Source organism: Pseudooceanicola aquaeponti (assembly GCF_050897975.1).
GTDB lineage: Bacteria > Pseudomonadota > Alphaproteobacteria > Rhodobacterales > Rhodobacteraceae > Pseudooceanicola.
In genome coordinates this window covers 224,834-281,442 of record NZ_JBPAXY010000003.1, presented here as the reverse complement: position 1 = coordinate 281,442, position 56,609 = coordinate 224,834, and the positions used below count along the sequence as shown (strand labels likewise).

At 67.4% G+C, this 56,609-nt stretch carries 48 protein-coding genes and 1 riboswitch (1 of these 49 cut by a window edge); of the genes, 19 read left to right on the top strand and 29 right to left on the bottom strand.

Features of this window, described 5'->3' with window-relative positions; genetic code table 11:
• Positions 1-55: 55 nt before the first annotated feature.
• Both ACRARE_RS08035 and ACRARE_RS08030 read right to left on the bottom strand, forming a co-directional pair.
• Entirely contained in the window at positions 56-844 is a 789-nt protein-coding gene (locus ACRARE_RS08035) for an SGNH/GDSL hydrolase family protein (RefSeq protein WP_432655910.1), read from the bottom strand.
• A gap of 127 nt (positions 845-971) precedes the next feature.
• A complete protein-coding gene (locus ACRARE_RS08030) occupies positions 972-2,519 on the bottom strand; it encodes a helicase HerA-like domain-containing protein (RefSeq protein ID WP_432655909.1) in 1,548 nt (515 codons plus the stop codon).
• Between the two features lie 529 nt (positions 2,520-3,048).
• Here ACRARE_RS08030 and ACRARE_RS08025 point away from each other — a divergent pair.
• Positions 3,049-3,630 carry an invasion associated locus B family protein gene (locus ACRARE_RS08025; protein ID WP_432655908.1) on the top strand — a complete coding sequence of 194 codons (582 nt, stop codon included), beginning with the start codon at positions 3,049-3,051 and terminating at the stop codon, positions 3,628-3,630.
• A gap of 132 nt (positions 3,631-3,762) precedes the next feature.
• Here the strand turns inward: ACRARE_RS08025 and ACRARE_RS08020 are convergent, their stop codons facing one another.
• The 5 genes from ACRARE_RS08020 to ACRARE_RS08000 form a co-directional block, all read right to left on the bottom strand.
• Complete coding sequence (locus ACRARE_RS08020; RefSeq protein WP_432655907.1) at positions 3,763-4,971, bottom strand: beta-ketoacyl-[acyl-carrier-protein] synthase family protein; 1,209 nt, start codon at positions 4,969-4,971, stop codon at positions 3,763-3,765.
• A complete protein-coding gene (locus ACRARE_RS08015) occupies positions 4,968-5,231 on the bottom strand; it encodes an acyl carrier protein (protein WP_432655906.1) in 264 nt (87 codons plus the stop codon). Before ACRARE_RS08015 ends, ACRARE_RS08020 begins: the two co-directional genes overlap by 4 nt.
• Before the next feature lie 34 nt (positions 5,232-5,265).
• Positions 5,266-6,357 (bottom strand): UDP-3-O-(3-hydroxymyristoyl)glucosamine N-acyltransferase, encoded by a 1,092-nt coding sequence (gene lpxD, locus ACRARE_RS08010; protein ID WP_432655905.1) that lies wholly within the window; start codon positions 6,355-6,357, stop codon positions 5,266-5,268.
• A gap of 29 nt (positions 6,358-6,386) precedes the next feature.
• Positions 6,387-8,021: a L,D-transpeptidase family protein gene (locus tag ACRARE_RS08005; RefSeq protein WP_432655904.1), complete on the bottom strand. Its 1,635-nt coding sequence runs from the start codon at positions 8,019-8,021 to the stop codon at positions 6,387-6,389.
• A gap of 71 nt (positions 8,022-8,092) precedes the next feature.
• Positions 8,093-8,500 carry a hypothetical protein gene (locus ACRARE_RS08000; RefSeq protein ID WP_432656252.1) on the bottom strand — a complete coding sequence of 136 codons (408 nt, stop codon included), beginning with the start codon at positions 8,498-8,500 and terminating at the stop codon, positions 8,093-8,095.
• Between ACRARE_RS08000 and mepK the strand changes: the two genes are divergently transcribed.
• Positions 8,402-8,905 carry a peptidoglycan L,D-endopeptidase MepK gene (gene mepK / locus ACRARE_RS07995; protein WP_432656243.1) on the top strand — a complete coding sequence of 168 codons (504 nt, stop codon included), beginning with the start codon at positions 8,402-8,404 and terminating at the stop codon, positions 8,903-8,905. The two genes, ACRARE_RS08000 and mepK, sit on opposite strands and share 99 nt — an antisense overlap.
• 203 nt (positions 8,906-9,108) lie before the next feature.
• Here the strand turns inward: mepK and ACRARE_RS07990 are convergent, their stop codons facing one another.
• Positions 9,109-10,479 carry an aspartate aminotransferase family protein gene (locus tag ACRARE_RS07990; protein ID WP_432655903.1) on the bottom strand — a complete coding sequence of 457 codons (1,371 nt, stop codon included), beginning with the start codon at positions 10,477-10,479 and terminating at the stop codon, positions 9,109-9,111.
• A 418-nt stretch (positions 10,480-10,897) separates the two neighbouring features.
• Here ACRARE_RS07990 and ACRARE_RS07985 point away from each other — a divergent pair, with 418 nt between their 5' ends.
• Genes ACRARE_RS07985 through ACRARE_RS07970 form a run of 4 tightly spaced genes read left to right on the top strand, consistent with a single transcriptional unit; the run spans position 10,898 to position 14,977 of the window.
• Positions 10,898-12,082, top strand: a complete 1,185-nt coding sequence (locus tag ACRARE_RS07985) for a M24 family metallopeptidase (protein ID WP_432655902.1) — start codon at positions 10,898-10,900, stop codon at positions 12,080-12,082.
• The gene (gene argE, locus ACRARE_RS07980; protein WP_432655901.1) at positions 12,082-13,242 is read left to right on the top strand and encodes an acetylornithine deacetylase; all 1,161 of its coding nucleotides are present in this window, start codon (positions 12,082-12,084) and stop codon (positions 13,240-13,242) included. Before ACRARE_RS07985 ends, argE begins: the two co-directional genes overlap by 1 nt.
• A complete protein-coding gene (locus ACRARE_RS07975) occupies positions 13,235-13,918 on the top strand; it encodes a GntR family transcriptional regulator (RefSeq protein WP_432655900.1) in 684 nt (227 codons plus the stop codon). The genes argE and ACRARE_RS07975 overlap by 8 nt, the downstream gene beginning before the upstream one ends.
• A 24-nt stretch (positions 13,919-13,942) precedes the next feature.
• Complete coding sequence (locus ACRARE_RS07970; RefSeq protein WP_432655899.1) at positions 13,943-14,977, top strand: Hint domain-containing protein; 1,035 nt, start codon at positions 13,943-13,945, stop codon at positions 14,975-14,977.
• Between the two features lie 6 nt (positions 14,978-14,983).
• Here ACRARE_RS07970 and ACRARE_RS07965 read toward each other — a convergent pair whose 3' ends face one another.
• The 6 genes from ACRARE_RS07965 to metH form a co-directional block, all read right to left on the bottom strand.
• Positions 14,984-16,348, bottom strand: a complete 1,365-nt coding sequence (locus ACRARE_RS07965; protein WP_432655898.1) for an FtsX-like permease family protein — start codon at positions 16,346-16,348, stop codon at positions 14,984-14,986.
• A complete protein-coding gene (locus ACRARE_RS07960) occupies positions 16,345-17,037 on the bottom strand; it encodes an ABC transporter ATP-binding protein (protein ID WP_432655897.1) in 693 nt (230 codons plus the stop codon). The genes ACRARE_RS07965 and ACRARE_RS07960 overlap by 4 nt, the downstream gene beginning before the upstream one ends.
• A gap of 3 nt (positions 17,038-17,040) precedes the next feature.
• On the bottom strand, positions 17,041-17,472 hold the full coding sequence (locus tag ACRARE_RS07955; protein WP_432655896.1) for a hypothetical protein: 432 nt from the start codon (positions 17,470-17,472) through the stop codon (positions 17,041-17,043).
• Positions 17,473-17,547: 75 nt separating this feature from the next.
• Positions 17,548-19,038, bottom strand: a complete 1,491-nt coding sequence (locus ACRARE_RS07950; RefSeq protein ID WP_432655895.1) for an alkaline phosphatase — start codon at positions 19,036-19,038, stop codon at positions 17,548-17,550.
• A gap of 328 nt (positions 19,039-19,366) precedes the next feature.
• Positions 19,367-20,491 (bottom strand): 5-methyltetrahydropteroyltriglutamate--homocysteine S-methyltransferase, encoded by a 1,125-nt coding sequence (locus tag ACRARE_RS07945; RefSeq protein WP_432655894.1) that lies wholly within the window; start codon positions 20,489-20,491, stop codon positions 19,367-19,369.
• A gap of 242 nt (positions 20,492-20,733) precedes the next feature.
• A complete protein-coding gene (gene metH / locus ACRARE_RS07940; RefSeq protein WP_432655893.1) occupies positions 20,734-24,522 on the bottom strand; it encodes a methionine synthase in 3,789 nt (1,262 codons plus the stop codon).
• Between the two features lie 346 nt (positions 24,523-24,868).
• A riboswitch (cobalamin riboswitch) is annotated at positions 24,869-25,079 on the top strand.
• Between the two features lie 113 nt (positions 25,080-25,192).
• Here metH and ACRARE_RS07935 point away from each other — a divergent pair.
• A complete protein-coding gene (locus ACRARE_RS07935) occupies positions 25,193-26,428 on the top strand; it encodes an aromatic ring-hydroxylating oxygenase subunit alpha (protein ID WP_432655892.1) in 1,236 nt (411 codons plus the stop codon).
• The gene (locus ACRARE_RS07930; RefSeq protein ID WP_432655891.1) at positions 26,425-27,507 is read left to right on the top strand and encodes an FAD-binding oxidoreductase; all 1,083 of its coding nucleotides are present in this window, start codon (positions 26,425-26,427) and stop codon (positions 27,505-27,507) included. Before ACRARE_RS07935 ends, ACRARE_RS07930 begins: the two co-directional genes overlap by 4 nt.
• Positions 27,508-27,581: 74 nt before the next feature.
• On the opposite strand, the gene ACRARE_RS07925 is transcribed toward ACRARE_RS07930, so the two are convergent.
• The 5 genes from ACRARE_RS07925 to ACRARE_RS07905 all read right to left on the bottom strand — a co-directional run bounded on the left by ACRARE_RS07925 (position 27,582) and on the right by ACRARE_RS07905 (position 31,258).
• Positions 27,582-27,995 (bottom strand): hypothetical protein, encoded by a 414-nt coding sequence (locus ACRARE_RS07925; RefSeq protein WP_432655890.1) that lies wholly within the window; start codon positions 27,993-27,995, stop codon positions 27,582-27,584.
• A gap of 210 nt (positions 27,996-28,205) precedes the next feature.
• Complete coding sequence (locus ACRARE_RS07920; protein WP_432655889.1) at positions 28,206-28,703, bottom strand: hypothetical protein; 498 nt, start codon at positions 28,701-28,703, stop codon at positions 28,206-28,208.
• Between the two features lie 131 nt (positions 28,704-28,834).
• The gene (locus ACRARE_RS07915) at positions 28,835-30,130 is read right to left on the bottom strand and encodes a S8 family serine peptidase (protein ID WP_432655888.1); all 1,296 of its coding nucleotides are present in this window, start codon (positions 30,128-30,130) and stop codon (positions 28,835-28,837) included.
• The gene (locus ACRARE_RS07910) at positions 30,120-30,704 is read right to left on the bottom strand and encodes a zf-HC2 domain-containing protein (RefSeq protein WP_432655887.1); all 585 of its coding nucleotides are present in this window, start codon (positions 30,702-30,704) and stop codon (positions 30,120-30,122) included. The genes ACRARE_RS07915 and ACRARE_RS07910 overlap by 11 nt, the downstream gene beginning before the upstream one ends.
• Entirely contained in the window at positions 30,701-31,258 is a 558-nt protein-coding gene (locus ACRARE_RS07905) for an RNA polymerase sigma factor (protein WP_432655886.1), read from the bottom strand. The genes ACRARE_RS07910 and ACRARE_RS07905 overlap by 4 nt, the downstream gene beginning before the upstream one ends.
• A gap of 109 nt (positions 31,259-31,367) precedes the next feature.
• Here ACRARE_RS07905 and ACRARE_RS07900 point away from each other — a divergent pair, with 109 nt between their 5' ends.
• Positions 31,368-32,375, top strand: a complete 1,008-nt coding sequence (locus tag ACRARE_RS07900) for a hypothetical protein (protein ID WP_432655885.1) — start codon at positions 31,368-31,370, stop codon at positions 32,373-32,375.
• A 54-nt stretch (positions 32,376-32,429) separates the two neighbouring features.
• On the opposite strand, the gene arsB is transcribed toward ACRARE_RS07900, so the two are convergent.
• The gene (gene arsB / locus ACRARE_RS07895) at positions 32,430-33,476 is read right to left on the bottom strand and encodes an ACR3 family arsenite efflux transporter (protein WP_432655884.1); all 1,047 of its coding nucleotides are present in this window, start codon (positions 33,474-33,476) and stop codon (positions 32,430-32,432) included.
• A gap of 102 nt (positions 33,477-33,578) precedes the next feature.
• A complete protein-coding gene (locus ACRARE_RS07890) occupies positions 33,579-34,919 on the bottom strand; it encodes a DEAD/DEAH box helicase (RefSeq protein ID WP_432655883.1) in 1,341 nt (446 codons plus the stop codon).
• A gap of 448 nt (positions 34,920-35,367) precedes the next feature.
• On the opposite strand from ACRARE_RS07890, the gene ACRARE_RS07885 reads away from it, so the two are divergent.
• The 5 genes from ACRARE_RS07885 to ACRARE_RS07865 all read left to right on the top strand — a co-directional run bounded on the left by ACRARE_RS07885 (position 35,368) and on the right by ACRARE_RS07865 (position 39,707).
• Entirely contained in the window at positions 35,368-36,237 is an 870-nt protein-coding gene (locus ACRARE_RS07885) for a dioxygenase family protein (protein ID WP_432655882.1), read from the top strand.
• Between the two features lie 107 nt (positions 36,238-36,344).
• Complete coding sequence (locus ACRARE_RS07880) at positions 36,345-37,523, top strand: muconate/chloromuconate family cycloisomerase (protein ID WP_432655881.1); 1,179 nt, start codon at positions 36,345-36,347, stop codon at positions 37,521-37,523.
• A gap of 11 nt (positions 37,524-37,534) precedes the next feature.
• Positions 37,535-37,924, top strand: coding sequence for a hypothetical protein (locus tag ACRARE_RS07875; protein WP_432655880.1), 390 nt, complete (start codon positions 37,535-37,537; stop codon positions 37,922-37,924).
• Positions 37,921-38,763, top strand: a complete 843-nt coding sequence (locus tag ACRARE_RS07870; protein WP_432655879.1) for an alpha/beta fold hydrolase — start codon at positions 37,921-37,923, stop codon at positions 38,761-38,763. The genes ACRARE_RS07875 and ACRARE_RS07870 overlap by 4 nt, the downstream gene beginning before the upstream one ends.
• A gap of 20 nt (positions 38,764-38,783) precedes the next feature.
• A complete protein-coding gene (locus tag ACRARE_RS07865) occupies positions 38,784-39,707 on the top strand; it encodes a LysR family transcriptional regulator (protein WP_432655878.1) in 924 nt (307 codons plus the stop codon).
• Between the two features lie 11 nt (positions 39,708-39,718).
• Here ACRARE_RS07865 and ACRARE_RS07860 read toward each other — a convergent pair whose 3' ends face one another.
• From ACRARE_RS07860 to ACRARE_RS07850, 3 genes are read right to left on the bottom strand one after another with little or no spacing between them, the layout of a single operon-like run.
• Entirely contained in the window at positions 39,719-40,792 is a 1,074-nt protein-coding gene (locus ACRARE_RS07860; RefSeq protein ID WP_432655877.1) for an ABC transporter substrate-binding protein, read from the bottom strand.
• A complete protein-coding gene (locus tag ACRARE_RS07855; RefSeq protein WP_432655876.1) occupies positions 40,789-42,216 on the bottom strand; it encodes a sensor histidine kinase in 1,428 nt (475 codons plus the stop codon). Before ACRARE_RS07855 ends, ACRARE_RS07860 begins: the two co-directional genes overlap by 4 nt.
• Entirely contained in the window at positions 42,209-42,880 is a 672-nt protein-coding gene (locus ACRARE_RS07850) for a response regulator transcription factor (protein ID WP_432655875.1), read from the bottom strand. Before ACRARE_RS07850 ends, ACRARE_RS07855 begins: the two co-directional genes overlap by 8 nt.
• Before the next feature lie 187 nt (positions 42,881-43,067).
• On the opposite strand from ACRARE_RS07850, the gene ACRARE_RS07845 reads away from it, so the two are divergent.
• From ACRARE_RS07845 to ACRARE_RS07835, 3 genes are all read left to right on the top strand, one after another.
• Positions 43,068-44,045 (top strand): Bug family tripartite tricarboxylate transporter substrate binding protein, encoded by a 978-nt coding sequence (locus tag ACRARE_RS07845; protein ID WP_432655874.1) that lies wholly within the window; start codon positions 43,068-43,070, stop codon positions 44,043-44,045.
• 125 nt (positions 44,046-44,170) lie between these two features.
• Positions 44,171-44,602, top strand: a complete 432-nt coding sequence (locus ACRARE_RS07840) for a tripartite tricarboxylate transporter TctB family protein (protein WP_432655873.1) — start codon at positions 44,171-44,173, stop codon at positions 44,600-44,602.
• A gap of 10 nt (positions 44,603-44,612) precedes the next feature.
• Positions 44,613-46,148 (top strand): tripartite tricarboxylate transporter permease, encoded by a 1,536-nt coding sequence (locus tag ACRARE_RS07835; protein ID WP_432655872.1) that lies wholly within the window; start codon positions 44,613-44,615, stop codon positions 46,146-46,148.
• Positions 46,149-46,238: 90 nt separating this feature from the next.
• Here the strand turns inward: ACRARE_RS07835 and ACRARE_RS07830 are convergent, their stop codons facing one another.
• Entirely contained in the window at positions 46,239-46,904 is a 666-nt protein-coding gene (locus tag ACRARE_RS07830) for a TetR/AcrR family transcriptional regulator (protein ID WP_432655871.1), read from the bottom strand.
• A gap of 151 nt (positions 46,905-47,055) precedes the next feature.
• Between ACRARE_RS07830 and ACRARE_RS07825 the strand changes: the two genes are divergently transcribed.
• Both ACRARE_RS07825 and ACRARE_RS07820 read left to right on the top strand, forming a co-directional pair.
• Positions 47,056-48,216 (top strand): efflux RND transporter periplasmic adaptor subunit, encoded by a 1,161-nt coding sequence (locus ACRARE_RS07825; protein ID WP_432655870.1) that lies wholly within the window; start codon positions 47,056-47,058, stop codon positions 48,214-48,216.
• 9 nt (positions 48,217-48,225) lie between these two features.
• Complete coding sequence (locus ACRARE_RS07820) at positions 48,226-51,318, top strand: efflux RND transporter permease subunit (protein ID WP_432655869.1); 3,093 nt, start codon at positions 48,226-48,228, stop codon at positions 51,316-51,318.
• Positions 51,319-51,494: 176 nt separating this feature from the next.
• Here ACRARE_RS07820 and ACRARE_RS07815 read toward each other — a convergent pair whose 3' ends face one another.
• The 4 genes from ACRARE_RS07815 to ACRARE_RS07800 form a co-directional block, all read right to left on the bottom strand.
• Complete coding sequence (locus tag ACRARE_RS07815; RefSeq protein WP_432655868.1) at positions 51,495-53,699, bottom strand: DEAD/DEAH box helicase; 2,205 nt, start codon at positions 53,697-53,699, stop codon at positions 51,495-51,497.
• Between the two features lie 236 nt (positions 53,700-53,935).
• Entirely contained in the window at positions 53,936-55,219 is a 1,284-nt protein-coding gene (locus ACRARE_RS07810) for a TRAP transporter large permease (protein ID WP_432655867.1), read from the bottom strand.
• On the bottom strand, positions 55,212-55,739 hold the full coding sequence (locus ACRARE_RS07805; RefSeq protein ID WP_432655866.1) for a TRAP transporter small permease: 528 nt from the start codon (positions 55,737-55,739) through the stop codon (positions 55,212-55,214). The genes ACRARE_RS07810 and ACRARE_RS07805 overlap by 8 nt, the downstream gene beginning before the upstream one ends.
• A 53-nt stretch (positions 55,740-55,792) precedes the next feature.
• On the bottom strand, positions 55,793-56,609 hold the 3' portion of the coding sequence (locus ACRARE_RS07800) for a TRAP transporter substrate-binding protein (protein WP_432655865.1). 164 nt of this gene lie beyond the right edge of the window; only the last 817 of its 981 coding nucleotides appear in the window; its start codon lies beyond the right edge, outside the window — the gene reads right to left on this strand; it ends in the stop codon at positions 55,793-55,795.

Sequence of the window (56,609 nt, the reverse complement as noted above, 5' to 3'; positions counted from 1 at the left end):
CGCCCCGCCGTTGCGCGACAAACGCACCCTGCAGCGCGAGGGCGCCACTCCGTTTTCACTGCGCGTAAAACTCCGCCACCGCATCCTCTGCGACCTGCTGAAGAAACGCGGCGTCCTCGGTCGAGATCTCGCCATACATGTCATAGGTATTGCCGACCGCCGAGACGTCATAGAGCGTGGCATAAAGCGTCGCCGCGCCCAGATAGGTGCCCAGTTTCGTCGGATGCGAGTGATCGCGCTGGTGCAGGGCGATCTCGGGGCGGCGTTCATAAGCCAGGGCGAAGGCCCGGCCCACCGGGATCACCAGGGCGCCCAGGCGGTTGCCCTCGGCGGTGTAGCCATCGGAAATCAGCCCGGTCATCTGCGGATCGTGGCGCGCGTGCCCCTCGCCATAGGCCGGGGTCATGTAAAGCGCGGTTGCCGCCCCGGTCTCGGCGATCAGCCCGGCGGCGGTCTCGCTCGCGCCGCCGAACCGGGCGCGCTTCTCCTCGCTCAGCATGGCGCCGGAATTGCCCTGCAAGACCACCAGATCATAGCCCTGCTCGCCACCGAGGGTCAGAAACTGCGCCACCGGCTGCTCGTCCATGTAGCCGCCCGCGATCGCCGCCAGCTTGTAGTTGAACTTGCGATCCGGATAGGCGGCGGCGGCCATGCGGCGGGCGTGGTTCTGCAACCCGTCGCCGTAGTAGAGATAGCTGTTGCCGATGAACAGGATCCGCTCTGGCCCGGCCTCCGGCGGCATCACCAGCGGCCGTTCCTCAGCCCCGACCGTCGAAGCGCCCGCGGTCAGCCCGGCCAGCAGAAACAGCCCCGCGCAAAGCGCGGATTTGAAAGAATGGGTCATGGTCTGATCTCCTCCCTGAGATATGAGGGGGAAGCTAGACAGCTATGACTGATCGAACAAATGCAAAGCTTGGCACATCACTTGCAGGATTTGCACGAATTTTGGGGGGATGGCGCGCAGAAAGCCCTCACCGCGCCCTGAAGATGCTCCCCAGGATACCGCGCACGATGCGCTTGCCGGTGGTGCCCGACAGCTCGCGGATCACCGCCTTTTGCAGGGCCTGGCCCAGCTCGGCGCCCAGGCCCGCGTCGCGCGACGACCGGGTGCTGCGGCGCGAGGTGGTGTAGCGACGGCGCTCTCGCTCTTCACGCTCGCGCGCCTCCAGCTCGGCCTCGCGGCGTTCGGCCTCTTCGGCCTCTTTCGCGGCGGCGGCGGCGCGGCGGGCGAGGATCTCATAGGCGCTTTCGCGGTCGACGGCGCGGTCGTATTGCGCCGCCACCGGCGAGACGGCCATCACATCGCGCCGCTCGGCGTCGGTGATCGGGCCCAGTTGCGAGCTGGGCGGGCGGATCAGCGTCTTCTGCGCCATGCCCGGCACGCCCTTCTTTTGCAGGAAAGAGGTCACCGCCTCGCCGGTGCCGACCTGGGTGATCGCCTCTTCGATGTCGAAATCGGGATTGTCGCGGTAGGTCTGGGCGGCCAGGCGCAGTTCCTTGCGGTCCTTGGCGGTGAAAGCGCGCAGGGCGTGCTGCACCCGGTTGCCCAGCTGGCCCAGCACGTCATCGGGCACATCCGCCGGGTTCTGGGTGCAGAAGTAGACGCCGACGCCCTTCGAGCGGATCAGCCGCGCCACCTGCTCGACCTTCTCCAGCAGCGCCTTGGGCGCGTCGTCGAACAGCAAATGCGCCTCGTCGAAGAAGAAGACCAGCTTGGGCTTGTCGGGGTTGCCCACCTCGGGCAGCTCTTCGAAGAGTTCCGACAGCAGCCACAGCAGGAAGGTGGCGTAAAGGCGCGGGGTCTGCATCAGCTTGTCGGCGGCCAGCACCGAAATGGCGCCGCGCCCGTCGGTGTCGCGGCGCATCAGGTCCGACAGTTCCAGCGCCGGTTCGCCGAACATCTGCGCCGCACCCTCGGTCTCCATCACCAGCAGCCGGCGCTGGATGGCGCCGATCGAGGCGCTGGCAATATTGCCATAGCGCAGCGACAGCTCGGCCCGGTTCTGGCCCAGCCAGACCAGCAGCGCCTGAAGATCCTTCAGATCCAGCAGCGCCAGCCCCTCTTCATCGGCCACCCGGAAGGCGATGTTCAGGATCCCTTCCTGGGTGTCGTTCAGATCCATCAGCCGCGCCAGCAGCAGCGGGCCCATCTCACTGACCGTGGTGCGGATCGGATGGCCCTGCGCCCCGAAGAGATCCCAGAAGATCACCGGAAAGGCGGCATAGTCGAAATCGTCAAACCCGATCGAGATCGCCCGGCTGGTGAAGGCATTGTGCAGCTTGCCCGCCGGATCGCCCGCCTTGGCCAGGCCCGACAGGTCGCCCTTCACGTCCGCAAGGAAGACCGGCACGCCCTGGGCCGAGAACTCTTCGGCCATGATCTGCAAGGTGACGGTCTTGCCGGTGCCCGTGGCGCCCGCGATCAGCCCGTGGCGGTTGGCGAACTCCAGCGCCAGGTACTGTGGATCGCGGCGGTCGTCGCCCGCGCCACCAATGAAAATGCCGTTCAATTCGTCCATGCTTTTCCCCCGCATTTCCGGACAAAACCTCTGTCTGCGCACGGTGCAGAATATTCGCTTAACGAAATCGTGCCAGCCTGTCCTCCTGTCCTTCGTCTCACGTCCTCTTGGCGAAGGACAGACTTCCTCCCTGTCAGACTGGCCGCGCCCCTCGGGGCGCGGCTTTTTTGCACCCCCCCGAAGGGCCAGCCCCGCCCCTGCTGCCCCCGCCGATGCCACCTTTTGCGGCGCCGATCACGCGTGCCACAGGACTGTCATATTTCCGTGTTGACTACCCCCGGCAAAGCGCCTAGCGTGATCTCAAATACAAGTCGGCCAGTCCGACGGGGAGCAAAAATTCTACGGAAAGGGGCCTGTTTCGGGCCCCTTTTTCATTGTCTCACCGCCCCTTGCCGCCCCATCCCCGCGCCGCAGCCCCCCATAGGCCGGTTGTTGCGGAAAAGGCGCCCTGTCCCATGGGCGGGGGACTGACATCCGCGCCTGCCCATGTTAAGCGAACGGCGAAACAATGATCGAAATGGGACCCGTGATGCGTTCTTTCACCAGACTTTCCACCGCCCTGCTGACCGCGACTCTGCTTGCTGGCCCGGCCCTGGCCCAGGACGACCTCGACATGGGCGCCGACACGACCCCGGCAGAGCCGCAGGTCGGCCAGACCTACCAGAAGGAAGAGGTCGGCGACTGGAGCCTTGATTGCATCAAGACCGAAACCGGCGAGGATGAGCCTTGCCAGATGACCCAGCTGATGACCCAGGAAGACGGCAACCCGATCGCCACCGCCGCCTTCTTCAAGACCCCCGAAGGAAGCCAGGCCGTGGCCGGAGCCACCATCATGGTGCCGCTGGAAACCCTGCTGCCCGCCGGTCTGCGCATCAATGTCGATGGCAGCGAGGACAAGGTCTACAACTTCACCACCTGCAACCGCGCCGGCTGCGTCGCCCGTGTGGGCTTCAGCCAGTCCGACCTGAACGCCTTCAAGGCGGGCAATGTCGCCAACCTGACGATCCGCCCCTTCGCCGCCCCTGACGTGGACGTGCCCATGACCCTGTCGCTGTCGGGCTTCACCGCCGCCTTCGACAAGGTGACCCCGGCGCCCGCCGCGCAGCAGTAAGCGCCCGCGACAAGATCCGGTCAACGCCGCTCCCTCGGGGGCGGCGTTTTCATTTGGGCGGATCCCGGTGACGCCAATGAAAAAGGGCGGGGAAACTCCCCGCCCTACGCTCCGCTGCGCCACCGAGGTGGATCAGACCCGTTTCAGGGCCAGCACCGCATTCAGCCCACCGAAGGCGAAGGCGTTGGACAGGGCCACGTCGACCTTGGCCTCGCGCGCCTCGTTGGGCACCACGTCCAGGGCACATTCGGGGTCGGGCTCTTCATAGTTGATCGTGGGCGCCACGATGCCGTCGCGCAGGGCCATGATGCAGGCCAGCAGTTCCACCGCGCCGGTGCCGCCGATCAGGTGCCCATGCATGGCCTTGGTCGAGGACAGCATGACGGTATCGGCATGACGCCCGAAGACATCGGCCACCGCCGCGCTTTCGGTCTTGTCATTGGCCGCCGTGCCGGTGCCATGGGCGTTGATGTACTGCACATCGCCCGGGTTCAGCCCGGCGTCGCGCAGCGCGCCCGAAATGGCCCGCGCCGCCCCCTGTTTCGAGGGCATGACAATGTCGGTCGCATCCGAGGACATGGCAAAGCCCGCCACCTCGGCCAGGATCTCGGCCCCGCGCGCCTTGGCATGTTCGTATTCCTCGAAGACGAAGATGCCCGCGCCCTCGCCCTGGACCATGCCGTTGCGGTTGGCACTGAAGGGGCGGCATCCGGATTTCGACATGACGCGCATCCCCTCCCAGGCCTTCACCCCGCCGAAGCACAGCATGGATTCCGACCCGCCGGTGATCATCACCGGGCTCATGCCCGTGCGCACCATCTGGAAGGCCTGGGCCATGGCGTGGTTCGAGCTGGCACAGGCCGAGCTGACGGTGAAGGTCGGGCCCTTCAGGTTGAACTCCATCGACACGTGGGATGCGGCGGCGTTGTTCATCAGCTTGGGCACCACGAAGGGGTGAACGCGGTTCTTCCCCTCCTCGTAGACCGAGCGGTAATTCTCGTCGATGGTGGTCATGCCACCGCCCGAGTTGCCCAGGATCGCGCCGGTCTTGTGGGCCAGCTCGCCCGCGAAGGTCAGGCCCGACTGCGCGATGGCCTCGCGCGCGGCGACCAAGGCGAACTGGGTGAACCGGTCGTAAAGCGCCATCTGCTGGCGGTTGAACAGCCCTTCCGAGCTGAACCCCTTCACCTGGGCGCCGATGTTGACCAGCAGGCGGTCGGCGTCGCGCACGTCCAGCTCGGCAATGCCGCAGCGGCCTTCGCGCATGGCTTCCAGCGTCTGGGCCACGTCATGGCCCAGGGCATTGATCGTGCCCGCGCCGGTAATGACGACCCGTTTCACGCCTTCTGATCCGCCACCAGTTTCTCGACCCCCGCGACGATCGAGGCGACATCGGAAATGTCGAAATCGCTTTCCTCGGGTTCGTTGGCGTTGAAGGGCACCTGAATGTCGAAGGCTTCCTCGATAGCGAAGATGCTTTCCACCAGGCCCAGGGAGTCGATCCCCAGATCCTCCAGCGTGTTTTCCATCTTCACGTCGGAGGGCTCCAGCACGGCCTGCTCCGCGATGATCTCGATGACCTTCTGCTTGATATCCGCCATGGACCGCCCCCCCTCTGGATCGCTTGCCGCTGATCTAGTCGTTCTGACCCGGCTTGAAAACCGCTTTCTGCAACTCGGACACCTGTTTCAACAGCCGTGGCAGGCGGCGCAGCGCCTTGTAAGTCTCGACATGGGTGTCCATTTTCACCGCCGGATAGCCCATCACCACTCGCCCGGCGGGCACGTTGGTCAGGATGATGCTGGCGCCGCCCGCGACGACCCCGTCACCGATGAAGATATTGTCCGAGACGCCGACCCGTCCGCCCAGCACCACGTTGTTGCCGATCCGGGTCGAGCCCGCCACCGCCACGCCCGAGGCCATCAGGCAATCGCGGCCGACGGTGACGTTGTGGCCGATCTGGCACAGGTTGTCGATCTTGCAGCCGTTGCCGACGCGCGTGGCGCGCACCGTGCCCGCGTCGATACAGGCGTTGCAGCCGATCTCGACGTCATCACCGATCTCGACCGCACCAAGGCTGTGGATCCGCTCCCAGGCCTGGGCCTTGGCCTGGCTTTCGCCGCCCAGGGTGGCGCGCGCCTTTTCCACGGCACCGGCCTCGGGGGTGACAAAGCTGAAGCCGTCGCCGCCAATCACCGCGCCCTGATGGGCGGTGAACCGCGCACCGATGCGTGCTCGGGGGCCGATCTTGACGCCCGCGTGCAGCAGGGCACCGGGGCCGATCTGGGCATTCCAGCCTACATGGACCTGCGGGCCGATGACCGCGCCCGCGCCGATCCTGGCGCCGCGCGCGATCACGCTGAAGGGGCCGATGCTGACGCCCTCGCCCAGCTCGGCGCCCTCTTCGATATGAGCCAGGGGATGGATGCCGGGGGCATAGCCCGCACCGGGATCCAGTATCCGGGTCACGGCGGCCAGCCCCATGCGGGGCCGGGCCACCAGCACGGCGGCCTCCAGATCGAAGGCCTGCCAGTCAGCGCCTTCCCACAGCAGGGCGGCGCGGGCACGGCCCTTGGGCAGGCCTTCGGCAAACTCGGGCTTCATGGCGATGGCGAGATCACGCGGTCCGGCCTCGGCCGGTTCCGCCACGCTGTCGATCTCGACCGTTGCGTCACCCAGCACCGTGCCACCCAGGGCACGGGCGATCTCTTCCATGCGATATGCCATCAGGGGTCCTTCCCGCTTTGCGGGCCGGTTTAGCTGTTCCCCTGATCCAGCACCACCCCCTGGGCCGCCAGCGCCGACCAGACCTTGGCGTCACGACCGTAGACGTCGTTGCGGTAATGCACATGGCCGCGGGTGTCGGTGAAGGCGGTGCGATAGACCAGGTGCACCTGAAGCGGTTCGCGCAGATCCACCTGGGTTTCCCGCCCGGTGGACAGCTTCGACTGGAACACGCCCTGCGGGTCCGCTTCCTGGTAGGACAGCAGGGTATAGGCGAAATCGAAGGGGTCTTGCAGGCGGATGCAGCCGTGGCTGAAGGCGCGCACCGAACGGGCAAACAGGCTCTTGGACGGCGTGTCATGCAGGTAGATGTTGTTGGCGTTCGGGAACATGAACTTCACCAGGCCAAGCGCGTTCGACCGCGACGGCGGCTGCTTGATGTCGAAGGGGAAGTTGGCGCGGGTAAACTGGGTGAAATCCACCGCGTCGCGGGGCACGGTGCGGCCGCGCGCGTCGATCAGGTTCAGGTGACCGGCGGCATAGGGGTTGGCCTTCAGCTGCGGCAGGTATTCGTTGACGGCGATCGAGCGCGGCACGTTCCAGGTCGGGTTGATGATCATGTGTTCCATGACATCGCTGAACTCGGGGCTGCGGCGGCCATCCATCGCCTTGCCGATCACCGAACGGGTACTGAAGACGACCTCGCCATGGTCGATCAGCTTGGCGTGCATGTCGGGCAGGTTCACCCAGACGTGACGCTCGCCCAGGGGGCGGTTGATCCAGCGTTCGCGTTCCATCGCCACGGTGATGGCGCGCAGCCGCTCTTCCTGGCTGGTGTTGATCGCAGACAGGGTCGCGGGGCCCACGACGCCGTCGGGCTCGATGCCCGCGTCGCGCTGGAACTGCTGCACGGCGGCCTCCAGCGCGCTGTCATAGCGGGCCGAGGCGCGCGGGGCGAGATAGCCCATGCGCACCAGCCGGTCGCGCAGGGCGATGACCGCACGGCCCTGATCGCCCGGCTCCAGCTTGCTGGCCTGCACCACGGGGCCATAGCCGCCCGCGGCCATCTCGGCCTGCATCCGCAGGCGGGCGCGCAGCAGGCGCCGGTATTCGGCACGCTGTGGCGGCAGGGCGGCGACGAAGCTTTGCGGCGCGGTGCCGGTGATGCCGTCCAGGTACTGGGCGGCGTCGCGCAGCGGCACTTCGCGCACGATCTCGCTGTCGACCTCCGAGGGCGTCAGGATCCCGGTTTGCAGATCCCCCGCGATATCCAGCCAGATCCGGCTCAGCTCGACATCCAAGAGACCCCGGTCACGGTCGCTGACCGCCGCGCCCATGCGGGCAAGCAGGTCGTCGGCATCCACCTTATCGGCGGGCAGCCCGTGCAGCGGCATCATGCGGATCGCTTCCAGCAGGGCGGCGCGGCGGGCGGTGAACTCGGGGCCTGCCCCGGTCCAGATGGGGGCGAAATCACGGGCGCGGTAGTAGGCGGCCAGGTCGCGGTCGCGCGCGGCCCCTTCGGCCACGGCGGTCTTGAACCCGGTCAGCGCGAAGCCTTCCATGGCCTGGGCCGAGCGGACGGGGGTGGTCAGGGACACCGCCCCCAGGATCAGCGCCAGCGCAGAGGCGCGGCGCAGGCAACGGGCAGCGGATTGCCGAGACATCATGAAATAAACCCTCCGGACCAGGCGAAACGTGACTGAATTATAAGCTCTGAAAAGCACTTGCCGCTGTCTACTCACAAATCGGTCAGGGGGGCAATTCCCCGCAAGACGCGGCATAGAGGAAACGGTTTGCCCTTGCCATGGCGGAAAACCTGACCCGGGACGCGCATATTTGCGCCAAATTCCGCCGATCCGCCATGGTGATGGAACCGTTTGGGTTCCAGAAAAATGGGAACCGTGTCATAAAAGCCGCGCATCTGGGGACGATGGCAGATACCGCCAAACAAGGCGGAAGAAACGAAGCGACGGGACAGCGCTACATGACCAAAGGCAATGCGAGCATTTCGCGACGCGCCCTTCTCGGGGCCTTCGCGGCAACCGCGATCACCGCAGCACCCACTTTTTCCAAGGCTGCTGGTTTCCTTCGAAATGCCGGGGATATCCGGCGGATCAAGATGTACTCGGCCCGGACGGGCGAACATCTGGACATGATCTACTGGATCGAGGGCGAATATCTTCGCGACAGCCTCGACCAGATCACCCACTTCTTCCGCGACTGGCGCGACGATCAGACCAAGACCGTCGATCTGCGCACCATCGACATCATGGCCGCCTCGCATTCGCTGATGGACTGTGACGAGCCCTACCTGCTGCTGTCGGGCTACCGCACGCCCCACACCAACGCGATGCTGCGCTCGAAATCGCGCGGCGTGGCGCGGAACTCGCTGCACATGGAGGCCAAGGCCGCCGACCTGCGCCTGGCCACCCGCTCGGTCAATCAGATGGCCTCGGCCGCCGAAAGCTGCCGCGCCGGGGGCGTCGGTCGCTACTCTGGCTCGAATTTCGTTCACATGGATTGCGGCGCCCTGCGCCACTGGGGCGCCTAAGCCCCCGTATCGCCCCGCCCTGCCTGTCCCGTACCAAGACCCTCGGGCGGGGCCCGCAATTCGGAAAAACCGCCCTTGGGGCGGTTTTTTCATGTCCGGCCCCTGCCCGCCCCCGCTCCAGACCGGCCCCGCGTCGCGCGCAGCAAAAAGGGGGCGATGCCCGGCACCGCCCCCTGCGTGATTTCGGATGGTCCGCCCGGGGATCAGCCCAGCACGTTCTTCACCGCCTTGGCAGTGGTGGCGACGATGGTGTCGGCCTCCTCGCGGGTCAGGCACAGCGGCGGGGCAAAGCCCAGGATGTCGCCCTGGGGCATGGCACGGCCGATGACCCCCATCGAGGCCAGCTCGGCCGCCACGGCGGGGCCGACCTTCTTCGAAGCGTCATAGAACTTGCGGCCCGCCTTCTCTTCCACGAACTCGACGGCGCAAAGCATCCCTTCGCCGCGCACATCGCCCACATGGGCGTGCCCGGACAGCGCGTCGCGCATGGCGCCCAGGAAATAGGCCCCGGTCTCGCCCGCGTTCTGCACCAGGCCCAGCTCGTCGATCAGGCGCAGGTTGGCAACACCGGCGGCGGCGCCGATCGGGTGGGCGGAATAGGTCCAGCCGTGACCGATGGGCCCGTTCTCATCCGTGCCCTGCTCCAGCACCTTCCACATCTTGTCACCGACGATGGAGCCCGACAGCGGCGCATAGGCGCTGGTCAGGCCCTTGGCGATGGTGATCAGATCAGGCTTCAGCCCGTAGTGATCCGAGCCCATCATGGTGCCCAGACGGCCAAAGCCGGTAACGACCTCATCGGCGACCAGCAGGATGTCATGCTTGGCCAGCACCGCCTGGATGGCGTCCCAGTAGCCTGCGGGCGGCGGCACGATACCGCCGGTGCCCAGCACCGGCTCGCCGATGAAGGCGGCGATGGTGTCGGCGCCCTCGCGCTCGATCAGCGCCTCCAGCTCGGCCACGCAATGGGCAGTGAAATCCGCCTCGGACATGTCCAGATCGTCGCGACGGAAGTAATAGGGCGCGGTGGTGTGCAGGATGGGCGCCCGCGGCAGGTCGAACTTGTTGTGGAAGGTCTCCAGCCCGGTCAGCGAGCCGGTCATCACGCCCGACCCGTGGTAGCCCCGCCAGCGGCTGATGATCTTCTTCTTCTCGGGCAGGCCGCGGATGTTGTTGTAATACCAGATCAGCTTGATGTTGGTCTCGTTCGCGTCCGATCCCGACAGGCCGAAGTAGACCTTGCTCATATGCTCGGGCGCACGTTCCATCACCATATGCGCCAGGGTGACCGAGGCCTCGGTGCCGTGACCCACATAGGCGTGGTAATAGGCCAGCTCGCGCGCCTGCTCGGCGATGGCCTCGGCGATTTCCTGGCGGCCGTAGCCCACGTTGACGCAGTAAAGCCCCGCGAAGGCATCCAGCAGGCGGTTGCCGTCACGGTCCTGGATGTGGACCCCCTCGGCGGTCTTGATGATGCGGTTCGGGCTTTCGCCGCGCGCGTGCTGCGCCAGGTGGGTGGAGGGGTGGAAGAAGGACTCGCGGTCCCACTTGTCGAGCTGGTCGTTGGTCAGCATGTCAGGCTCCTGTATCGGATCAATAGCGGCATCCAATCCGCTGAAATTCTTTGGTATTCTCGGGTCTCTTCGCGGCGCCCTGCGGCGCCCGGCTCAGGTCGTGATGCCCCGGGCGCGACAACGCCCAGGGACCTCCCCTGACCGGCGCTGCACCCTGACCCCCGCCCCGGCGCGCGGCAGATCGCGCATTTCGCCCAACAGGCAGGCGCTGCGATCGGCGGCGGTGACGCTTTTCATATCTCGGCTCCTGATTCTGGATTGACGACTCGGCTGGGGTTCCGGCTTCTGTTGTGCACAACATGATCCGAGTCGCAAACAGGGAACCTGCAATCGCGGCGAAATTCGCAGCGAACCGCAGGAAAGGCCACAGGGTGCGGATCATGCTTGCCCATGATGTGTACAAATAGGATGACCCCTGATGTCTGCCAGCAAGGCCCCCTTCTCTGCCGCCGAATACCAACGGCGCATCCGCATCACCCGACAGGCCATGGCCGAGGCGGGGATCGACGTTCTGTTCATCACCAACCCGTCCAACCAGAACTACCTGACCGGCTATGACGGCTGGTCCTTCTACGTGCACCAGGGCGTGATCCTGACGATGGAGGGGGACCCCTATTGGTGGGGCCGCCTGCAAGATGCCAACGGCGCCAAGCGCACCGTCTGGATGGAGCATGACCACATCCTGCATTACGCCGACCGCTACATCCAATCCCAGGACGTCCACCCGATGGAAGACCTGGCCAGCCACCTGCGGATCATGGGCCTGGGCGACGCGCGGATCGGGGTCGAGATGGAGACCTATTTCTACACCGCCAAGGCCCATGCGGTGCTGCTGGACGGGCTGCCCGAGGCGACGATCCTGGATGCCTCGACCCTGGTGAACTGGAAACGCCTGATCAAGTCGGACGAGGAACTGGCCTTCATGCGCCGCGCCGCGCGGATCTCGGAACTGGTAATCAGCCGCGCGGTGGAACTGGCCGAACCGGGGATGCGCAAGCACGACCTGGTGGGCGAGCTGTACAAGACCGCCGTGCAGGGCGAGGAAGACAGCTGGGGCGATTACCCGGCCATCGTGCCGCTGCTGCCCTCGGGCGAGGATGCAAGTGCGCCGCATCTGACCTGGAACGGCGAGGCCCTGAAGAAGGGCGAGGCGACCTTTATCGAGCAGTCGGGCTGCTACCGCCGCTACCACGCGCCGCTGTCGCGCACCGTTTTCCTGGGCAAGCCGCCGAAATTCATGATCGACGCCTCCGAGGCGCTGACCGAGGGGCTGAACAACGGCATCGAAGTGGCCCGCGCCGGCAACCGTGCCTGCGACATCGCCCGCGCCCTGGATACCGCCCTGCTGAAGGTGGGGATTGAGCGCCCGAACCGCGCGGGCTATGCCGTGGGCCTTAGCTATCCGCCGGACTGGGGCGAACACACCGTCTCGATCCGCGCCTTCGATGAAACCGTGCTGGAACCCGGCATGACCTTCCATTTCATGCCAGGCCTCTGGATGGACGACTGGGGGCTTGAGACCACCGAGACCATCCTGATCACCGAGGACGGCCCCGCCGAGACCCTGTGCAACATCGAACGCAAGCTCTTCGTGAAGGACTGATGACCGACCTTGCCACCGCAAAGCAGATGCTGGCAGAGCTGATCGGCTTTCCCACCATCTCGTCCGACAGCAACCTCGATGCCATCGCCTATATGGCCGAGGTGCTGGGCCGCGCGGGTGCGCGGGTCGAGATCCTACGCGATGAAACCGGCCAGAAGGCCAACCTCTGGGCCACGCTGGGCCCCGAGGATCGCGACGGCGGGCTGGTCTTTTCCGGCCATTCCGACGTGGTGCCGGTGCAGGGTCAGGACTGGTCGCGCGATCCCTTCGCCATGCACGAGGAAGACGGGCGCCTTTACGGGCGCGGCAGCTGCGACATGAAGGGCTTCATCGCCTGCGTGCTGGCCATGGCCCCGCGCCTGGCCGAAACCGTGGGCGAGCGGCCCTTCCATTTCGCCTTCACCCATGACGAAGAGGTCGGCTGCCTTGGCGGGCGGGCCCTGGTGGCAGAGCTGGCGAACCGCCCGGTGCGCCCGGCGCTTGCGCTGATCGGCGAGCCGACGCTGATGCAGGTGGTCGATGGGCACAAGGGCTGCTGCGAATATACCGTGCGCTTCACCGGCACTGGCGGCCATGGCTCCACCCCCGAGGCCGGGGTGAACGCGGTGGAATATGCCACCCGCTACATCGGCAAGCTGATGCAGCTGCGCGCCGAGCTGAAGGCCCGCGCCCCCGAGGGCTCGCCCTTCACCCCGCCCTATACGACGATCAACATCGGCGCCCTGCACGGCGGCACCACCCATAACGTGATCCCGGCGGCGGCCATGCTGGACTGGGAAATGCGACCCATCAACGATGCCGACCAGGCCTTCGTGAAGGACGCCGTGGCCCAGTTCATCGCCGCCGAGATCCTGCCCGAGATGCGCCGCATCGCCCCCCAGGCCGATGTGGTGACCGAGGTGGTGGGCGAGGTCTGCGGGTTGCTGCCCATGCCCGAGAATGAGATCCGCGACATGGTCCAGCATCTGACCGGCGCCAATGGCGCCTCTGTCGTGCCCTTCAACACCGAAGCCGGGCTGTTCCAGCAGCTTGGCATGCAGGCGATCATCTGCGGCCCCGGGTCCATCGAACAGGCGCATAAGCCCGACGAGTACATCGAGGTGGCGCAGATGGCCCAATGCCTGGATCTGATCGGCAAGCTGGCGGTGCATCATGGATGACATCAGCCAGCTGTCCGCCCTCGACCGCGCCGATGCGCTGGAGGCAGAGCTACGCGAGCGGATCTGCCTGCTGGACTATTTGCCCGGGCAGCGCCTGTCGGAAACCGAGCTGGCCGAGGAATTCGGCATTTCGCGCACGCCGCTGCGCAAGGTGCTGGCCAAGCTGGAGGGCGCGGGCCTGGTCGCCTCGCGCCACGGGGTCGGCACCTTCGTCACCGAACTGGCCGATGAAGAGCTGGACCAGACCTATCGCCTGCGGCTGGAACTGGCGCAGCTGGCGGCCAAGCTGGACCCGGTGGCACCCAGCCCCGAAACCCTGTCGCGCTTTCGCCGCTTGGCGGAACGAGGCCGCGCCCTGCGCCCCGACCCCGACAGCCCGCGCCCCCTGGCCCGACTGATCTACGACTTCATCCAGGCCCAGGCGGAACTGTCGGCCAATCGCCCGCTGATGGATTTCGCCACCCACCTTTATTCGCAGACCGCGCGGCTTTGGGTGCATTCCCTCTATGCCTCGGATCTGGACCTGGGCGAGGAAATCGCCATCTTTGCCCGCGAGGTCGAGGACATCCTGCAAGCGCTGGAGACCGGCGACCTGGAGGCGGCGGCGCTGATCCACCGCGCCCATGTCTCGATGTCCTGGCGCAGGCTGCGGGCGCGACGGCTGGCCCGGTCTTAACCGCGCTGAAAGGCGTGACGCGCCATGCTGTGCCCGGACAGCAGCGGGCAGGCCATGGCGCTTTACGACCTCAACATCTTCGAGATCGCCGATCTCAGCACCTCGAACCCCTCGGGCTTCAACAGCGCGACCGGCGAGCAATTTTGGCTGGGCTACGACACGATCACCATCAACTCCAGCGCCCGCAGCGATGTGGTCACGGTCAGCGACAACGACGCGTTCTTCGACGATGACGACCTTACCCAGCAGGTCGCCTATGATCAGACCGTGCATGGCAAGTTTGCCCCCGCCGGGATGCTGCTGGAGGCCGAGTATGAGGTCTTCGTGCGCGACAGCACCGGCAAGGTCTACACGCTCCAGCTGGTCTCTGTCGCGGGGGATGCCTTCACCATCTACGGCTTCACCGTGGTTGGCGACATGCCCACCTTCGGCGAACCTCTGACTGTGGTCGGCCGGGCCGACGGGTTGCACGGCTTCTACCTCTATTCCGACAGCGCGGCGGCGACCTGTTTCACCGCAGGCACGCGGATTGCAACGCCGGGCGGGCCGGTGGCGGTCGAAACGCTGCATCCGGGCGCTGCGGTGACCCTGGCCGAGGGGGGCACCGCGCCGGTGGCCCTGGTGCTGTGCCAAAGCGTCACGCGCCAGCCCGGGGGCACCGATGCGCCGATCCGCCTGCAAAAGGACGCGCTCGGGCCCGGTCGCCCCGGCGCGCGGCTGGTGCTGTCGCCGCAGCACCGGGTGCTGGTGCCAGAGCTGGGGGCACTGGTCGCCGCCAAAGCGCTGACCGATCTGCCCCGCATCGCCCCCCTGCCCGATCTGGCCCGGCTGGACTATGTACACCTGGTGCTGGCGCGCCACGCGGTGATCCTGGCCGAAGGCCTGCCCTGCGAAAGCTTCTGGCCCGGCCCCGAGGCGATGAAGACCCTCGGCCCCGAGGACCGCGCGGCAGTGCGCCGGGTGATGGGCGCAGCGCCCGAGCCCGCGCGCCCCTTCCTGACCGTGCAGCAGGCGCGGCGGCGGCTGGCCGCCCTGGCCCCGCCACGCGTCACCCCCTGAGGGCGCTTAGCTGCGCAAACCTTCAGAGATCGGCGCGCGCAGCACCGACAGCGCGGGCAAAAGCGACAGGACCGAGGTGGCCGAGAGGAACATCGCGGCCAGGCGCAACTCGTCCCAGCCCAGGCTGGCGCGGATCAGCATATCGGTGCGCGCCGACAGGATCTGCGACAGCAGCGCCGTGGCCCCCAGCCCGACCAGCAGCCCCAGCAGGGTTCCGGCGATCAACAGCGCGCTGGCCTGGCTCCAGACCACGGCCATGACGAAGCGGCGCGGCGCGCCCAGGGCGCGCAGCATGGCGATCTGGCGGCGGAAGAGCCGGCCAAGGATGATCAACCCGGTCAGCACCGAGGCTGCCACCAGCACCTGGGTCACCACCAACAGAAGCGACATGGCCTGCCGCACGTCCCCCATCACCGCGTAAAGCTGGGTCAACACGGTTCCGGGGAAGAAGGCCATCGAGCGGCCGGTTTCGGTGAAGGCGTCGCGCAGGGCGTAGTTGGCCCAAAGGGCGCGGGCCTTGACCACCACCGCCGGGGTGCCGGGGAAATAATCCGGATCGAAGGGCGGCCCCAGGGGCTCGGCCCCGTGGTCGTCGTGGCCGTCATGGGCGTCGTGATCATGCGCGGCCGCGCCCTCGGGGGCATGGCCATTGGACAGGCCATGCACCTCCCAGACCGCCTCGACCGGGACAAGGATGGCGCGGTCCCAGGGGGTGCCGGTCGGGGCCATGCGGCCCACCACGGTGAAGGTGCTGTGGTCATGGGCGCCCTCCTCGGCCCCGGCGCCATGGCCATGGGCGGGGGTAAAGCTGTCGCCAACGCCAAGCGGCGCGCGCGCGCCCACCACCGCCTCGCCATGGGCCCGCCACAGGCGCCCCTCGATCCGGTCCTCGGCCAGATAGGTGACGAAATCGGCGATCGTGCCCACCACCGGCGCGCCCTGATAGCTGTCGCCATAGGCGAGGGGCGCGGCGATCTCGACGCTTTCGGTCCGCGCGATCCGGTCGAAGGCCGCCCCGTCCAGCAGGGCCACGTCCGAGGGTTGCAGAAAGACCGAGGCCAGCAGCACCGTCATTTCCGACCCGGGGGCGGCGACGATCAGGTCGAACTTGTCCGCCGCCCGGGCCGAGCCCTGGCGCAGCCCCCGTTCCTGGGCGATCAAGCCGATCCCCATCCCTACCGAAACCGCGATCAGCGCGATGAACAGCAGGTTGGTCCAGCGGAACCGCACCAGAAGCGCGCGCACCAGCGGCCAGGGGGCAAAGCCGCGCAACAGCCAGAGGGCCACCGCCAACAGCGGCAGCAGGCAGGCCAGCAGCGTCATCAGATCCTGCGACCAGAGCGGCAGGCTGTCCCAAAGATCCCGGATCATGCGCCCACCTCCGCAGCCGCGCCGCTATCGGCGGAAAGGCTGCCACCCTCGATGGTCAGCACCCGGTCCATGCGCGCCAAGAGCGCCTCGTCATGGCTGACGGCAATCATCGTGCGCCCGGCCTCGCGGGTCAGGGCCACCAGATCCCCAATCAGCGCATCGGCGGCGGCACGGTGCAGGCTGGCCGTCGGCTCATCCGCCAGCAGCACGGGTGCGTCGGCGGCGAGCGCCCGCGCGATGCCGACCCGCTGACGCTCGCCGCCCGAGAAACTGGCGACCGGGCGGTCGGTGCGCGGCAGGCCCAGCCCGTCCAGCAGCGCCTGGGCGCGCGCGGCCAGCGCGCGGCGCTCGCTGCGGGGCCGGAACATGGCGGTCAGGCTGGCATTGGGCAGCGCGCCCAGCTCATCGAACAGCAAAAAGTCCTGAAAGATCATGCCGATGTGCCGGGAGCGAAAGCCGGTGCGCGCCTCGCCCCCCAGGGCCAGAAGATCGGTTTGCCCCCAGCAGACGGTGCCGCTGGCCGCCTCGCGCAGCCCGGCGATGGCGTGCAGGAAGGTGGTCTTGCCCGCCCCCGAGGGGCCGCGCACCCCTACCAGGGACCCGGCGGGCAGATGCAGCGCGGGCAGATGCAACAGCGGACCGTCGGCGCCGGGCACCGCCAGGTCGCGGATCGTCAGCGAAAGGGTCATGGGTTACTGCCGCTCATAGGTGGCATCGCCCAGGCGGATGATCGACCAGAAGCCGGTTTCGGGATCGGTGAACTCCCCCATCTCCAGCCGCCCGCGCGCCAGCATCGGCACGTTGAAGGGGATCACCTCGACCCTGCGGCGGGTGTAGACGGGCAGGATATTGTCAGGCCATTCGATCCCCGGCTCGCAGAAGGGACAGGTGGCCATGGGCATCTTGGTCAGCACGAAGAAGGACGCCTCGGCCTTCAGCGGCGGCGCCATGAACCCCTCCAGCGTGATCCGTTGCCCTTCCAGTTCATGGGCGAGCTCGGAAAAATCGCCGCCCTTCACGTAAAGATCGCGCAGCTTCAGCGGCGCATCGGCGGCGCGCAGCGCGGGCGCCAGAAAGGGGGTGGCCAGGGCGGCGGTCAGCAGACGGCGGCGGGTAAGGGGCATGTGAACTCTCTCGGGCTGAACGGAAACGGAGGGCCCCGGGGGGCCCTCCGCCTGAGTGTCGCGTGCGGGGGCCGATTACTCGGCGTTCACGGCGTAGTTCATGACGTGGAAGATGTAGTTCTGCTCGATGGTGCCATCGAACAGATGCGCCCAGGGGCCCTTGGCGTAGAGGGCCACATCCACGCCCGAGTGGCTTTCCGAGGATTTGGGGATCAGGACCTGCTGGTTGTAGTCCAGATCCTGGGCCTCTTCCTGGGTGATCTCGGGGCGGCCTTCGGGGGCGGCATAGGTGCCGTCTTCCTGCTCGACCATGACCGAGGAGGCGCCGTTCAGGTAGCCGACCACGGTGTAGGGCTTGCCGTCCGAGGCCAGGACCAGATCGCCGGAATGCTCGATGCCTTCCTTGGCGATGTCGAAGCACAGACCGTCGATCGGGGTGCCGCGGCCGCAGTAGCCGTTCATGGCGATGGCGTGCTCATGGTCGGCGGTGACGATGATCAGCGTGTCGGCATCATCGGTCATCTCGTCGGCCAGGGCGATGGCATCGGCGAAGGCCTTGCCGTCGATCATTGCGCGCTTGGCGTTGGTGGCGTGGTTGGCGTGGTCGACCCGGCCGGATTCGATCTCGAGGTAGAAGCCGTTCTCGTTCTGGCTGAGGATCTCGATCGCCTTGGCGGTCATGTCGGCCAGCGAGGGTTCGCTCTCGGGACGGTCGGCCTCGTAAGAGGCGTGGCTGTCACCGAACAGACCCAGGATCGGGCCTTCCGAGATGGCGGTCAGCTCGGCCAGGTTGCCGGCAACCGACACGCCCAGACCTTCGGCGCGCTCGACCAGGTTCACACCGTCTTCGCGACGGCCCGAGCCACCGTTGGGGGTGCCGACGTTCTTGGGAGTGAAGGCGCGGGCGCCGCCGCCCAGGGCCACGTCCAGGGTGCCTGCTTCCATGGCATCGACCAACTGGGTGGCGATGTCACGGCTGTCGGTGCAGTCCTCGGGGACCGAGAATTCCCAGTTGCGATCAACGGTCTTGGCGTAGACGGCGGCGGGCGTTGCGTGGGTCAGGCGGGCCGAGGTGACGGCGCCGACCGATTTCCCGGCTTCGGTCATCAGTTCCGAGAACAGGGTCAGTTCGTTGGCGGCTTCGGTGCTGCAATCGCCGTTGATGGCGTCTTCGCCCACGTTGATCACGTTGAAACGCTGCTTGACGCCGGTGTTCATCGCGCCTGCGGTCGGGGCGCTGTCCGGGGTCTGGGCGTTGATGTTGTAGGTTTTCACCAGCGCCAGTTCGGGGAAGGTTTCATGCGGCTGGGTGTAGTCGTCGCCCAGGCCACCGGCCTGCTGACCGGCCCACATGCGCGACATGTAGTTCGAGGCAACGCCGTTGCCGTCGGCCACGAAGAGGATCACGTTCAGGGCGCGGCCGGTGTTGACCTGCTTGGCCAGGGCGGCCTCGATGGCGGTCTGGCCGTCGACGAACCACTGGCTCGAGGCCTGCGGCAGATCCTGGGCGTTGGCGGCGCCAGCGGCGGCCAGGGCCAGCAGCGATGCGGAGAAGAGGTTTTTCATGAGGGTCGCTCCAGTGGGTCACTATGCGGACCGCACTAGGCGCGGGATACGTCACGGGAATGTCAGAATTGTAAACGTCAGATGACAGTCCGGTCGCGGAACCGAACTGTGCCGAATGTTGCCGACACCCAAAGCGTGTACGATATAACATACACACCCTATCCTGACCTGTAAATCCCCTTCTGTCCCCGCGAAACAGACCGGCCAAGACGCAAGAACCCGGCCCGGCAAGGCCGGACCGGGTTCCGATGGGGTCTTAGCCATGCGCCGCGTCAGCAGGCGCGGGCCAGGCCCGCAGCCGCCGGGCTCGGCTCTCGGGGATCGCGCCTCAAGCGTCGTCCCACAGCTCTTCGGCCACCTTCACCACCAGCTCCAGCTTGCGGCGCTGATCGTCGAAGGTGACCGCGTTGCCCTCTTCGGTCGAGGAGAAACCGCATTGCGGCGCGATGCCCAGCTGATCCATGTCGACGTATTTCGACGCCTCTTCGAACTGCTTCTTCAGCTGGTCCATCGGCTCCAGCTCGGGGGTCTTGGTGGTGATGAACCCGGCCATGATGCGCTTGTTGCCCTTGGGCAGCAGGCGCAGCGGCTCAAGCCCTCCGGCGCGGTCGGTGTCGTATTCCATGAAGTAGATATCGACATCGGCCTGGTTGAAGATCGCATCCGCCGCGGCCTCGTAGCTGCCTTCGGCGGCATGGGTCGAGCGGAAGTTGCCGCGGCACATATGCATCCCGATGGTCATGTCGGCGGGGCGATCCTTGATCGCCTCGTTCAGCATCCAGGCATAGCGGTTGATCAGCCAGTCGGGATCCTGGCCCCGGCTTTCCCACAGGGCGCGGTGCTTGGGATCGCCCAGGTAGGCAAAGAAGATGTCATCCAGTTGCAGATAGCGGCAGCCGACGTCGTAGAAGGCGCCCACGGCCTTTTTCCAGCAGGCGGCCAGCGCGGCGGTGAAGGCCTCGGGGTCCTTGTACTCGTCGACAAAGATATCCTCGGGGGCGGTGCGGAAATGCGCCGCCGAGGGGCCGGGGATCGAGATCTTCGGGCAGACGCCGGTGTGCTCGGCCACGAACTTGAAATGCGCCAGCATCGGGTGATCGGCGGGGAAATCCAGCGGGCCGGTGATGGTCGACACGGTGGGCGGGGTCTTCACCCCGTGAAAGGCGATACCCGCCTCGGGGTCGCGCTGCACCAGGTCCAGCCCGTCCAGCATCCCCATGTAGTCGAAGTGCCAGAAGGCGCGGCGCGCCTCGCCGTCGGTCACGACCTTCAGGCCGACCTCTTCCTGCATCTTGATCAGCGCCGGGATCTCGCGGTCTTCGATCTCGCGCAGGGCCTCGCCGGTGACACCGGCCTTGCGGGCCTCGGCAATGGCGGTCGGGCGCAGCAGGCTGCCGACATGATCGGCGCGGAACGGCGGTTTCAGCGCGCTTTTGGGGGTCTCGTCTTTCATCCGGTGTCCTAACCTGAAGGGGCGGCCCCGGGGGCCGCAGCAAATCGTCTTGGATGCATACATTGTCCCAGAAATCCCCGGGGGATGAAAGGCCTCACCCCGTGAAAACGCCGTTTTCAGTCATATTTTCATGGCGTTATGGATACATGCACCCCACCCTTCGGACAGCGGCAAGACCCCGGCGCCAAGTGGCCCCGGGGTCTTTTATCCTGCGCTGTCGCCCGGACATCCCGGGCCCCGGATCACTCGGCCGCGATGGCCGCAGCCCCCTGCCCCGGCACGTAGTTCAGGATCGGCGCCAGCCAGCGCTCGGCCTCGGCCACGGTCATCCCCTTGCGGGCGGCGTAATCCTCGACCTGGTCGCGCTCGACCTTGGCGACGCCGAAGTAATAGCTGTCGGGATGGCCGATATAGAGGCCCGCGACCGAGGACCCCGGCCACATGGCATAGCTTTCCGTCAGCGCCACGCCGGTGGCCTCGGTGGCATCCAGCAGATCGAAGAGGGTCGTCTTCTCGGTATGGTCGGGCTGGGCCGGATAGCCGGGCGCCGGGCGGATGCCCGCGTAGGGTTCACCGATCAGCTCTTGCGGCGTGAACTGCTCGTCCGCGCCATAGGGCCACAGCTTGGTGCGCACCACCTCGTGCATCCGCTCGGCAAAGGCCTCTGCCATGCGGTCGGCCAGGGCCTTGACCAAGATCGAACTGTAATCGTCGTTCTTGCCCTCGAAGGCCTCGGCAATGGCGATCTCTTCGACCCCCGCCGTGACGACGAAACCGCCGATGTAGTCGCTGACCCCTTGCGGCGCGACGAAATCCGACAGGGCCACATTGGGCCGATCACCGCGTTTGCTGGTCTGCTGGCGCAGGGTGTAGAAGGTGGCCTTTTCCTCGGCCCGCCCCTCGTCTTCCCAGACAGTGATGTCGTCGCCCTGCCCGTTCGCGGGCCAGAATCCCACCACGGCGCGGGGCGTGAACCACTTCTCGTCGATGATCCGTGCCAGCATCGCCTGGGCATCCTCGAACAGCGCGCGCGCCGCCTCACCCTGCTTCGGGTCCTCCAGGATCTTCGGATAGACGCCCTTCAGCTCCCAGGTCTGGAAGAAAGGGGTCCAGTCGATATAGCGGGCCAGCTCGGCCAGATCCCAGTCGTCATAGACCTTGGTGCCGAAGAAGGCCGGTTTGGCGGGGGCGTAGCCGTCGAAGTCGATCTTCAAGGCATTGGCCCGTGCCGCCGTCAGCGGCAGGCGCGTCTTGGCCGCCTCGGCGCGGGCGTGTTTCTCGGCCACATCGGCATATTCGGCGGCGATATTGGCCACATATTCGGCCTTCACCTGTTTCGACAGCAGCGAGGACACCACCCCGACCGCGCGGCTGGCATCGGTGACATAGATCGCCTGCCCCTCGTCGTAACGCGGGTGGATCTTGACGGCGGTATGCACGCGCGAGGTGGTGGCCCCACCGATCAGCAGCGGGATGTCGAAGCCCTGCCGCTCCATCTCAGACGCCACATGCACCATCTCGTCCAGCGAGGGGGTGATCAGCCCCGACAGTCCGATCACGTCGACCTCTTCGTCGCGGGCCACCTGAAGGATCTTTTCTGCGGGCACCATGACGCCCAGGTCGATGATCTCGTAGTTGTTGCAGGCCAGGACGACGCCGACGATGTTCTTGCCGATGTCATGCACATCGCCCTTCACCGTGGCCATCAGCACCTTGCCCGCCGCCTGGCGCTGATCGCCGCCGGTCAGGCGTTTCTCTTCTTCCATGTAGGGCAGCAGAACGGCCACGGCCTGTTTCATGACGCGCGCCGATTTCACCACCTGCGGCAGGAACATCTTGCCCGCGCCAAAGAGGTCGCCCACAACGTTCATCCCGGCCATCAGCGGCCCTTCGATGACGTGCAACGGACGCTCGGCCCCCTGGCGCGCCTCTTCGGTGTCGGCCTCGATGAACTCGGTAATGCCGTTGACCAGCGCGTGTTCCAGCCGCTTCTCGACCGGCAGCTCGCGCCAGGACATGTCCTTTTCGCGGCCCTTGGCGCCGCCCTGGCCGCGATACTCTTCCGCGATTTCCAGCAGGTTCTCGGTGGCGGAGTTGCCATTGGCGGGCGTGCGGTTCAGCACCACATCCTCGCAGGCCTCGCGCAGGCGGGCGTCGATCTGGTCGTAGACCGCCAGCTGGCCCGCGTTGACGATGCCCATGTCCATGCCGTTCTGGATGCCGTGATACAGGAAGACCGCGTGCATCGCCTCGCGCACCGGCTCATTGCCACGGAAGCTGAACGACAGGTTCGACACCCCGCCCGAGATGTGGACATGCGGGCAGGTCTCTGTGATGCGTTTCGTCGCCTTGATGAAGTCCAGCCCGTAGTTGTCATGCTCTTCAATGCCGGTGGCCACGGCAAAGACGTTGGGGTCGAAGATGATGTCCTCGGGCGGAAAGCCCACCTCTTCGGTCAGGATGCGGTAGGCGCGCTGACAGATCGCCACCTTGCGCGCCTCGGTGTCGGCCTGCCCGCTTTCGTCAAAGGCCATGACGACCACGGCGGCGCCATAAGCGCGGCACAGGCGCGCGTGATGCAGAAAGGCCTCTTCGCCCTCTTTCAGCGAGATCGAGTTGACCACCGATTTCCCCTGCACGCATTGCAGACCGGCCTCGATCACCTCCCATTTGGAGCTGTCGATCATGATCGGCACCCGGGCAATGTCGGGCTCTGCCGCGATCAGGTTCAGGAACTCGATCATCGCCTGTTTCGAGTCAATCAGCCCCTCATCCATGTTGATGTCGATGATCTGGGCGCCGTTCTCGACCTGCTGGCGGGCCACCTCCAGCGCTGCGGCATAGTCGCGGTTGGTGATCAGCTTGCGGAAGCGGGCCGAGCCCGTGACATTCGTCCGCTCGCCCACGTTGACGAAGGGGATGTCCTTGCTCAGCGTGAAGGGCTCCAGCCCCGAAAGCTGCATCAGGGGCCGATGCGCCGGGATCTGGCGCGGGGCGCAGTCCTGCACCGCCGTGGCCACCGCGCGGATATGGTCATAGGTCGAGCCGCAGCAGCCGCCGACGATATTGACCAGCCCGTCGCGGGCAAAGCCGCCGATCAGCGCCGCCATCTCTTCCGGCGTCTGGTCATAGGCGCCCATCTCGTTGGGCAGGCCCGCGTTGGGATAGGCGCAGATCAGCGTATCGGCCACGCCCGACAGCTCGGCGATATGGGGGCGCATGGCATCGGCACCAAGGGCACAGTTCAACCCGACGCTCAGCGGCTCTGCATGGCGCACCGAATGCCAGAAGGCCGTGGGCGTCTGCCCCGACAGGGTCCGCCCCGACAGGTCGGTGATCGTGCCAGAGAGCATCACCGGCACCCGTTCGCCCCGGGCGGCAAAGACCTCTTCACAGGCAAAGATCGCGGCCTTGGCGTTCAGCGTGTCGAAAATGGTTTCGATCAGCAGCAGGTCGGCGCCCCCTTCCAGCAGGGCCTCGGCCTGTTCCGCATAGGCGCGGCGCAGGTCGTCGAAGGTGACGGCGCGGTAGCCCGGGTCGTTCACGTCCGGGCTGATCGAGGCGGTGCGGTTGGTCGGGCCAAGCGCGCCCGCGACAAAGCGGCGGCGCCCGTCCTCGGCCTCGGCCCGGTCCATCGCCTGGCGCGCCAGACGCGCGCCCACGACGTTCAGCGCCCGCACCTGTTCTTCCATGCCGTAATCGGCCTGGGCAATGGTGGTCGAGGAAAAGGTGTTGGTCTCGACGATATCGGCCCCGGCGCGGGCGTAATTCAGGTGGATCTCTTCGATGACCTCGGGGCGGGTCAGGTTCAGCAGGTCGTTATTGCCCTTCTGCGGGCGGTCGTTCTCCGCCCCCGGCGGCAGGGCACAGCCACAGCCGCAGCCCGCCCCATGGCCGTGGAAATCCGCCTCGGCCAGGCCCAGATCCTGAATGGCCGTGCCCATGGCCCCGTCCAGGATCAGGATACGCTCGCGCGCGGCGGCGCGGATCTGGTCGAAAACGGGCGAGTGGCGAAGCGAAGCGGCGGACATGAAACCTGGACCCTGCATAAAGAAAGGGCACAGCCGACAGGGCCTGCCCGGAGCCCCCTCCTTACGCGCGGCCAAACAGATCATCCACTTCATATAAGGCATGGAGAATATGAGCGGCGTTCATGTTCCAGCCCCGCCTGCCCCGTCCGCGCGCCGATTCTGCGGCGCGGCACGTTCGACCGGGCCGCCCAGCCCCCCGATCCCGCGCCAGGGCGTCCTTTCGCGTCGCATCCTGCCGGGTCGATGGCGCATTTCGACGGGGCAAGGGCCCGTGGATTTTCCCGAGGTCTCTTCCGGCGCACACCATGTCGCAAATGCATGATCGCGGTGTCGCGCCCGGTCTATTTTCCGAAAGAAGATGTTGGGTGCGTCGCCTTCCGGGGGGACGAGAATTGGGAAGCCGGTGCAAGACCGGCGCTGCCCCCGCAACGGTAAGATCCGCAGGGCCTTTTGCCAGCGGCCACCGGACAGGACGGGTCCGGGAAGGCGGTGGAAGGTCGGGGCAATTCAGCCCCGGTGGATCAAGCCCGGAAACCAGCCCCGCATCACGCCAAACCGCGGGCGGCGGTGGTGGCGGCATCGGATCCCTTGCGTCCTCGTGGGATCTCGTGCCGTGCCCCGTTGTCCAGTCCCAGTTACCCCGGGTGCGTCCCGGTCAAGGAGGCTCGCCATGGACGTTCAGGCCAAGGCACGTGACATGCTCAGCCGGCGCACGCCCGGTCATTCCCTCGAGCAGGCGTTCTATACCGATCCGCAGATCTTCGATCTGGACATGGAAACGATCTGGTATCGCGACTGGCTGTTCGCGACCCCCGTCGCGGCCCTGCCCAAGGGCGGCAGCTATGTCACCCACAAGGTCGGCCCCTACCGGGTGATCATCGTGAAGGGACAGGACGGCGAGATCCGCGCCTTCCACAACACCTGCCGCCACCGCGGGTCGGTCATCTGCAAGGGCGCCTCGGGCAATGTGGCCAAGCTGGTCTGCCCCTACCACCAGTGGACCTACGAGCTGGACGGGCGCCTGCTGTGGGCCCGCGACATGGGCCCCGATTTCGACGCCGCCGCCCATGGGCTGAAGCCGGTGAACTGCCGTGTCGTCTCGGGTCTGGTCTATATCTGCCTGGCCGACGAGGCGCCCGATTTCGACGCCTTCGCCGCCACCGTCACCCCCTATCTGGACGTCCACGACCTGGCCAATGCCAAGGTCGCCTTCCAGTCGACCATCGTCGAGAACGGCAACTGGAAGCTGGTGTGGGAAAACAACCGCGAGTGCTATCACTGCGCGGGCAACCACCCCTCGCTCTGCCGCACCTACCCCGAGGATCCGACGATCACCGGCGTCAGCCAGGACGGCACCTTCCCGCCCAAGGTCGAGGCGCATTTCCAGCGCCTGGAAGGCGCCGGTGCCCCCTCGCGCTTCCAGATGGCCGAGGACGGCCAGTACCGCATCGCCCGGATGCCGCTCTTGGATGGTGCCGAAAGCTACACCATGAACGGCAAGATCGCAGTGCAAAAGCGCCTCGGTCGTGTGCCCTTCCTGGATGCCGGGACGCTGCTGAAGTTCCACTATCCCACCACCTGGAACCACTTCCTGTCGGATCACTCGATCACCTTCCGCGTGACCCCGATCAGCCCGACCGAAACCGAGGTGCAGACCACCTGGCTGGTCAACAAGGACGCGGTCGAGGGCGTGGATTACGACCTGGAGAACCTGAAGACCGTCTGGGAACACACCAACGACGAGGACCGCCAGGTCGTCGAGGACAACCAGCAGGGCATCAATTCGCCCGCCTATGTCCCCGGCCCCTATTCGGCCACCCACGAGGATGGCGTGCTGCAATTCGTCAACTGGTACTGCACCACCCTGGGCAACCGCATTGATCCGGTAAGGCTGGCGGCGGAATGAACGTTCCCAACCGTACCCTCGCCCAGCCGATCAACACCTGGGACGGCTCCGCGATGCTGGAATGCGTCGCGGTGCTGCCCGAGGCGCCCAATGTCGTCACCTTCAGCTTTGCCGCCGAAGACCGGTCGATCTTTTCCTACCTGCCCGGCCAGTTCGTGACCCTCGAACTGCCGGTGCCGGGGGGGCCGCTCTATCGGACCTACACGATCTCCTCCACGCCCTCGCGGCCGCTGTGCCTGACGGTGACGGTGAAGGCGCAGGAAGGATCCATCGGCACCCGCTGGATGCTGGACAACCTGAAACCGGGGATGAAGCTGAAGTCGACGGCGCCGGGCGGCACCTTCACCAGCCACCATCACCGGGCCGAGAAGTACCTGTTCATCTCGGCGGGTTCTGGCATTATGCCGATGAAATCCATGACCACCTGGTTCTACGACACCGGGCGGCCCTGCGACATCGTCTTCGTCAACTGTGCCAAGCGCCCCTCGGAAATCATCTTCCGCGAGACGCTGGAACACATGGCCTCGCGCACCGATCAGCTAAAGCTGAAGTGGGTCGTCGAGGAAAGCGACCGTTTCCGGCCCTGGATCGGCTACGAGGGTTTCTTCAACCAGCTGATGCTGGGCCTGATCGCGCCCGACTATCTGGAGCGTGAGGTGTTCTGCTGTGGCCCCGAGCCCTTCATGCAGGCGGTCCGCGAGGCCCTTCAGGGCCTGGGCTACGACATGGAGAAGTATCACCAGGAAAGCTTCCAGGCGCCGACGCCCGCCCAGGCCGAGGATTACGCCGAAGACGACGTGATCCCCGACGAGGACACCAAGGCGCAGGTCCGCTTCGCCAATTCCGATGTCACCGCCACCTGTGCCGAGACCGACACGATCCTGGCCGCCGCCCGCGGCGCGGGTCTGAACATCCCCTCGGGCTGTACCTTCGGCGTCTGCGGCACCTGCAAGGTGCGCAAGACCAAGGGCGAGGTGCATATGGTCCACAATGGCGGGATCACCGACGACGATATCGAAGAGGGCTACATCCTGGCCTGCTGTTCGCATCCCATCGGCGAGGTCGAGGTCGAGGCCTGAGCCTGGCCCCTTTGCAAAAATGACAACGGGCGGCCCCAGGGCCGCCCGTTGGCGTTTCGGCCTTCGATCCGGGCTCAGGGCTTCAGCACCAGAGGGCCGACCGGCGACCCGGGCGGCACCGGCAGCGGCTTCAGTCCCGGCACGCCCAGGGGCTTTGGCAGAGGGGACGGCAGGGGCTTCGGCCCCGGTCCCGGCGTGGCGGCCAGCAATCCGCCCGGACCGCTGGGCGGTGTCGGCAGGGGCAGCGGCGTGGGCGTGGCGGCGGGACCGGGCGCGGGCGCCTCTTCCAGCAGCAGATTGCAGGTGCTGAGGCCCGTGGCCAGGCAGCTGTCGGCATGGGTCGGATCCTGTTGGCAGACCAGTTGCATGGCGGCCTGACAGGCCACCCAGCCGGGCAGATTGCCCGGGCTGGCAAGGGCGCCCTGGGGCAGCAGCCCCAGGATCAGCGGCAGGGCGGGAAGGATGGCGGCACGGGGGGTGGCGAACATGGGGTCTCTCCTGGTTGCGGGGCAGCGGACCGGCGGTCGCGCCCGGGATGTCTGCGGTGTGATCGGTCGTTCTAGGGGTTGGTCGATTGGGCCGCGCGGCGGGTTCAATCTTTGCCGGGGCCGCGCGCCCTGGTGTCGCCGAAATGGCAAGGGGCGGCCCCGGAAGGAACCGCCCCGCTCTGTCGTCCTGGCGCCGCGTCTGACGCAGGCCTACCAGGCCAGATCGCCGCTGCCGCCCGAAAAGCCACCGCCGCCACCGCCGCCGCCGTTGTTCGGCGGGGCCAGGTCGCCGCCGCCACCGGCAAAGCCACCGGCACCGCCGCCGCCATTGCCACCATCTTTGCCGCCCCAGCCCCCGCCGGTGCCGCCACCCGTGCCGCCGCTGTCGTCGCTGCCCCCCGGACCACCGGTGCGATAGCTGGTCATCCACTCGATGCGGAACCGGTACTGGCTGTCACCGGCACGCTGAAGGACGATGCGGCGGAAGGCCTCGCTTTGGGCCGAGCGGACCGGGTGCAGGCTGTTGCAGGCCTGGGTGCCCGCCGCCATGCAGCTGCCGGGGTCGGTCGCGTTCTGCTGGCAGGCGGCGGCGACATAGGCCTGGCAGGCGCCCCAGTTGGGGAAGCTGGCGGCCTGGCTGGCCCCGGCGCTGCCGAGGGTGGCGAGGGCGGCGAAACCGGCGAAGGTAATCTTGCTGAAGAAAGTCATTGGAAAAGGCTCCTGAAGATGTTGCGTTCCCCGTCATCGGGTTACGAACATAGGTCGGAGCCGGGGATCGCGCGGTTCAAAGATCCGCGCGAAAAAAAATTGAAAATCTCACAAACCTCTGAAAACTGGCCTTAATTGCAGCCCGTCATCTGCACCAGCCCCCAGCCGGTGCCGGTGTCGCGCCCGGCGGGCGGCAGATCCTGGGCCGTGGCGCGCAGTCGCGCGCGCAGCTCTGCCAGGGACAGGCCCCGCCCGGCGCCCAGATGCACCGCCAGGGCGGTGACGATGGGCGCCGCGTAAGAGGTGCCGCTGAGATAGGCGCCGCCCCCCTGCCCGCGCGCCGCCCAGATGTCGACGCCCGGCGCGGCCAGCTCGATCTCGGGGCCGTGGTTGGCCCGGGCCCAGGGCCTGCGGGCGGCATCCACCGCCGTCACCGCGATCACATCCGGCGCGGCGGCGGGCCAGCCGGTGCGCCCGCCGTCATTGCCCGCCGCCGCGATCAGGATCGCCCCCTGAGAGGCGGCGCGCGACAGCACCAGCGCCAGCGCCTGGTTGGGCGGGCCCGCCAGCGACAGGTTGATCACCCGCACCCTGAGGGCCAGAAGCCGGTCGATGGCCGCCGCCACCCTCTCTACATCGGCCCGTTCGGCGCCGCCGCGCCCGGTGAAGATGGTCACCGCGTGCAGCCGCGCCCCGGCGGCCAGCCCGCGCAGCGCGCCAGAGGCATCCTGCCCCACCATCAGCGCCGCCACCGCCGTGCCGTGATCGGCGCCAGCGGGACGCTCATCCGCGTCCAACAGGCTTTCGACCCGCACCGAGGCCCCCGCCAGCGCCGGATGGCCCGTCGCCACCGGCCCGTCGATCATGCCGATCGCGGGCCCGCCCGGCACCGCGCAGCCCGTCGCCCCGGCGCCGACCAGCGATGCCGCGTAAAGGCGCGGAGTGCCGCCCGCGAACCCATAAAGCTGGTGCCAGTCGAACCGCGTCGCGGGCGCCACCGCCAGGACACGGGCGCGCGCCTCGGCCAGGCTCAGGCCGCGCGGCAGGACGAACATCTGCGCCACCAGGCCAAGGGCCGGGTAATTGCGCAGCCGCACCAGGGTCGCCCCCGATTGCTGCAAGGCCGCGACCACCTGCGGCGCCTCGGCGGGCGGACCGATGGCCAGCACCTCGTCACGGTTGCCGAAACGGCGGAATTCGCCGCTGCCGCCCCCGCCGCCGCGCAGCCCGTCCGTGGCATCGCCCCGTCCGCCGCCGCCACCACCCGAGACGCCAGAGCTGTTACCCGCACCGCCGCCGGTTGGATCGCCCCCCGGGGTCTGCGCCAGGGCCGCGCCGCCAGGCAGCGTCAGAGCCAGGGTCAGCAGGCAAAGGGCAAGGCGCAGCCCTGCAAGCAACGACGACCGGCGGAGCGGATCACTTGGCATAATCGACATCCTCCACCAGATCAGAGCTGCGCAACAGCGCCAGCAGCGCCTCGGGATTCTCCGAGGCGGGCGGGATCAGCCGGTAAAGGCCAAGCGCCGACGGGCCGCCCGCGATCTCGATCCCGAGGCTCAGCAGCAGGGTGCGGATCTCGCCCTCGGGCGCGTCGGGATCGAAGGCCACGACAAAGCCGCCCTCGCCGCCGCCCGCCAGGCCATAGCCCGCCTCGCCGCCGCGTGTGCCCAGCCACAGGCTTTGCCCCAGAAGCGCCACCACCGCCACCGCTGCCACGGCCTGCCACAGGCGCGGGCGGGGTGCGGTGGCGCTATTGGCGGCAGGTGCAAGCTGGGCCGTGTCCTCCACATCGCGCATCAGCCGGGCCAGGCCGAAGGCGCCGGGGCTTTGCACCTCTTCGGCCTGCATCCCCTCGCGGATCGCCAACAGCGCCGCCAGCTCGATCTCCAGCCGGGGATCCTCGGCCAGGGCGGCCTCGACGGCGGCCCGTTCCTCGGCGCTGGCGGTGCCGTTGGCATAGAAGGGCAGCAGGGCTTCGATCTCGTCTCGGTCGCGGGTCATGCGGGCGTCCCTCCGCGGCTGACGCGGCCCGACAGGCAGCGCAGAAGCAGTTTCTTGGCGTGGAAGATCCGGGTCTTGATCGTCCCCTCGGGCACCCCCGCCACCTCGGCGATCTGGGCATAGCCCATGTCCTCGTAGAAGGCGAGCGAGACCGCCATGCGGTGATCCGCCTTCAGCTCGTCCAGGCAATGGCGCAGATGCGCCGCCTCCTGCGCGGCCAGGGTCGCGGCCTCGCCATCGGGGCCGTCATCCTCCATCTCGGGGGTTTCACCAGGCAGATCCACCCGCGCCCCCTTGCGGCGCAGGTCGATGACCTTGCGCCAGGCGATACCGAATATCCATGTCTGCACCTTGGATCTCCCTTCGAACCGTCCGGCGCTGCGCCAGACCTCCATGAACACGTCATGAAGTAGGTCGGCGGACTCGTGCGGATCGTTCAATCGCGACAGGATGAAGCGGTAAAGGGGCCGCTCCATCTGCTGATAGAGCTGCGACAGGGCGGCCTTGTCGCCCGCGGCGATGGCCGCCATCAGGGGGGCCAGGGGATCGGCCATGGGGGGTCCTCCACCCTTTCCTCAACGGGTCTTCACGGACTATAGCGAAGGACAGGCGCCCGTCACCTGTCTAGGCGGTCGCCGGCACACCAACCGGGGGAGGCGCGTCATGGACGCATCGCAATTCAGGGAAACCGCCGCCCATGAGGCCGGATTTGCCCGTCTCTACGGCAGCGAGGTCCTGCCGCTCTATCGCAGCAGCCGCGACCTGGCCGAGCATAAGCAGCGCCGGGCCCGGTTCCAGGCGCGGGTGGTGCTGGGGCTGGGCGCGCTGGCGGCGCTGCTGGTCGGGGCCTTCCATCCCTTCGAGGCGGATACGCCCCGCTGGATCGTGCCTGCCTTCATCCTGGTGGCCTTCGGCATCATCGCGGGGGTGATCGTCCAGCAGACCCGGGCACGGTTCAATCGCCAGATGAAGGACCAGATCGCGCCGATCCTGGCCGGGCATCTGGGGGTCAGTGATTTCGTCGCCCGCCCGCCGCGCGACTATCTGGACCTGCCCGCGCTGCACCGGTTGCAGATCCTGCCGCAGTTCACCGATATCGCCATCGAGGACGGCATGGCCGGGCGCTGGCGCGATGTGGGCTATCGCCTGGCCGAGGTCACCCTGCGCAAGCGCAAGGCCAGCACCGACGACGACAACAAGGGCGAAAGCTGGGAGCGGGTCTTCAAGGGGCTGGTGCTGGAGGTCGAGACGCCGGTGGACATGCCCTGGACCGTCTTCGAGGCCGGGCCGCGCGGCATCCTGGGCAAGGTGCGCGACGTCTTCCTGTCGGCCCACGGGCTGCGCCCGGTGGACTATGGCCTGGGCGAGGCCGCGCCCTTCCGCGTCTATTCCGAGGTGCCGGGGCGTGCGAAAGAGCTGGTGCCGCCGCTGTTTCTGGAAACCCTGGTGCAGATCGCCTCGGACCAGGGGCAAGAGCCGCGCCGGATCGAGGCGGGGTTCCGCGGGCGGACCTTCCACCTGTGTCTGCGGCGGACCGAGGATTTCCTGGAGCTGGACGCCTACCGCACCGACCCTGAGACCTTCCAGCAGAACTGCCGCCGGGCGCTGGCCGACATGGCCCTGCCGCGGCGGGTGATCGACCTGCTGATCGACGGCCCCACGCAGGGCTGACGCCCGCCCGGTCGGGGCCTCTCTTGGCCCGGGCCGGACCGCGTTCGGGGGCGCCTAGCCCTGCGGGAACCGCGCCCGGGTACGGTTGGCGAAGGCCACCAGCGACAGCATCACCGGCACTTCGACCAGCACCCCCACCACCGTGGCCAGGGCCGCGCCGGAATTCAGCCCGAAGAGAGAGATGGCCACCGCCACCGCCAGTTCGAAGAAGTTCGAGGTGCCGATCATCGCGCAGGGCGCCGCCACCCGGTGCGGCACCTTCAGCAGGAAGGCCGCCCCATAGGCCAGGGCGAAGATGCCGTAGCTTTGGATCAGGATCGGCACGGCGATCAGCACGATCACCAGGGGCCGCGCAAGGATCACGCTGCCCTGAAGGCCAAAGAGGATCACCACCGTCGCGATCAGCCCCAGGATCGACCAGGGTTTGACCCGCGCCGAAAAGGCCTCGACCGCCGCTTTGCTGCCCAGCATCCGCCGGGTGGCCAGCCCCGCCAGCAGCGGCAGCACCACGTAAAGCAGGGTCGCCAGCAACAGGGTCTGCCAGGGCACGGTGATCTCGGTCACCCCCAGCAGGAAGGCCACGATGGGGGCAAAGACCACCACCATGATCAGGTCGTTGACCGAGACCTGCACCAGCGTATAGGTGGCATCGCCCTTGGTCAGCTGCGACCAGACAAAGACCATGGCCGTACAGGGCGCCGCCCCCAGCAGGATCAGCCCGGCGATATATTGCGCCGCATCCTCGGGCGCGATCCAGGGGGCGAAGACATGCTCGAAGAAGAGCACCGCCAGGGCCGCCATGGTGAAGGGCTTGATCAGCCAGTTCACCGCCAGGGTCACCAGCAGCCCGCGCGGCTGGCGCGCCACGCCCGCCACGGCGCCGAAGTCGACGTTGACCATCATCGGATAGACCATGGCCCAGATCAGCACCGCCACCACAAGGTTGATCGAGGCGACCTCGGCCCGCGCCACCAGCTGCACCAGCCCCGGCGCCAGGGTGCCGATGGCGATCCCCGCCACCATGGCCAGGGCCACCCAGACCGAAAGGTAGCGTTCGAAGACCCCCAGGGGGCCGGGCGCGGTCTGATCGGTGCGGGACATGGGCGGTGCTCTCCTGCGGGCATGAAAAAGGCGGCAGCCCCGGGGGCCGCCGCCTTTGTGTTCAATGGATCCGACCCGAAGGTCAAGCGGGCAAAGCGCCCGTCAGGCCTGGGCGCCACCGCCCCCGGCGCGCCGACGCGGCCGACGCCGCTTGGCCCCGCCGGGCTTGGCACCGGCACCGCCGCCGCCATTGCCGCCGCCCGCCGCAGCGCCGCGCGGTTTCTGACCGGGGCGCCCGCCCCGGCTCCGCCCGCCACCGGACTTGCCGCCCGGTTTCGGCGGCGCCACCCGGGGCGAGCCCGGCAGGACACCGGGGTGCACCTCGCCGCTGGCCACGGGGATGTCGATCTTCATCAGCTTCTGGATCTGGCGCAGCAGATCCGCCTCGTCCGGGGCGCAGAACGCGTGGGCCTCGCCCTCGCGACCGGCGCGCGCGGTGCGGCCGATGCGGTGGACATAGTTGTCGGGCACTTCCGGCAGGTCGTAGTTGATCACATGGGCGACGCCGGGAATGTCGATGCCACGCGCGGCCACATCGGTGGCCACCAGGATGTTGATCGTGCCGTCGCGGAAGGCCTTGATGGCGCGGTCGCGCTGGCCCTGGCTTTTGTTGCCGTGGATCGAGGCGGCGTTATAGCCATCGGCCACAAGCCCCTTCATCAGCTTTTCCGACCCGTGCTTGGTGCGCCCGAAGACCAGCGTCAGCGCGCCGGGATCACGATCCAGGATCTCGCGCAGCTTGCCCGGCTTGTCGGCCTTTTGCAGGAAGTGCACCGATTGCTCGATCTTGTCGGCGGCCTTGCCCGGGGGTGTCACCTGCACCCGCTCGGGGTTGTCCAGATAGGCGCGCGACAGCTCTTCCATCTGCTTGGGCATGGTGGCCGAGAACAGCATGGTCTGGCGCGGTGTGCCCAGATGCGGCGCGATGCGGCGCAGCGCGTGGATAAAGCCCATGTCGAGCATCTGGTCGGCCTCGTCCAGCACCAGGTAAGAGGCATGGGACAGGTCCACCGCGCGGCGGTCCATCAGGTCGATCAGGCGGCCCGGCGTGGCCACCAGGATGTCACAGCCGCGTTCCAGCATGTTGATCTGGCGGTTGATCGACTGGCCGCCAACGACGGTGCGCACCTTCAGGCGGCTGCCCTCGGCATAGATCTTCAGGTTGTCGGCGATCTGGTTCACCAGCTCGCGCGTCGGCGCCAGCACCAGCGCCTTCACGGCGCGCGGCAGCGGTTTGCCCGGCTGTTCCAGCAGCCGGTGCATCAGCGGCAGACCGAAGGCCAGGGTCTTGCCGGTGCCGGTCTGGGCCAGGCCCAGCACGTCGCGGCCCTGAAGGGCCAGCGGAATGGCTTTTTCCTGAATGGGGGTCGGGTCGGTCAGTCCGGCCTCGGCCAGACGTGCGGTCAGTCCCGGCGCCAGGCCGAGATCTTCGAATTGGGTCACGTATGATCCTTTCACCCGCGGCGGGCGGTCCCGCGCGGAAACAGTGGCACCCCGCCCGAAGCGGACGAGGCAAAGAGGGTGATGCGGATCCGGTCGCTGGCGCCTTTCGCGCCCCGTGGCCCGCGTCGAGAACCCTGCGTGATGGGGAACCGGGGGAGAGACGGCCGATGCGCCCCCCGTTCGGGGCGCGGCAGGCTCACGCAGCTGCGCGACCGTTCCGCCCCAGATGGGGGTTTCTGACGCTTTTGTCAACTCGCCCGGGTCGCAACCGGACCCAATGCCCCCCGACCCGCCGGGCAAGCCTCGGGAAAGGTGAAGATTCCCATTTCAAAAAGGTGCGCCGGAAAGGCAATTGATACCCGAAAGGTATCAACGCATTCCTCCCCGGTCATTGTGTTTGCATCTTTCGGGCCCCAGGTTCTGCTGCGACCACGTAGGGAGGAACCTGATGCGTAACATCACACTCGACAACATTACCGACGCCGTCATCAAATCCATGGATGGCGACATTCCCGCGCGCAACCGCGAGATCATGCAGGCCGCGCTGAAGCATATGCACGCCTTCATGAAAGAAGTGAACCTGAGCTACGACGAGTGGCTGGGCGCCATGGAATGGATGCGCCGCGCCGGCGAGATCTCCAGCGATGCCCGTAACGAGTTCATCCTGATCTCCGACATCCTGGGCGTCGAGGTTCTGGCGGACATGCTGGACAAGAAACCCACCCACGACGAGACCATCTCGACCGTGCTGGGTCCGTTCTACCGTGAAAACCCGCCCGTGCTGCCCAAGGGCGCCTCGATCATCCAGAAGGACTTCGAAGGCCAGGAAACCGTGCGCGTGTCCGGCACCATCTACGACACCGAGGGCAACCCGGTTCCGGGCGTGACCATGGATGTCTGGGAAGATGCGCCGAACGGCCTCTACGAACAGCAGGACCCGGATCAGCCCGACTACAACCTGCGCGGCCGCTTCGAGACCGACGAGAACGGCCAGTACGAGTTCGTCGCCATCCGTCCCGTGCCCTACCCCATCCCCTATGATGGCGCCGCGGGCGAACTGCTGAAGTACATGGGTCACCACCCCTGGCGCCCCGGCCACATCCACTTCATGATCTCCAAGGACGGCTACAAGGGTCTGATCTCGCAGATCTACGACAGCGAGACCGAGTATCTGGACAACGACAGCGTCTTCGCCGTGAAAGAAGACCTGATCGGCAAGCTGGAGAAGGCCCCCGAGGGCGCCGACACCGACCTGGTGATGACCTTCGACTTCAAGATCCGCTCGAACGCGCTGGTCGACAGCGTCGCCGCCGAGTGATCCCCTTCGGGCAGGCGGTTCCCCTTCGCCTGCCCGTCCTGTCGCCGCGCCCCCTTCGGCGCGGCGTCTTTTTCTGATTTCCCCGATTTTTCGAGCCCGGAGCCGCCATGAACAGCCCCCGCATCGCCGCCCCCGATCCCGCCGCCGCCACCGGCGACCTGATGCAGGCCACCGCGATCCGCCGGATCAGCACCCGGATCATCGAGGCGCCGACGCGGCGCAAGCACAAGCTGTCCAATACCTCGGTCGCCCATCAGGGCTATATCTTCGTCGAGGTCGAGCTGGAAAACGGCGTGACCGGCCATGGCGAAGGCTCGACCCTGGGCGGCCCCCGCTGGGCCGAGGAAAGCACCGAGGCGATGAAGGCCAATATCGACGCCTATCTTGCCCCCGCCCTGCTGGGTCAGCCTGCCTGCAACCTGGAACAGGCCGCCACGCTGATGGCCCGGGCCTGCAAGCGCAACTATGCCGCCAAATCCGCGCTCGACATGGCGCTGCTGGATGCGACGGCCAAGACCCTTGGCCTGCCCGCCCATGTCCTGCTGGGCGGGGCGCGCGCCACCTCTTTCTCGGCCATCTGGGCCCTGGCATCGGGCGACGCGGGTCAAGAGGTCGAAGAGGCCAAGGGCATGATCGAGAAGGGCTGGTTCAACCGCTTCAAGATCAAGCTGGGCTTTGCCGATCCGGCGACCGACCTGAACCGCCTGGCGGCGCTGCAAAAGGCGCTGCCCGCAGGCACCGACATCATCGCCGACGTGAACCAGGGCTGGTCCGAGGGCGATTTCATCCGCTACCTGCCGCGCCTGGTGGATCTGGGCGTCAGCCTGGTGGAACAGCCCCTGCCCGCCGACCAGATGGCCGGCATGGCGCGCGCCGCCGCCCGCTCGCCCATCCCTCTGATGATGGATGAGGGCGTCTTCACCCCCGCCGAGGCCTTCGACGGCTGCACCAGCGCCGCCGGTTCCGTGCTGTCGCTGAAACTGTGCAAACATGGCGGCGTCCACGCCCTGAAACAGGTCGCAGGCATCGCCGATGCGGCGGGCGTGCAACTCTATGGCGGTTGCCTGCTGGAAAGCTCGATCGGGGCGGCGGCGCACCTGCATGTCTTCGCCACCCTGCCCAAGCTGCACTGGGGGACCGAGCATTTCGGCCCCAAGATCCTGATCGAGGATCTGGTGACCGACGGCCTGCGCTACGAAGACTTCCGCGTGCATTTGCCCGAAGGCCCCGGCCTGGGCATCACCCCCGACCCCGAGCGCATCGAGCGTTACGCCCGCAAAGACTGAAGGGACATCCGATGACCACCAACCTTGCTGCCCGTTTCACCGAGATGGGGCAGATGCTGGCCGCGAAACCGCATCTGCTGCGCCTGGGCGCGCTCTTCTCCGAGACCGTCCTGATCGAAGTCGACGGCAACGAATATTACCTGACCTTCCACCGTGGCCAGCTTGAACGCGTCACCGAAGGCCCCAGCCGTCAGACCCCCTGGCGCTTTGCCCTGCGCGTCGACGGCGAGGCCCTGGCGAAGTTCTGGGAGCCGGTGCCGGAACCTTGTTTCCACGACATCTTCGGCTTCGTCAAAACCGGGCGTGGCCGCATCGACGGCGACATCCTCGCCCTGGTGAAGAACCTGCGGTTCTTCAAGGAATTCATGGCCCAGGGCCGCAGCCAGGAGGTTTCCGCATGAGCGTTGCCTTTGAACCGATCACCGGCCGTTACCTGACCATCGAGGTGGCAGGCCGCCCCGTGCGTATCTACATCGAGGAAGCCGGTCAGGGTCAGCCGGTGATCTGTTTCCACACCGCAGGCGCCGATAACCGCCAGTGGCGCCACATCATGAACGATGCGGAACTGACCGCGAACTATCGCTTCATCGCCCCCGACCTGCCCTGGCACGGTAAATCCCTGCCGCCCGAAGGGTTCCAGGAAGAGGAATATCTGCTGACCACCGAGGTCTACGTGGAAACCGTGCTGAAGCTGGTAGAGGCGCTGGAACTGGAAAACCCGATCTACGCGGGCTGTTCCATGGGCGGGCGGATCGCACTGCAACTGGCGCTGCACAACCCCGAGCCCTTCAAGGGCTTCATCGCCATCGAGGCCAGCGACTTCCAGCCCGCCTGGTACGACATCGACTGGTTCCACCGCCCCGACGCCCACGGCGGCGAGATGGGCGCGGCCCTGGTCAGCGCTAATATCGCGCCCCAGGGGCCTGCGGCGGATCGCTGGGCCACCCAGTGGATGTTCATGCAATCGGGCCCGGGTGTCTTCCGGGGCGATCTGAACTTCTACACCCGCGACGACAGCCTGGTGGGCAAGCTGGGCGGCATCGACACCGCCAGGACGCCCGTGCACATCATGGTCGGCACCTACGACATGACCTGCACCCCCGAGGATGCCCGGCGCACCGCCGCCGAGATCCCCGGCGCCACGCTTGCCGTGATGGAAGAGATCGGGCATTTTCCGATGAGTGAAAACCCGGCCACCTTCCGTCCGCATTTCGTCGAGGCCCTGGCGAAGATGGGCTAAGGCGGCGAAAGCAGCTGCCCTTGGACTTCAGACGCCTTAAATACTTCATCGCCGTGGCCGAAGAATTGCACTTCGGCCGCGCCGCCGCGCGCCTGGAGATGGCGCAGCCGCCGCTGTCGCGCCAGATCGCCGCGCTGGAGGCCGAGCTAGGCGTGCAGCTCTTCGACCGGGCGCGCAACCAGGTGCGCCTGACCGATGCGGGCGCGGTTCTGCTCGATCGCGCCCGCGACATCCTGGCCGACCTCGACAGCGCCTATCGCGAGACCCGGCAGGTGGGTCAGGGCCGCTCTGGCCGCTTGCGAATCGCCTTCGTGGGCTCGGCCACCCACGGGCCGCTGCCCACCTTCATCAAATCCTACCGCTCGCATTATCCGCAGGTCGACCTGGCCCTGTCGTCGATGAACAATGCCGAGCTGGAACGGGCGCTGATCCAGCGCGACATCGACATTGCCGTGGCCCGGCCCCGGCTGAAGGGGGACGAGTTCCGCTCGGCCCTGTTGATCCACGAGCCGTTGATCCTGGCCCTGCCCGACGGGTCCGAACCGGCGCGGCGCACTGGCAAGCTGCGACTGACCGATGTGGCGGCAGAGCCCTTCGTTCTGTATCCGCGCCGCCCGCGTCCCTCTTTCGCCGATCACATCCTGCAAACCTGCGCCGATGAGGGGTTCACCCCCGTCGAACAGGTCTTTGCCCAGGATTACCAGACCGCGATCTCACTTGTGGCCGTTGGGGTGGGCGTGGCCATGGTGCCGCGCAGCGTGTCCTTCTCGGCCCGGTCGGGCGTCACCTACCGCGATTACGAGGGCAACAATCCCGGCACTTCGCTGACCGTCCAGGCGCGCCTCGACAACCGCAAGCCGCAGGTGACGAATTTCTTCACCCTGCTGGCGCAGTTCACCCGCAAGGCCCGCCTGCCCGAGGCGCAGCTGCCGCCCCGGGGCTAGGGGCGCGCCGCTCAGGGCGCTTGCGCGCGCTGAAAGGCCTCGCCCCAGAGGTTCAGAAGTTGGGTGCGCCGGTTGCCATCCAGCGCCACCAGCAGCGTGGGGCCCAGTGGAATGGTGCGCCGCGCCGAAGGGGCCAGCCCGGTCTCGGGGGCGGCCATATCGGCCACCAGCCCGGCGGCGGCCAGCATCCCCTGCGCCTCTGGGGTCAACAGGAACTCCAGCAGCCGCCCCGCCGCCTCGGCCTGGGCCGCCCCCCGGGGGATCATGTAGCCGCGCGACAGGACCAGGGTGTAATCCTCGGGCAGGATCGTGCCCACCTCCTCGCCCGCCGCCGCATGGGCCACGTAAGATCCCAGCACGTTATAGGCGATCAGATAGCGCCCCTCGGCCACGCCGCCGATGATCTCGGCCGAGCAACAGGTGGCAACGGCGCCGACCCGGGCGAAGGCCTCCATCATCGAGCCAAAGGTCGTGGCCTCCAGGCTGTCGGCATAGGCAAAGAGGAACCCCAGTCCAGAGGCGCCGATGTCATAGGTGGCGATGCGCCCCCGGTAGCGGTCGGGCTGGGCGCGCAGCGCGTCGAGCAGGGCAAAGCGGCTGCGCGGCACCTCGTCGCCCGCCAGCAGGCGGGTGTTGTAGACGATGACGGCAGGTTCGGTGGTGATCCCCCACAGCTCATCCCGCCAGCGCCGGGTCTCGGGCAGCGCCACGGTGGCCGGGCTGCGATAGGGAGCGGCGCAAGCGGCGTTGACCAGCCAGACCATCTGCTGCACCGCCGACGAGAAGACCGCATCGGCCACCCCTCCCTCACCCTGACAATCGGCCCGGGCGCGGTCGTAAAGCGCGTTGGAGCCCCACTGCTCAAAGGTGATGGTCAGCCCCGGTTCCGCTGCGGCGAAACGCTCGATCACCGGGCCCAGAATGCTGATGTCGGTGGTCGAGCGCAGCAGGAAGGGCGCAGGCCCCGAGCCATAACGCGCCACGGCCTCTTGCGCGGCAACCGGACCGGGCCGGAAGGTCAGACAGGTCAGGATGGTCAGAAGAGTCAAACAGATCAGATCCCGGACGGTCGGGCGGCGGGTCATGCTGTCTCCTCCGGCGCGATCTCGGCGGCGGGCAGATCCAGGGTGACGCGAAAGCCCTCGGGGCCCTGGTCCATCTCGACCCGCCCGCCGAAGGCCTGCGCGACCTCGGTGACGATGGAAAAGCCGATGCCGGTGCTGCGTTCGCCGCTGCCGGTCGAGCGGTTGAACCGCGCGCCCAGCTTGGCGGCCACCTCGGGCGCGGGCCCGGGGCCTGCGTCCGCCACCCACAGGCGCGCCCGCCCCTGCCCGCCCGAAACCCCCATCACCACCGGCGCCCGGCCATGGGTCAGGGCGTTGACCAGGATATTGCGCGCCGCCTCGCCCAGCGAGAAGGCATCGGCGCGCACGATCACCGGGTCGGGGCCGATCTCCAGCCGCAGATCGGCGGCGCGGGTCTGGCTGTCGGGCGCGAGGGCGGCGGGGTCATCTTCCTCGAAGATCTCCAGCGCCACTTCGCGCAGATCGACCGGCACCCGGGCCTGGCTGTCGGTGCGATGCACCACCAGCGCCCGGCTGAGCAGCTGATCCAGCAGGCGGCCCAGGGACCGGGTGCGCGCCAAGAGCCGGTCCAGGGCACGGTCGCGCTCGGCCCCCGGGGCAGCGGCGCGGGCGCTTTCGGCCTGCACCCGGATCGCCGCCACGGGGGTGCGCAGCTGGTGCGCGCTGTCGGCAATCAGATTGCGCATCGCCGTCACCTGCCCGTCCAGCCGCGCCATGAAACGGTTCATCGCCCCCACCATCAGCCGCAGCTCGCCCGGCAGGGCCGCCACCGGCATGGGGGTCAGGTCATGGGGGTCGCGCCCCGCCAGATCCGCCGACAGCGCCTCGAGCGGGCGCAGGGCGCGGCGTAGCACCAGCGCGGCGATGGCGATCAACAGCAGGCCCGCCAGCGCCATGGGCAGCAGCGCATCCAGCATCAGTTCGGCGGTCATCGCCCGGCGGGCGCGCAGGGTCTGGCCCACCACCACCTCGACCGGGCCGGAAAAGTCGCGTTCGACAAAGCGCCGCGTCAGGCGGACAAAGCGCGCGGGCTCGCCCTGAAGCTCGGCCTCGAAGAAGCTGTAGCCGGGCTGCTCCGCCTCGGGCAGCGCCACCGGCTGGCGCGGGTCCAGCCCGGTGATCAGCGCCCCGCCCGGCCCGTGCACGGCGTAGTAGATCCGGTCCTCGGGCGCCTGGGCCAGCAGCTGAAAGGCCGAAACCGGCAGATCGACGAAAGGCGCGCCCTGCTGCACCCGGATCGCCTCGGCGATGTCGCGGGCGGCTCCCAGCAGGATACGGTCATAGGACTGGCGCGCCGCCTGCTGGCCGTTCCACCAGATCGACCCGGCCACCAGAACGCCCCCCAGCAGAAGCAGCGCCAGCACCGCGCCCAGCACCCGCGCCGCCAGGCTGCCGGGCTCGTGGGGGCGCCAGCGCCTAGTCATCCAGACCGATCCGGTAGCCGACGCCGCGCCGGGTGGCGATGACCACCCCGCTGCCGGCGAATTTCTTGCGCAGCCGCGCGATGTAAAGCTCGATCGCATTCACGCCCACGTCCTGGTCGTCGAAGCCATAAAGGCTGTCATACAGCCGGGTCTTCGACAGGAACTGCCCCTGGTGACGGATCAGCATGTCCAGCAGCGCCGCCTCGCGCCGGGTCAGGGCCATCTGTCGGCCCTCCAGGGTGGCGCTGCGGTCCTTGGGCGCATAGCTGAGCTGTCCCAGCACGATCCGGTCCTGCTTGCTGTCGGCCTCGCGCCGCACCAGGGCGCGCAGCCGCGCCTCCAGCTCGCGTTGATCAAAGGGTTTGCCCAGATAGTCGTCCGCGCCCTGGTCCAGCGCCGCCACCCGGTCGTCGACCGAGGTCAGCGCGGTCAGCATCAAGACCGGGGTGCGATCCGCCGCCCCGCGCATCTGCCGCAGCAGCGCCAGCCCCGAGCCATCGGGCAGGTTGATGTCCAGGATCACCGCATCATAGCGCTGCACGGCGCGGAAATCCTCGGCCTCGTCCAGGCTGGCGGCCAGATCGCAGACCACGCCAGAGCGCGCCAGATGGGCCACGACCCCCTCGGCCAGATCCTCGGCATCCTCGACCATCAACACACGCATGGCACACCTTTCCCCCACCCCGGCGCGCTGAGGGCCGGACGGTCCAACCCCTGTCACTGGGTGACAGGTTCATGACAGGTCAATCCGTTACACATTCCCGACCCGCAGGAAAGAGGCCACCGCGCCCCGCCCTGGCGGGACGGATGGCGGCACGGGGAGAGTGCCGTCATGATCTGAGGAGACCAGAATGAAATTTTTCGCACCCTGTGGCGCCATGGCCGCCATCGCCCTGTCGCTGAGCGCCCTTGCCGCCCAGGCCCAGGAAAACCCCGAATGCATCGCCCCGGCCAACCCCGGCGGCGGCTGGGATTTCACCTGCCGCCAGGTGGGCAAGTCGATGCAGGATCTGGGCCTGATCGACAAGACCATGCAGGTGGTGAACCTGGCCGGTGGCGGCGGTGGCGTGGCCTTTGCCGAGGTCGTCAACAAGCGTGGCGATGACAACGACCTGATCGTTGCCGCCTCTTCGGCCACCGCCACCCGCCTGGCCCAGGGCGCCTATCCGGGCAACACCATGGACGAGGTCCGCTGGCTGGCCTCGATCGGCGCCGACTACGGCGTGATCGCCGTGGCCGCGGACAGCGAAATCGACACGCTGCCGCAGCTGCTGGACGCGATCAAGAACGACCCCACCTCGACCTCGGTCGCGGGCGGCTCTGCCGTGGGCGGCTGGGACCACCTGAAGGTGCTGATCGCCGCCGATGCCTACGGCATCGAGGACGTGCGCCAGGTGAAATACATCGCCTTCGACGGCGGCGGCGAGGCGGTGACCCAGCTGCTGGCCGGCTCGGTCCAGGCCTTCACCGGCGACATTTCCGAGGCCAAGGGCTTTGTCGACAGCGGCGACATCAAGGTGATCGCCGTGCTGGCGCCGGAACGGCTGGACGGCGAATTCGCCCAGATGCCGACCGCCCGCGAACAGGGTGTGGACGCCATCGGCGCCAACTGGCGCGGCTTCTACGCCCCCGGCGGCATGAGCGACGCGGCCTATGACGCCTGGGTGTCGAAGATCGCCGATCTCTACGCGTCGGAGCAGTGGAAAGAGACCATGGCCGCCAACGGCCTGGCGCCGCTGGACCTGCAAGGGGCCGATTTCCAGGCCTTCGTGGAACAGTCGGTGGCGCAGATCCAGGACATCTCGCGCGAGATCGGGATCATCCGCTAACCGCCTCCTCTCCGGCCCCTCCCCTCCACTCCCCCGGGGCCGGACCCCTGGGCGCTGCGTCCCCACGCGGCGCCCACCCTCCTTTCCCTCATCCCCTTTCCAGACACACGCATAGGAGATCCGCCATGAGCGATCGCATCTTCGGTGTCGTCGGTATCCTCATCGCTATTGCCTTCGCCCTGTCGGCCCTGGCGATCGAGGAAAGTTTCCTGTCGGACGCCGTCGGCCCCAAGGCCTTTCCCCTGATCATCGCCGCCGTTCTGGGCCTGTCGAGCGCGGTCATCGCGCTCAGGCCCGACCCGGAACCGCAGTGGCCCGCCCTGGGCCGCCTGGTCGAGGTCGGCGCCGCCGTGGTGGTGCTGATCCTCTATGCCGAGATGCTGCCGGTTCTGGGCTTCGTCATCGCCACCGCCTTTGCCGCCACCTACCTGGCCTGGCGCCTGGGCTCGGGCCTGCTTGGCTCGGTGCTGACGGGCATCGGCACCTCGGCGGGCATCTATGTCATCTTCCACCTGGTCCTGGGCCTGTCGCTGGCGCGCGGCCCGCTGGGTTTCTGAGGAGCACGCAATGGACCTTCTTGCATCCCTCGGCGACGGTTTCGCCATCGCCCTGACCTGGCAGAACCTCGGGTTGGCCCTGCTGGGCTGCTTCCTGGGCACGATCATGGGCGCGCTGCCGGGCCTCGGGCCGTCGAACGGCGTTGCCATCCTGATCCCGCTGGCCTTCACCCTGGGCCTGGGCGCCACGCCCTCGCTGATCCTGCTGACCTCGGTCTATTACGGCGCCATGTACGGCGGGCGGATCTCGTCGATCCTGCTGAACATTCCGGGCGATGAACCGGCGATGATGACCTGTCTGGACGGCCACCCGATGGCCAAGAAGGGTCTTGCGGGCGAGGCGCTGTCGCTCTCGGGCGTGGCCTCTTTCGTCGGCGCCTTCCTGGCCACCTGGGGGCTGATCCTGCTGGCGCCGCAGCTGGTGAAGATCGCGCTGCTCTTCGGACCGGCGGAATATTTCGCCCTTTTCGCCCTGGCCTTCATGACCCTGGGCGGCGTCAGCTCGACCAACCAGGCGAAATCGGCCTTTGCCGCCGCCCTGGGCCTGGGCCTGGCCACCATCGGCGTGGACACCCAGACCGGCGTGCCGCGCTTCACCTTCGGTGAGGTGCACCTCTACGACGGCCTCGACTTCCTGGTGGCCATCGTCGGCCTGTTTGCCCTGTCCGAGGTCTTCATCTTCCTGGAGAACCGCCACGGCGGCAACGCCGACGGATCGAAGCTGAAGATCGGCAAGCTGTACCCGCCCCTGTCGATGCTGAAGGCCTGCACGCCCACCATGCTGCGTACCTCGGTTCTGGGCTTCATCGCGGGCGTCCTGCCGGGCGCCGGGGCCTCGCTGGGCAGCTTCATCAGCTATTCGATGGAAAAGCGGCTGGTCGACAAGGAGAAGACCTTCGGCACCGGCGATCCGCGCGGCGTCGCGGCCCCCGAGGCGGGCAACAACGCCGCTGCCGGGGGCGCCCTGGTGCCGATGCTGGCGCTTGGCGTGCCGGGGTCGGGCACCACGGCGGTGCTGCTGGCGGTGCTGCTGTCGCTGAACATCACCCCCGGGCCGCTTCTCTTCAGCCAGAACCCCGATGTGGTCTGGGGGCTGATCGCGGCGCTGTTCATCGCCAACTTCATGCTGCTGGCGATGAACATCCCGATGGTGGGCCTCTTCACCCGCATCCTGATGGTGCCCTCGCGGGTGCTGATGCCCATCGTGGCCATGGTCAGCTTTGTCGGGATCTACGGCATCTCGGGCTCGACCTTCGACCTGCTGGTGATGATCGGCTTCGGCGTCATGGGCTGGGTGCTGCGCAAGTTGGACGTGCCGCTGGTACCGATCATCCTTGGCACGCTTCTGGGCAACTCGATGGAGAACAACCTGCGCCGCGCGGTGACCATCGACAACGGCAACTGGGGCACGCTGTTCGACAGCCCGCTGTCGCTGGCCCTCTGGGCCGTCGCCATCATCGGCTTCATCCTGCCGCTGTTCTTCGGCCGCAAGGTCAAACAGAAGATGCACGAGCGTCGCGACGAGGAAGGCGCGATCAGCGACTGAGGAGACGCGCCCCCGGGGCGCCGAACCTGAAACGACGAAGGGCGGGACCGCAGCGCGGCCCGCCCTTTTTGCGGCGCGGGGGCCTAGCGCCTAGCTGATGCCGCGCAGGAAGACCGACAGGCCCAGGTCGAAGCGCCGCCGCCAGGCCTCGGGGTCGGGCACGAAACCGGGATCGACCAGCGCATCCAGGATCGACAGGTGCAGCATGTCCATCAGCAGCCCCGCCGCCGCCTGCGGGTCACTGACTTGCAACTCGCCCCGATCGCGGGCCCGCTCCAGCTCGGCCAGCAACAGCGCCTGCTTGCTGCGCGGCCCCTCCTCCAGGCAGCGGCGCGCCAGGCGGGGGTGTTTCGGGGCCTCGACCACCGCCAGCCGGAACAGCGCCAGCGGCAGGTCCCAGGCCTCGGACGGCTGGTCGAAATGAAACAGGCGCCGCACCCGTTCGGGAAAGGCCAGATCGGCCTCGGGCGCCGGTTCCGCCTGCGCCAGATAGCAGAAACGATGGTCCAGATAGGCCTCGAACAGGGCGTCTCGATCCTGGAACAGGCTGTAAAGCGTCTGTTTCGACATGCCCGCCCGCCGGGCGATGGCGGCCATGGTCATGCCCTTCAGACCGACCTCGTGGAAATGCGCCTCCAACGCCTGAAGAATAAGCGCGCGACGGGTTTCGGCCTCGATAACCACCGGGCGCCCCTTGCGCGGTCGCGCGGCCTCTTGCCCGGGCGTCTCCTCGGTATTGTGATCGGTTTTTGCCACACTTCCCTCCCGCACAGCCCTCTGTGCCCTCCTACAGAGGAAAAGCACTTGTGAACCGGCCCGTTCAGTATTTATGAGACTGCGGAGTCTTGTATGAGAAGGACCGGCGCGCGCCAAGCGCTTTTCCCGGCATATCGAAAAGGAGCCGCAAATGGCCCAGTTCAGCAAAGCGACATTCCGCGCAGCGATCACCGCTGTGACCCTTGCCGCGCCTCTTGCCATGGCGGGCGCGACCGCCCAGGCGCAACAGGCCGGGGGCCGTCCGCCCGCCGCCGTCACCGTCGAGACGCTGCATCCGCAGTCGCTGACGCTGACCTCGACCCTGCCCGGGCGGGTCCGTGCCGTGGCCGAGGCCGAGGTGCGCCCGCAGGTCAACGGCATCATCACCGAGCGCCTGTTCAAGGAAGGCAGCATGGTGGAAGAGGGCCAGGTCCTCTACCGCATCGATCCCACCACCTACGAGGCCGCCCTGGCCCAGGCCGAGGCCTCGCTGACCTCGGCCCAGGCGCAGCTGCGCGCCGCCGAGCGCGACTTTGCCCGGGTGCAGGAACTGGCCGACCGTGGCATCAACAGCCAGCAGGCCATGGATGACGCCACCTCGGCGCGCGACATCGCCCAGGCCCAGGTGAAGATGGCCGAAGCGGCGCTGCGCACCGCCCAGATCGAGCTGGACCACACCGAGATCCGCGCCCGGCTGTCGGGCCTGGTGGGCCTGTCGGAGGTCTCGCAAGGCGCCCTGGTCACCGCCAGCCAGGCGACCGCGCTGACCACCATCCGCAAGCTGGACACCGTGCATGTGGACGTGACCCAGTCGGCGGCCGAGCTGCTGGCCTGGCGCCGCGGCGCGGGCGACATCGGCGAAGGCACCGATGCCGAGGTCGCGCTGACCCTGGCCGATGGCTCGCAGTTCCCCCATACCGGCCTGCTGACCGCCGCCGAACCCCATGTGGACGAACAGACCGGCGTCGTCGTGCTGCGCATCGAATTTCCCAATGATGACATGCTGTTGCTGCCGGGGATGTATGTGCAGGTCGAAATGCCGACCGCCCCGGTCGACAATGTCTTCCTGGTTCCGCAAGAGGCCGTCACCCGTGACCGGCGCGGCAATCCCCAGACCCTGGTCGTCACCGCCGAGAACAGCGTCGAACAGCGCAGCCTGACCGTGCTTCAGGATCGCGGCGCCGACTGGGTCGTGACCGAGGGCCTGTCGGATGGCGACCGCGTCATCGTCGCCGGTCTGCAAAGTGCCAGCCCGGGCGCCACGGTCGCCCCCCAGGAACGCGCCGCCGACGGCGACAGCGCATCGGAGTAAGCGGAACCCATGGCACGTTTCTTCATTGACCGGCCCATCTTCGCATGGGTCATCTCGATCATCATCATGGGGGTCGGCGTCCTGTCGATCCTGACCCTGCCGATCGCGCAATACCCGCAGATCGCGCCGCCCTCGATCGCGGTCCGGGCGATCTATCCCGGCGCCTCGGCGCAGACGGTGGCCAATACTGTCACCCAGGTCATCGAACAGCAGATGACCGGCCTCGACGGGATGCGCTACATGTCGTCGAACTCCTCCTCGGCGGGCACGGCCTCGATCACCCTGACCTTCGAGACCGGCACCGACCCGGACATCGCCCAGGTGCAGGTGCAGAACAAGCTGAGCCAGGCCACGCCCCTGCTGCCGGAATCGGTGCAGCGTCAGGGGGTCACGGTGCAGAAATCCGCCGCCGGCTTCCTGATGGTGATCTCGCTGATCTCGCCCGATGGCAGCTATGACGAGACCGACCTGGCCGACTATCTGCAAACCAACCTCGTGGACGAGATGTCGCGGATCGAGGGCGTGGGCTCTGTCCAGGTCTTCGGCTCGCAATATGCCATGCGGATCTGGCTGGACCCGGCCAAGCTGACTTCCTACGGGCTGACGCCCTCGGACGTGGTGGGCGCGGTCAGCCAGGAGAACTCGCAGATCTCCGCCGGGGCCTTCGGCACCCGCCCGACCTCGGACGGGCAGATGCTGAACGCCACGATCACCGCGCAATCGCTGCTGCAAACCCCCGAAGACTTCCGCCAGATCGTTCTGCGTGCCGAGGAGAACGGCGGGCTGGTCCTGCTGGGCGACGTGGCAGAGGTGGAAATCGGCGCCCAGGGCTATGACTTCTCGGCCACCTACAACGGCCAGCCCGCCACCGGCATGGCCATCAGCCTGGCCTCTGGCGCCAACGCGCTGGACGTGTCGGAACGGGTCTACGAGCAGATGGAGGACTATGCGCAGTTCTTCCCCGAGGGTATCGACTATGTCATCCCCTATGACACCACGCCCTTTGTCGAGATCTCGATTGAATCGGTGATGCACACGCTGGTCGAGGCCATCGTGCTGGTGTTCCTGGTGATGTACCTCTTCCTGCAAAACTTCCGCGCCACGCTGATCCCCACCCTGGCCGTGCCGGTCGTGCTTCTGGGCACTTTCGGGGTGATGGCCGCCATGGGCTTTACCATCAACACGCTAACCATGCTGGCCATGGTGCTGGCCATCGGCCTGCTGGTGGATGACGCCATCGTGGTGGTGGAGAACGTCGAACGGGTGATGGAACAGGACAAGCTGGGCCCGCTGGAGGCGACCCGCAAGTCGATGGGCCAGATCACCGGCGCTCTGATCGGGATCGCCATGGTGCTGTCGGCGGTGTTTGTGCCGATGGCCTTCTTCGGCGGCTCGACCGGGGTGATCTACCAGCAGTTCGCGATCACCATCGTCTCGGCCATGGCCCTGTCGGTGATCGTGGCGCTGACCCTGACGCCCGCGCTTTGCGCCACCATCCTGAAGCAAAGCCATGGGCCCAAGCGCGGCTTCTTCGGCCTGTTCAACCGCGGCTTCAACGCCACGATGCGCGGCTATGGCAGCATGGTCGGCGGCATCGTCAAACGCCCGGTGCGCATGGTGCTGGTCTATGGGGTGCTGGTCGTGGCCATGGTAATGATGTTCCTGCGCACCCCCACAGGATTCCTGCCCGACGAGGACCAGGGGATCATGTTCGTGATGATCCAGGCCCCCACGGGCGCCACGCTGGAACGCACCGAAGCGGTGATCGACCAGGTCGAGCAGCACTTCCTGGAAAACGAAAGCGAGGCGGTCGAGGCGGTCTTCGGCGTGGCGGGCTTCGGCTTTGCCGGTCAGGGGCAGAACATGGGCCTGGCCTTCGTGCGGATGAAGGACTGGGACGAGCGGGAAAACCCCGCCCTGTCGATCCAGGCCGTGGCAGGCCGTGCCTATGGCGCGCTCAGCCAGATCCAGGATGCGATGGTCTTTCCCATCGTGCCCCCGGCGGTGACCGAACTGGGCAACGCCTCGGGCTTTGACATGTACCTGCAGGCGCGCGGCGGTCAGACCCATGACGAGCTGGTCGCGGCCCGGAACCAACTGCTGGGCATGGCGGCGCAAAGCCCGCTGCTGACCGGCGTCCGGCCCAACGGGCTGGAGGATGCGGCCCAGTTCAACCTGGATATCGACTGGCGCAAGGCCGGGGCCATGGGCGTCTCTGCCTCGGATGTCTCGACCCTGCTGAACATCGCCTGGGCGGGAAGCTACGTGAACGACTTCATTGACCAGGGCCGGATCAAGCGGGTCTATGTGCAGGGCAATGCCGACAGTCGCTCGACGCCTTCGGACATCGACAAGTGGCGGGTGCGCAATGCCTCTGGCGGGCTGGTGCCCTTCGCCAACTTCGCCGAAGGCTCCTGGCAGCAGGGCGCCCAGGGTGTCTATCGCTACAACGGCGTGCCCGCGATGCAGATCCAGGGCAACCCGGCCGAGGGCGTGACCACCGGCGAAGCCATGGCCGAGGTCGAACGTCTGGTGGGCCAGCTTCCCGAGGGCTTCGACATCGCCTGGACCGGCCTGTCGCTGGAGGAACGGGAATCGGGCAACCAGGCGCCGCTGCTTTACGCGCTGTCCCTGGCCGCCGTCTTCCTGTCGCTGGCGGCGCTCTATGAAAGCTGGACAATCCCCTTCGCGGTGATGCTGGCGATGCCCATCGGGGTTCTGGGCGCGCTGATCGGCGCCTGGCTTGGCGGCTTCGAGAACGGCGTCTTCTTCCAGGTGGGCCTGCTGACCGTGATCGGTCTGACCGGCAAGAACGCGATCCTGATCGTGGAGTTTGCCCGGGAACGGCTGGAGATGGGCGAAGGCCTGCTTCAGGCGACGACCGAGGCGGCCAAACAGCGCTTCCGCCCGATCATCATGACCTCGATGGCCTTCTCGCTGGGGGTGCTGCCGCTGGTGCTGTCCACCGGCGCGGGCTCGGGCGGGCGCAACGCCATCGGCTCGGGCGTGCTGGGCGGGACGCTGTCCTCGACCATCCTGGGCGTGCTGCTGGTGCCGCTGTTCTTCGTGGTGGTGCTGCGTCTGTTCACTCGCCACCGCTAAGCGGAGCCACAACGGACAATCGAAAAGGGCCGGTGATCTCACCGGCCCTTTTTCTTTGGCCCTCTTGCTTTGGCCGCCCCCTGCCCCGTCCCCAGTCAGCGGGCAAAAAGAAAACGGCGCGGGCCCTGAGGCGCCGCGCCGTTTCAACGTCAGAGGATCAGCTGTCGCCCGGGGCCTCAGCCCTTGCGGCGCGGCGCGTCATTGGCACCGGTAAAGCCCTTGCCCTTGGGCTTGCCGCCCGCCGGTTTGCCGCCCGGCTTGCCGCCTGCGGGCTTGCCCCAGACCCGGCCTTCCGATTTCGGACCCGGCTTGCCAGCGGGTTTACCACCGGGCTTGCCGCCGAACTTGGCCCCGCCGGGCTTGCCCGCCGGTTTGCCGCCGAATTTCGCGCCCGGCTTGCCGCCCGCCCGGGGCTTGCCGAACACGGCGCCTTCGGTGCGTTCACGCAGGGCGTCGGACTTGGCGCCGTCCTTGTGGCGCGGCTTGCGGTCCCGCGGCGGGCCTGCCCGTTCCGACGGGTTGGCAAAGCGGTTCGGGCGCGGCGCCTCGTCGCGCTCTTCCCGGTCAAAGCGCGGCTTGCGCGGCGCGCCGTCGCGCTCGCCCCGGTCGGGACGCGGGCCGCGCGGTTTGTCGAAGCGGGGCTTATCGCCGAAGCGGTCCCCCTTGGGCTTGTCGAAACGCGGTTTGTCGCCACGGGGTTTATCCCCCCGGGGCCCGTCGCCGCGCGGCTTGTCGAAACGGGGCTTGTCACCGAACTTGCCGCCGCCGCCCGGGCGCGGCCCGGTCGACCGTTGGCGCGGGGCGAACTCGGGCACACCCTCGACCGCCCGGGCGCTGACGCCCTCTTCCAGAACATTCCCCTCGCCGAGGCTCGCCAGGAAGCCCTCGACCGCCGGTTCGGCCAGTTCCACGAAGGTTTCGCTGTCCTGCACCCGGATGGCGCCGATCTGCGCCTTGTCCAGACCACCCGCGCGGCACAGCAGCGGCAGCAGCCAACGCGCCTCGGCGCGGTCGGCCTGACCGACCGACAGGGCGAACCAGCGGCTGGGACCGAAGTCCTGCGTGGGCCGCTTCTCGGGCTTGGCATCGGGGGCGCGCAGCTCTTCCGGGGCGGCGTGGCGCGACTGGTAAAGGCGCAGATAGCCGGCGGCGATGGCCTCGGCCCCGTGGCGTTCCAGCAGGCGCGCGGCAAAGGCGGCCTGATCCTCGGTTACCTCTTCGGCCCAGGCGGGATCTTCCAGCAGGCGGGTTTCATCGGCGGCCTGGATGTCCTCGGCGGAAGGCGCCTCGGTCCATTCGGCGGTGATCTTGGCCCATTTCAGAAGGCGTTCGGCCTTCTTGGTGGCCTTGGGCGGCACGATCAGCGCCGAGATCCCCTTGCGGCCCGCGCGGCCCGTCCGGCCCGAGCGGTGCAGCAGGCTTTCGGTATTGGTCGGCAGATCGGCGTGGATCACCAGTTGCAGGTTCGGCAGGTCGATCCCGCGCGCCGCCACATCGGTGGCCACGCAAACGCGCGCCCGGCCGTCGCGCATGGCTTGCAGGGCATGGGTCCGCTCGCTCTGGCTCAGCTCGCCCGACAGGCTGACGGTGGCCAGGCCACGGTTCGACAGACGCGCGGTCAGGTGGTTCACCGCGGCGCGCGTGTTGGCAAAGACGATGGCGCCCTTGTCGTGGTGGTAGCGCAGCAGGTTGAAGATGGCGGCCTCGCCATCGTTCTGGGCCACGCGCACCGCCTCATAGGCGATATCGGCGTGCTGGGTGGCACCGGTCAGGGTGCTGATCCGCTGCGCGTCGGTCTGGAACTGCTCGGCCAGCTTGACGATCATCGGCGGCACGGTGGCCGAGAAGAGCAGCGTGCGGCGGGTCTCGGGGGCCTCGCCCAGGATGAATTCCAGGTCGTCACGGAAGCCCAGGTCAAGCATCTCGTCGGCCTCGTCCAGGACCACGGCGCGCATGTCCGACAGATCCAGCGACTGGCGCTCGATATGGTCGCGCAGACGACCCGGGGTGCCGACGACGATATGGGCGCCGCGTTCGAGGTTGCGCCGTTCCTGGCGCATGTCCATCCCGCCCACGCAAGAGGCCACAACGGCGCCGGTCTTGGCGTAAAGCCATTGCAGTTCCGATCGCACCTGGAAGGCCAGTTCACGGGTCGGCGCGACGATCAGCGCCAGCGGCAGCGCGGGCGGGCCGAAACGTTCGGCCTCGTCCAACAGGGTCGGTGCGATGGCCAGGCCGAAGCCCACGGTCTTGCCCGAGCCGGTCTGGGCCGAGACGAGCAGGTCCGACCCCGCCAGCTCGGGCGCGCTGACGGCCTCCTGCACGGGGGTCAGCTGGTCGTATCCGCGCTCGGTCAGCGCTTCGGACAGGGAAGAGATCATGAGGAGAGGTCCATGGGCAGAGCGACGCCGCCGGGCGTCGCGAAAAAGAAGGCCTGTTGGGGCTGAAGCTCCGCCCTATAAGGCCAGGCGCGGCACAAGTATATGGGGAAAGCGCGGAAAAACCGCCTTTTCTGCCGCGACGCTGCGGGAAAAGGGTCCGATCCGGCGATTTTCGGCGGCCTGGTGCCCGACAGCGGGGCGCGATGCGATGCGCCCCGGCCCGGACCCCCGCCGGATCAGAACCCGCTGAGGGTCGGCAGCCAGGTGGACAGGATCGGCACGAAGGTAATCAGCAGCAGCGCCCCGAAAAGCGCCACGAAGAAGGGCGGCATTTCGCGGATCAGCGCCGAGGGCTTCAGCTTGACCGTCGAGGAGACCACGAAGATCAGGCTGCCCACGGGCGGCGTGGTCAGACCCAGGGTCAGGTTGACGATCACGATGATCGCGAAGTGATCGGCGTCGATCCCAAGGGCCAGCGCAATCGGGGCCAGGATCGGCACCAGGATCATCACGCCGGGCAGCGGATCCATGAACAGGCCGAAGACCAGCAGCAGCAGGTTGACGGCCAGCAGGAAGACGATGGGCGACAGGTCCCAGCTGATGATCGTCTCGGCCAGGAACTGCGGAATGCCCTCGATGATCAGGATCCAGGCGAAGGCGCGCGCCGCGCCCAGGATCAGCAGCACGGCGGTGGCGGTCAGCGCCGCGCGCAGCACGATCTGCGGCAGATCCCGCAGCTTCAGCGAGCGGTAGACGAACATGCCCACGATCAGCGCGTAGAAGACCGCGATCACCGAGGCCTCGGTGGGGGTGAAGACGCCAAAGCGGATGCCGCCGACGATCAGCACGATCAGCAGCAGCGCCGGGATGGCATAGACGAAGATGCGGAAGATTTCCGACAGCGGCGGCATGGCCGCGCCGCTCATGTAGCCGCGCTTGTGGCTGACATAGCCATTGGCCAGCAGCACCATCAGGGTGATCAGCACCCCCGGCAGGACGCCCGCCATGAACAGCGAACCGACCGAGACGTTCTGATCCTGCATGGCGTAGATGATCATGGTGATCGAGGGCGGGATGATCGGCCCCACCACGGAACTGGCGATGGTCAGCGCGCCCGCATAGCTGCGGTCATAGCCGCCCTTTTCCATCATGCGGATCATCATCGAGCCGGGCCCCGCCGCATCGGCGAGCGCCGAGCCCGAGATGCCCGCGAACATGGCCGAGCTGACCACATTGGCATGGCCCAGACCGCCCTTCAGGTGGCCGACCAGAGATTGCGCCAGGCGCAGCAGCGCCATGGTCACGGCGCCGCCGGTCATGATCTCGGCCGCCAGGATGAAGAAGGGCACGGCCAGCAGCGGGAAACTGTCCAGCCCCGAGAACATCTCTTTCACAACCACCAGGTTGGGATAGGTCGATCCGAAGCTGAGGGCGACGAAAACGGCGATGGACATCGCGAAGGCCACCGGCAGGCCAAGCGCCAGCAGGATGAACAGCGCGGGAAAGAGGATCTCAGCCATTGGCGCCCCCGGGCAGGGAGGCATCGGCGGCCTCGTTGTCTTCGAGATGCTTGTAGGCGCCCGCGGTGATGAAGGGATGGGCGATCAGCAGCAGATGCAGGATCATCAGGCCAAAGCCCACGGGCATGGCCGCATAGATGTACTTGAACGGCAGCCGCAGGGCGGGGGTCACCTGGTATTGCATCCGCTGGGCATATTGCAGCCCCACCCAGACCATGAAGCCGAAGAAGATCAGCAGGCCCAGCACCAGCAGGGCGCGCAGGATCTTCTGGCCCATCTGGGGCAAGGCGTCCTGGAGGTTGGTGATCGCCACATGGCCGCCGGTGCGCAGCACCAGCCCGGCGCCACTGAAGGTCATCCAGATCATCAGATACCGCGCCGCCTCGTCCGCCCAGGGCAGCGAATGCCCCGTCAGGTAGCGCAGCGAGATATTGCCGCCGACGATCAGCGTCATCGCGCTTAGCATCAGGATCAGCGCCCAGCCGTTCAGCGCGACGAATAGATGTTCCAGCTTCTTCACAGGGGGGCCTCGGGCAGATGTGCCGGCGCCCCGAAAGGCGCCGGCGATCAGGGTTATTCGAAGTTCACGATCGAATCGACCAGGTCCTGGCCGTAGGTCTCGTAATAGCCTTCGTAGGCGCTCTTGATCGAAGCCTGGAACGCGGCCTTCTCTTCGGCCGACAGTTCGTTGACTTCCATGCCGCGCTCTTTCAGCGTGGCAACGCCGGTGGTTTCCACGTCATCGACGAAGCCGCGCATGGCCGCTGCGGCCTCGGTGGCGGCCTTCTCGAAGGCGGCCTTCTGGTCATCGTCCAGACCTTCCCAGAAGGGTTTGGACACCAGCAGCATGGCGGGCGAATAGACGTGACCCGACAGGGTCAGGTACTTCTGCACTTCGTTCAGCTTCACCGAGACGATCACCGACAGCGGGTTTTCCTGACCGTCGATCACGCCCTGTTGCAGCGAGGAGATCACCTCGGGCCAGGCCATCGGGGTGGGCGCCGCGCCCATGGCGTTGAAGGCCGCCAGGTGCACCGGGTTTTCCATGGTGCGGATCTTCAGCCCGGCCACGTCTTCGGGGGTGTGGATCGGGTTGCGGTTGTTGGTGATGTGGCGGAAGCCCTGCTCGCCCCAGGCCAGACCGTGCAGGCCGACGTTGTCGAACTCGGCCAGGATTTCCTGACCGATCGGGCCGTCCAGCACGCTGCGCGCGTGGTCGAAGCCGTTGAACAGGAACGGAATGTCGAAGACGCCGGTGTCGGGCACGAAGTTGGCCAGGGTGCCCGAGGAAACGATGGTCGCCTCGATGGTGCCCAGTTGCAGGCCCTCGATCACCTCACGCTCGCCACCCAGACCCGAGGACGGGAAATGGGTAAAGCTGAACTGGTCG

What these genes read in the sequence shown, in the direction of transcription:
- ACRARE_RS08035 (WP_432655910.1), bottom strand. Translation starts at nt 844, where the DNA reads ATGACCCATTCTTTCAAATCCGCGCTTTGCGCGGGGCTGTTTCTGCTG.
- ACRARE_RS08030 (WP_432655909.1), bottom strand. Translation starts at nt 2,519, where the DNA reads ATGGACGAATTGAACGGCATTTTCATTGGTGGCGCGGGCGACGACCGC.
- ACRARE_RS08025 (WP_432655908.1), top strand. Translation starts at nt 3,049, where the DNA reads ATGCGTTCTTTCACCAGACTTTCCACCGCCCTGCTGACCGCGACTCTG.
- ACRARE_RS08015 (WP_432655906.1), bottom strand. Translation starts at nt 5,231, where the DNA reads ATGGCGGATATCAAGCAGAAGGTCATCGAGATCATCGCGGAGCAGGCC.
- lpxD (WP_432655905.1), bottom strand. Translation starts at nt 6,357, where the DNA reads ATGGCATATCGCATGGAAGAGATCGCCCGTGCCCTGGGTGGCACGGTG.
- ACRARE_RS08005 (WP_432655904.1), bottom strand. Translation starts at nt 8,021, where the DNA reads ATGATGTCTCGGCAATCCGCTGCCCGTTGCCTGCGCCGCGCCTCTGCG.
- ACRARE_RS08000 (WP_432656252.1), bottom strand. Translation starts at nt 8,500, where the DNA reads ATGTTCGCCCGTCCGGGCCGAGTACATCTTGATCCGCCGGATATCCCC.
- ACRARE_RS07990 (WP_432655903.1), bottom strand. Translation starts at nt 10,479, where the DNA reads ATGCTGACCAACGACCAGCTCGACAAGTGGGACCGCGAGTCCTTCTTC.
- ACRARE_RS07985 (WP_432655902.1), top strand. Translation starts at nt 10,898, where the DNA reads ATGTCTGCCAGCAAGGCCCCCTTCTCTGCCGCCGAATACCAACGGCGC.
- argE (WP_432655901.1), top strand. Translation starts at nt 12,082, where the DNA reads ATGACCGACCTTGCCACCGCAAAGCAGATGCTGGCAGAGCTGATCGGC.
- ACRARE_RS07975 (WP_432655900.1), top strand. Translation starts at nt 13,235, where the DNA reads ATGGATGACATCAGCCAGCTGTCCGCCCTCGACCGCGCCGATGCGCTG.
- ACRARE_RS07970 (WP_432655899.1), top strand. Translation starts at nt 13,943, where the DNA reads ATGCTGTGCCCGGACAGCAGCGGGCAGGCCATGGCGCTTTACGACCTC.
- ACRARE_RS07965 (WP_432655898.1), bottom strand. Translation starts at nt 16,348, where the DNA reads ATGATCCGGGATCTTTGGGACAGCCTGCCGCTCTGGTCGCAGGATCTG.
- ACRARE_RS07960 (WP_432655897.1), bottom strand. Translation starts at nt 17,037, where the DNA reads ATGACCCTTTCGCTGACGATCCGCGACCTGGCGGTGCCCGGCGCCGAC.
- ACRARE_RS07955 (WP_432655896.1), bottom strand. Translation starts at nt 17,472, where the DNA reads ATGCCCCTTACCCGCCGCCGTCTGCTGACCGCCGCCCTGGCCACCCCC.
- ACRARE_RS07950 (WP_432655895.1), bottom strand. Translation starts at nt 19,038, where the DNA reads ATGAAAAACCTCTTCTCCGCATCGCTGCTGGCCCTGGCCGCCGCTGGC.
- ACRARE_RS07945 (WP_432655894.1), bottom strand. Translation starts at nt 20,491, where the DNA reads ATGAAAGACGAGACCCCCAAAAGCGCGCTGAAACCGCCGTTCCGCGCC.
- metH (WP_432655893.1), bottom strand. Translation starts at nt 24,522, where the DNA reads ATGTCCGCCGCTTCGCTTCGCCACTCGCCCGTTTTCGACCAGATCCGC.
- ACRARE_RS07935 (WP_432655892.1), top strand. Translation starts at nt 25,193, where the DNA reads ATGGACGTTCAGGCCAAGGCACGTGACATGCTCAGCCGGCGCACGCCC.
- ACRARE_RS07930 (WP_432655891.1), top strand. Translation starts at nt 26,425, where the DNA reads ATGAACGTTCCCAACCGTACCCTCGCCCAGCCGATCAACACCTGGGAC.
- ACRARE_RS07925 (WP_432655890.1), bottom strand. Translation starts at nt 27,995, where the DNA reads ATGTTCGCCACCCCCCGTGCCGCCATCCTTCCCGCCCTGCCGCTGATC.
- ACRARE_RS07920 (WP_432655889.1), bottom strand. Translation starts at nt 28,703, where the DNA reads ATGACTTTCTTCAGCAAGATTACCTTCGCCGGTTTCGCCGCCCTCGCC.
- ACRARE_RS07915 (WP_432655888.1), bottom strand. Translation starts at nt 30,130, where the DNA reads ATGCCAAGTGATCCGCTCCGCCGGTCGTCGTTGCTTGCAGGGCTGCGC.
- ACRARE_RS07910 (WP_432655887.1), bottom strand. Translation starts at nt 30,704, where the DNA reads ATGACCCGCGACCGAGACGAGATCGAAGCCCTGCTGCCCTTCTATGCC.
- ACRARE_RS07905 (WP_432655886.1), bottom strand. Translation starts at nt 31,258, where the DNA reads ATGGCCGATCCCCTGGCCCCCCTGATGGCGGCCATCGCCGCGGGCGAC.
- ACRARE_RS07900 (WP_432655885.1), top strand. Translation starts at nt 31,368, where the DNA reads ATGGACGCATCGCAATTCAGGGAAACCGCCGCCCATGAGGCCGGATTT.
- arsB (WP_432655884.1), bottom strand. Translation starts at nt 33,476, where the DNA reads ATGTCCCGCACCGATCAGACCGCGCCCGGCCCCCTGGGGGTCTTCGAA.
- ACRARE_RS07885 (WP_432655882.1), top strand. Translation starts at nt 35,368, where the DNA reads ATGCGTAACATCACACTCGACAACATTACCGACGCCGTCATCAAATCC.
- ACRARE_RS07880 (WP_432655881.1), top strand. Translation starts at nt 36,345, where the DNA reads ATGAACAGCCCCCGCATCGCCGCCCCCGATCCCGCCGCCGCCACCGGC.
- ACRARE_RS07875 (WP_432655880.1), top strand. Translation starts at nt 37,535, where the DNA reads ATGACCACCAACCTTGCTGCCCGTTTCACCGAGATGGGGCAGATGCTG.
- ACRARE_RS07870 (WP_432655879.1), top strand. Translation starts at nt 37,921, where the DNA reads ATGAGCGTTGCCTTTGAACCGATCACCGGCCGTTACCTGACCATCGAG.
- ACRARE_RS07860 (WP_432655877.1), bottom strand. Translation starts at nt 40,792, where the DNA reads ATGACCCGCCGCCCGACCGTCCGGGATCTGATCTGTTTGACTCTTCTG.
- ACRARE_RS07855 (WP_432655876.1), bottom strand. Translation starts at nt 42,216, where the DNA reads ATGACTAGGCGCTGGCGCCCCCACGAGCCCGGCAGCCTGGCGGCGCGG.
- ACRARE_RS07850 (WP_432655875.1), bottom strand. Translation starts at nt 42,880, where the DNA reads ATGCGTGTGTTGATGGTCGAGGATGCCGAGGATCTGGCCGAGGGGGTC.
- ACRARE_RS07845 (WP_432655874.1), top strand. Translation starts at nt 43,068, where the DNA reads ATGAAATTTTTCGCACCCTGTGGCGCCATGGCCGCCATCGCCCTGTCG.
- ACRARE_RS07840 (WP_432655873.1), top strand. Translation starts at nt 44,171, where the DNA reads ATGAGCGATCGCATCTTCGGTGTCGTCGGTATCCTCATCGCTATTGCC.
- ACRARE_RS07835 (WP_432655872.1), top strand. Translation starts at nt 44,613, where the DNA reads ATGGACCTTCTTGCATCCCTCGGCGACGGTTTCGCCATCGCCCTGACC.
- ACRARE_RS07825 (WP_432655870.1), top strand. Translation starts at nt 47,056, where the DNA reads ATGGCCCAGTTCAGCAAAGCGACATTCCGCGCAGCGATCACCGCTGTG.
- ACRARE_RS07820 (WP_432655869.1), top strand. Translation starts at nt 48,226, where the DNA reads ATGGCACGTTTCTTCATTGACCGGCCCATCTTCGCATGGGTCATCTCG.
- ACRARE_RS07815 (WP_432655868.1), bottom strand. Translation starts at nt 53,699, where the DNA reads ATGATCTCTTCCCTGTCCGAAGCGCTGACCGAGCGCGGATACGACCAG.
- ACRARE_RS07810 (WP_432655867.1), bottom strand. Translation starts at nt 55,219, where the DNA reads ATGGCTGAGATCCTCTTTCCCGCGCTGTTCATCCTGCTGGCGCTTGGC.